The organism is Barnesiella intestinihominis YIT 11860 (assembly GCF_000296465.1).
GTDB lineage: Bacteria > Bacteroidota > Bacteroidia > Bacteroidales > Barnesiellaceae > Barnesiella > Barnesiella intestinihominis.
In genome coordinates this window covers 975,453-1,033,123 of record NZ_JH815203.1, presented here as the reverse complement: position 1 = coordinate 1,033,123, position 57,671 = coordinate 975,453, and the positions used below count along the sequence as shown (strand labels likewise).

Genomic DNA, 57,671 nt, shown 5'->3' with positions numbered 1-57,671 from the left:
CAAAACATTTTTTCCATCGACGAGAACCCATTCTGTTGTCGTGGAACCACTTTCTGCTATAACTTTCATAAATAAAAAATCTTGATAGATGTGCTTTCTGGCATCATTCAACTCTTTATAAAGATAAAACAAACGGCCGTGATGAAAATTAATTTTCGTATCGGCGAGTGTCGTTTATCTTTTATGAGAATAGTGCCGTTCGAAAGTAGAAACAATGTTAGCATCGATTTTACTGAGGCACAACCTATTTCTGCATCTTATGCAAAGATAAAATATCTTTCTTCATTTTCCAAATAGAATACTTATTTTACTGTAAAGTATCAAAATTCTGTTAAAAATAGTACGATAAAAATACGGACGGTAAAGTACAAAGCAGATCGTTTATACTTTATCGCCCGTATATTCTTAATCCTTTGTCAATGTACAATCAAAACCGGATAACAGAACTCTTTTCCTTCGGTCTGTATTTTCAACAAGTACGTTCCCGCGGGAATGTTCGAGGTATCTATCGTTGTTTCCGAACCGGTAGCGATACAGCTTCCCGATAGGCTGTACAGGGTCCACCGTTGTACGGAGGTGTCAGACTGAATTTTTAATATATCGGAGGCCGGATTAGGATAAACATTTACGGCTTTCGATGTAGCGATAAAGTGAATATCCGAGGAGGTATATACCAGCATATTGTCTAAGAAGAAACTACCCGATTCGGAGAAGAACGGTTTTGTTCTCGTTATCTTTATGCCGCTTATGCGATAGTCCTTTCCCGGATTCAGCTGGTCCAAACGGGTTTCCCGGAATTGCCAGCCTCTGAAATCGACATTCGTCAATAAAATCTCTTGTGTATCGTTTCCAGAGGATAGTTGCAGCCATATTTCGTCGCAAGAAAGATCGCCGTAAATGTGCATACCGATAGTTTGGGTATTGTCGACCACAGTGGAACTTCCGAATGTATCGGCTGTTGTGAATACGGCGCGAGCTTCGTCTGCATTGAACGTGTATGTGAAATTGTAAGATGCGCTACCGAACAGTTTTTGAGCGGTAGAGCGAATCGCTTTTGCAGTGGTTGTCCCGATACTTTGGGTCGCATCGAATGTAATCATATCGGGAGTTTCGAATTCCTCGACGGCTGTTTCGGAGCGGCTTACATCTCCGGCGGTAAAATTGATTTCGATGGGGTCTACGATCGCTATATTTTCCACATCGTGCAACGAGGCATCTATTTTCAATTTATAATTTTGTCCTTGTTTCAAATCGGCAGCTGTGGTAAAATAATAGTTCCCGTAGGAGTCTCCTAACTGGTTGTATTTGGCAGAACGCAAGTTGATGCTGACATCGTTTCCTTCACTATCCTGTAATTTGATGAGGTCTCGAATATTGACAGGGTCGAGAACATTATCGAATCTTACTTCGATCGTCGGTTTCGGATAGTGTAGTACCGCTCCTTCCGATGGGCTGGCTGCCAATAGTTTCAATTGGTTTCTTCCCTGCGTTAAGAACGTGAAGGAAAAATCTTCGGTCATAGACATATTACCCGGGTGTTTTGCACTTTTATCGAGTTTTACGGTATATAGGGTAGCTACCTCGTAAGGACGAGTGGGGGTAAATACCATTCGGTACTGTGAATCCTCGAATGTAATGTTCCCTTCTACCGGCGGGTCGATCGAGAAAGCCTTTTGTACAGATTCCGTGTCCATATCCCAATTGAAATTCAAGACAATGGGAGTCGTACAGTTGATGCTGTCTGTTTCGTTTTCCATGACAGGGCTGTAAGAGGTGACTTCCGGTGCTGTATTTCTCACTCTGTCCATAGCCACATTGGTATAACTTATTGTATTGGCTGTCACTGTTACATAGATTGTCCGATCGTAATGGTCTTCCGCTGCGATTTTTAGCTGGTAATTACCCGGAGCGAGGTTTTTAAACATGTATACGCCGTTGTATAGGTTATCCGTCGTATAGGTTATATTGTTCGGCAACAGGGTTACTGTGGCTCCACATAATGGCACTTGCTTGTCTCTTCCGTGTTGTACGTACGATTCGGTACGGGTCATGCGACTATCATAAATAACACCGGCGATATTTCCCGTTGTGAATCCTTCTGTGTCGAAGTATTCCATGACAGCTTTGGTGAAATGCCATGCCTCCATCCATTTGTAGTCCATGTTGAGCAAACGATATGTTTCGGGCACATAGTCGTGATAAGAACCTTCTGAAAGAAACCCGGTGACGGTTAATTTTCGGAGGACTCCCAATCCTGCATTGTTCCAGTCGGGATAGAAATCAAAATCGCCCACGACATACTCTTCCGTTTGAGTCCAATAGGTTACTTGGTTTTCGATAAGGTGCTTGAACAGTATCTTTGCCGCTACCTTGTCCTCGGGCTTTACCGGATTTTCGGTATATCCTCTGAACAACATCATCGGGAAATTATCCCGGCGGCTCGTGCCGGTCGCATTGCTGTGTATGGAGAAAAACAGGTCGGCCTCCCATTCGCTGGCTTCCCGCCCGATGGTTTCGAGTCCTCGGTCGTCTTCCGTCCGATTTAATACGCGAGACATCGCTACGGTAGCTCCCTGCTCTTGTAGCAGTTCTCTTAACATCAATCCTTTGTGCAGATTCGACGAGGATTCCCAAAAACCGAGTGTGTCGCCTTGTGCATACGGATATACGGCTACATTGCGGTCGTCCGAGTCATAACCGCCGTGACCCGGATTGATGTAAATTTTAAGTCCGGTCATATCTTTGGCTTGCAAGCCTAAACAGCCCAAGAAGGCAATGAGAATGATATAATATTTTTTCATGGCGATGAGGTTATTTCGTTACATTCAATTCCAACATAAAAAGTTTTCCTTCGACCGTGCTGTACACTATTCTGCCTGCTTCGGCCGAGGCCGACGGATTCATACCCATTTCGGAAGGAGATGTCAAATCGTGTACTTGTTTACTGTTGCAGTCTAACAATACGATTTTCGACGAAGTAAATTGGTGACCGTCGTCGGTCGCTTTCATGGCTGCAACGAAATCGTTGCCATACCACGTAGGGGATTCGTAGTCGCCCAGTTCGGCAAGTATGTTACCCTGCATATCGAGTACAACGGTTCCTACGCCTATGGCATAAGTCACGATTTTGGATCCGTCGGGCGATACGGCTGTCCACAAATAACTTTCCACTTTGTCGCCGTAAGGACGTAATATGCGGGTGTTTTTACCGTCGCACACGATTATTTTTCCCTCTTTGATGATGGAATAGACATAGTTCCCGCTTATTTGAGAGCCTGTACTTTTCATAAGTTTATTGTCGGCCACTACTTCCATACCGCCTGAGATGGCGACCGGACGTTTCAAATCGCGGGTTGGGGCGATAAGTTGTTTTTCGGCTTTCTCGATCAAGTTATATTCTTTCAAAGATCGGTGAACACGTCCGTTTATGATGCTTTGCGGCCGATAATACACCGTTGAACCGTCGGTGCTGAAAATCGGGTCGAACCCGGCTCCCTCGGCAGTAGTGATAATCTGGTTTTTCCCTGACGCAAAATCGTATGATTTTAAGCCGGAAAAATTTTCAGAAGTATATACGATTCGATTCCCGTCGGGACTAAGTATCGGATAGAAGGCCGATTGTCCGACCGAAGGGGTTATCTCGTAATGTTTGGTAACTTTTACATTCTGTCCCGATAGCGATGCGATACATGCTAGCAGGATTATGGTTAAATTTACTCTCATGGATTATAATGAATTAAGTTATTGAATAACGATTTTGCATACATGGGTCCCTAGCTCATTTTGCACGTTCACGATGTATACACCCGGCTGTTGGTCGCCGATGTTTACGATTCCTGTTTCGTCGAGTAGTTGTTCCAGTATCAATGCCCCCACTCGGTCGTATATGCGTATCGACGAACCGGGAACGATGTTCTCCCCCTGTAAGAAGAGGGTATTGCCCGTTATTGGATTCGGGTAGACGACCATGTTTTTGTTACCGGCCACCGTCTCGTCTATTCCGCTTTCTATGCCGTTATAGACCAGAGAGAACTCCTTGATATGTATCTTATAGGCTTGTCCGCTAATCGTCCCGGTCGTGTTGATATAGAATTTGATATAATTCAGAGAGACGGGAAATCCTCCTCTGTTGTTTTTTCCGGTGATATCGGACAGAGGAATGCTGATGAGATAATCTTCATTGACTGTTATTCCTTCGTATTCGAGATACTGCTCTTTGTCGCCATTGGCTTTGCAGGCTATTTGTATTTTCGACACGGGTATCTCACTATTGATTAGCATGCGCAAGGTATCGGGAATACTGTAAAGGGTAATCGCTTTGTCCATTTCTACGTATGGGAGTCGTCCGGTTTTGTAAGTGAATCCCAATATGGCCTGATTGTTCCCCGAAGGAGTAACGGTGGCATCGGTGATGGAGCTGATGGATTTTGTAGTCCAGCCGGAAAAATCATCGGCCGGGATTTTGGGGGATTCCGGTATTTCGACGGTTACCTTCATGTTCCCGGAGAAGTTGCCTATGCTGCCGGTAATGTTCGTCGTTCCGTTTTTTATTCCGGTCAATATTCCGTTTTCAATTTTGCAGACAGTCGGGTCTTCGATACTCCAAGACAATGACGAAGGGTCGTATGTGAACGTGTTTTCGCCGATATGAGAAATGACTTCGAGAGAGTAGGGGTGAGCCTTGTCGGCTATGATTTCACTGTTCTTCATGACGATATCCGTTTCTTTTACAGTTACCTTTATTTTTCCTGTCGCTGTTCCCGAAGTGACGTGAAGGTAACCCGAAGTCGCATTCGGCGAGGCATAGAATTTTTTTCCGTCCGAAGAAATGGTTCCTAACGAGGCATCGCAACTTAATGTAAATTCTTGCACATCGGTATCGATCAATACGCCGTATGAGTTGTATCCCAGAATAGTCGGCTCGAAACAAGAGTAGGAAGGAACTTCCAAATTGTAATTATCGAAAGCAAGGCTGTTCAACGTGTTGTCTTCGGGAGCGTTGGTAAAGATCATGAATCCGTTCGATACCGGACGTTCCTTTCCGTCGGCCGGGTTGTTGACGAGATTACCTCTCAACATCATCTGAGCCGATCCTCCGGCATCCATGTTGGCCACGTTCCAAGCTCCCGCTTGTTTCAGTATGTAACACATCGTCGCCGTGTTTGTCCCTACCGAAGTGCTCGACTTGTAATCGATAACGATCAGATAGAGCGTCTTTCCGTCTTGCGACATGCCTATACCCGAGCGCGAATAGGTTTGCGAGTTATATGCTTCGTTTTCGTTTCGGGGAGTCAATTTCCCTTCCCTCATGACGAGAGCGTTACCGGTGAGCATTTGCTCAGCTATGGGAATCAGATTGTCGGTGCGGGTAGTAAGTTTTGTATTTATCTTTACTTTATCGCCGACATTCATTTGGTTTAGAAACTCTGCACCTGTTCCGTTTCCCGAAAGAGCATATTCACCCTCTTCGAGTTCGGTTCCGCCTTTGCTTTGCACGATACGGGTTACGACGCATTCCACGTCCTTGTTAAGCCCCCACGATGCTCCCTCGACGGGTTTGATGAGTACATCGGTTCCGTCGATGTCGCTGGTCGTTTGTCCGGTAAAGTGGTTGTAAAGTACAATTTCGTTTTCATTGCGGATACGGTTCACTTCGGCGATGGCGAAACTTTCGTTGGCGGCGTTTATGACTTTCGCCTCGAAATTCATGTCGTCGATCCACATTTTTTTTTCTTGGTCGAGAACGACGAATCCTATCTCCTGCAATTTCTCTATTTCGTCTCCTCGTCCGGCTCGGTTCCAGCCATTCGGTTCAGTGGCTATTTCTCCGTTCACTATACAACCGCTGTGCGGTTGTCCCAGTAGGCGGTCGTCCATATTTTGTCCTGAAACAATCCAGAAGTTACCGTTTATCGACCCGATGGATTGATGTTCGGGAGTGGACAATCGGGTATATGCCGAGGTCATGGCCTCGGTACTTCCGGCATGGTTTTTCCCGATGAAAGCATCCACATCGTTATACGGATTGTTCAGATCGATAGTCATGGTATAGACGTCCAGTGGATATTCGGGCATGTGCATACGCACATATTGAACGCCCGGCCCTACCGTACGGCATTCCAGCGTGTCTACCTGTTTCTCCACGCCTGCGATGTTTATGGTTGCTTCGGCACTTAATCCGCATAGGGCAGATAAGGCGAAAACGAATAGTTCCTTTTTCATGATTTTGTGGATAAGTGATTTATTTGATAATCAGTTTGGCGACATCGCTTTTACCGTCTTTGTTGATGTTCAGCAGATAATTGCCGGGTTGCAGGCTCGAAATGGGTATGGCTATGACTCCGCTTTCGCACTTGCCGTAATCTTTCGAAACGAGCAGTTTCCCGTTCAAGTCATACACTTGTACCGATATTTCGGCCGGTTCTTCGATTTGCAGATATACGTCTGTCTCACCGGCTTTAACCGGATTAGGAAAAACTCGTAACGCGGATGCCAATGCAATGTTTGGGACGCTCAAAGTGACTTTGTCGTATACCAAATCGAAATTTTTGATGCGAATCTTATATTTTTGTCCTGCGGTCTGTGAGGAGGCATCCAAGAAAAATTTAAGATATTGGAACTGTACGGGGTAATTGCCGAGGTCTTCTTTATCGTCCAAGAAGTCGTTCATGGCGACTTCATAGGTGAAGTCTTCGTTGGGGTTCACTGCGGGCCATTCCATGATTTGCGAGGTCGGCATAAGTCCGCCTTTCATCGACATGGTTATTTTGGAACATTTGGTGTCGCCTGTGTTGAGCGTTATTCTGAATGTATCGGGGATACTGTAAAAGCTGAAAGTTTTAGCCATTTGTATGTAAGGCTGTCTGCCGCTTTTGTATGTGTATTCGAGGTTTGTTTCTCCATTCGCATGGGGTGTCAGAGCCACGTCGGTTATCGCCGAGATACTTGTGAGTTCCCAGCCGGAGGTGAACTGGTCGGCCTGTTGAATATGAGTTTGCGGTATTTCTACTTTTACCTTCAAAGAGCCGGTAAAATCATCGAGCTTTCCGGTTACAGTCGTTACGCCGTTTTTCAGACCCGATAAAACGCCGTTCGATATACCGCATATTTCCGGGTCGGCGACCTCCCATTGAGGGGTCGACGGATTCAGTACGAATTCTTTGTCGTCGATTATAGCCGATATTTCGATGGGATACTCTTCGTATCCGTCCAAAATTACGGAGTCGAGACGCATGGCGAAATCGGTTTCTTGTATGGTTACATCTTTTGTCACCGATATGCCATTGTAGGTTGCCGTGATGGTTCCGTGTCCCGGATTACCGTAAGCTACGAATGCATTGCTCTCGTCTATGTAACCTATTTCGGGGGAACAGGAAAGCGTATAATCCTTGAAGTCGGGGTTCACGATCAATCCGTATTGGTTGTATGCCGTCACTTGGGGGATAAACCGACAGTAGGAGGGAAGTATATAGTGAATCGGCTCGAATTCCAATCGGGCGGTAACATCGTCGATCGGCGCTTTTGAAATGACCAGTACGCCGTTACCGACAGCTCGTTCCTTATTATCGGAAGGTCGATTGACTATTTGTTGGTTGATAACCATTGCCGAGGATCCTCCGCCGTCGAGATTGACAGCATCGTATGCGCCTATGGCAAGGAACAGATCGCCTAATACACTGAGGGTTGCCCCTGCCGAGTATCCTGCCCGACGGCCGTCTACTACCATAAGATAGACTTTGGTTTTATCCTGCGAAATACCCATACATGTTCTGGGGTGTTCTTCGTCCCATACGTCGGCCGGGACTCCGTTTTTCAATATGATGTGGTCGCTTCCGCCCATTTGTTCCTTGAAGTCGGTCAGCAAACCCGGAGCCGAGGCAAGATCTGTACCTAAAAAGACAGTCAGTTCGTCGCCGGCCGAGAGGCTTTTCAAAAAGGTTTCGGCTGTGCCTACTCCGTATAAGACCGCTCTTTGTTCGGGAATAGGCGATATGCCCGGATTGGCGAAAACCGAATCGACAACGCACACGATGTTTTTGTTCGCCCCGAAAAACAATTCGCCCTCTTTGGCATGCAGCATGACCTTCGTTCCGCCGGTGGTGGCGTGAGTTTCCGTACCGTAGGCGTTGGTGTATAGCAGCATGAAGTTGGGGGCGGTTTCTGTTTCCCATTCCAGACGTTGCATGTTTACGGCGTGTAACCGGTGGCTGTTATCGCCGGAACGTACGGTTCCGGCGAAGTTTACACGGTCGATGTAAGGAACCCGATCGGGAGTGAGGACGAATGAGGCGCGCCCTACCGGATTCGTCACGCATTCGCCCCGACGGTATTGCCCGCTGCGGGGGATTCCTATTTCGATGGGATCTTGGTATTGATAGAAGTCGCCGTTCGTCGCACCGAGGACTTCGTGCCCCGGACGGTTGTTGCGGGCCGACATACTCGACGGGGTCTCCGTTGCGACGGCTTTGTCTCCGCTAAGGCAAGTCTCGATGTCTACGTATGGATTGGTAAGGTCCACTTCCATGACATGGAATTTAAGCGGATAGGCGGGTATATCGTAAAAGGCATATTTCGTACCGGGACCTATATCGTGCGAGTGTACGATGGTATCTACCGCATAGGTTTTGCCTCCGATGGTTATTCCCGAAGCATAAATAAAGAGAGACAATACCCCGGAAAGAAGGAAGCTGAATATCTTTTTCATGACTTTTTTATATTGATTTTTTTACTTGACAATGATTTTCACGCTATCGGCGATGCCGTTACGATATATTTTCAGTAGGTAAGTTCCGTTCGCCAAATTACCTATCGGCAGGGTAATTTCTCCCGCCGGTGTTTGTCCCATTTCTACTCGGTTTAGAAGCTGCCCGCCGAGGTTGTACAATTCACAGTTTACATCGGCATTTTGGGGTAAAACGAAATGTATTTGAGATTCGCCTGCTTCGACAGGGTTGGGGTAAACCCGCAGCAAGGAAGCTATTTCGGGATTCGATACGTTTACCGTGATACCGTCATAAATGAGCGAAAATTCTTTGAGTGCGATAGCATATTGGTTCCCTGCCGTTTGAGACGAACCGAGGATAAATAATTTCAGACTTTGGAATTTCACGGGATATAACGACATGTCGCGGTAGTTTTCGAAATATCCGTTCATGGGAATCGAGATAACATGGTCGGTATTTTGGGGTATATTTTCGAATTCGGTCAATGTGGAAGTACTCGATGCATTGTTTTTCATCGACAGTGCTATTTTACTCACTTGGGTCGCTCCGGTGTTGAGCGTGATTCGCATGGAGTCGGGGAGACTGTACAGGTAAATGTCTTTGGCGATTTGCAGATAGGGAGCGCGGCCTGAACTGAATGTATATCGCAATTCTGTTCCCTGTGCTGTCGGTACGATCGATATGTCTTTCAATGCTGAGTTGGTGATGTCCCATGACGAGGCATCCGAGAAATCGTCTATCGCTCTGTTGCGCCTGTCGGGAATTTGTACGGTTACCGATAGCGTGTCGGTAAAGTCGTCTTGACGGCAATATATATCGGTCTTACCGTTCGCGATGCCCTTTAAAAGTCCCTCGGTGACGGCGCATATCGTCGGGTCTTGAACGGTCCATGAAAATACATCGGGAGAAATGAGCATACTCTCTCCGTTAACGATGGCTGTTACTTCGATGGGATATTCATAAAGCCCGTCGTTGATGACCGAATCGAGTCGAAGCGTAAGACCTTGCGGCTCGTTGATGACTATATCGATGGAGGTTTCTATGCCATTGTAAGTCGCATATAGTTTTCCTTTGCCGTCACCCGAAGCTACGAATGTGTCGGTTCCTTTTATATATCCCAGAGACTCGTCGCAACGCAATGTAACGCCTTGTAAATCGGTATCTATCAGATACCCGTATTGGTTGTATCCCATGAAATGGGGTGTGAATATGCCGTTTTTGGGGAGAGAGTAGTAGGCCGAAGTGCATAAGATTTCGGCCACGGTATTGTCGTCCGGGGCATTCGATACCACGAAGATACCGTTGCTGACAGCGCGTTCGTGTCCGTCGCTGGGGCTGTTCACCTGTCCGTATTTTTCGATATACATACCGCTCGATCCGCCACCGTCGAGATTCATGGCATTGGCGGCTCCGGCGAATTTCATCATGTCGGCCATTTGTTTGGTCGTAGCGCCATCGGAATATCCGCCTTGACGTCCGTCGACTACCAGCATGTACACTTTGCTACGGTCTGCCGAGTAACCGATTGCCGTTCTCGGGTGGAGCTCTGCCCAATCGGTTTCGAGAACTTCTCCGTTTTCCAATATTTTACGGTCCCCGCCTACCATGCAATTAATGTCGGGATAACTGCCGTCTTCGAGTTGGAGCATTATTTTTATTTCCAGTTCGTCGCCGGGTTGCAAGGTTTGCAAAAAGTCGGCAGACGTTCCATGCCCCGATAATACGGCTCCGTTTTCGGCGATAGCCATGTTTCCGGCAGCCGATCCTGTACCTGCCACTTTCAGTTTCACGGTCTTGTTCAGACCCCATTTTTCTCCGTCGGCGAGACTTACCGGTATTTCATATCCGTAAGCATTGGTATGAGTATAATTCCCGACATAACGGTTGTAGAGTACTAATTGATCGGTGCTTCGGCTTCCGTTTACGTTGTGTATGGTATATGTGGTTTGGTTATGGGTGAGTTCTCCGGCATAAGTGACGAACGAGATGAAGCATTCGTCGTTTGTCGTGAAAGATGTTTGAGGGCCCGAAGATACGGGAACTTTCGCCAATTGGCCTTCTACCGCACATCCGTGTACCGGAGTTCCGATAGCTCCCGAAGTGGCGAAAAAGTCGGCATTCGTACCGGCGAAATAACGGCTGCCTTCTTTGCTTTTTCGGGCGGCCATGTTGGTAATGCCTTCGCACGTAACCAACGAATCCCGACCCAAGACCGATTGGAAAGAGAGATAAGGATTGGTAGCGTCGATTTCCAAATAAAAGGCTCTCATGTCTTTGGGACCATAGAAATGAATGGCGGTGTAATAAGTTCCGGGGCCTACTTTGTAATGAGAGAGGGTATCGGCCGTGTAGGTGCTGCCACCGATGACTGCCGGGCCTTTGGCACTGAGCAGTATGGGTAAACAAGCAAAAATTGCGAGAAGTGTAAAAATCTTTTTCATAGGGGCAACCGTTTAATACAAAAGGATTGGTTTAGAAATGTTTTAATCGATACGGATAGAATGAATTTCAGCTTCTTTTTCAAATCTTATTCTCGAATCTCCCGTTTGTCGGAGTCTCATTTACTTTTGAGATACGATAGGCAGATTGAATATTTTTTGAACTTTTATATAGGGAAGGGTAAAGGGAAGGGCGATATATATATAACTTACATATACCGCCCTTCTTCTAAAAAATAGATTTTAAATGTCGCTCAGCGCGAAGGGCTTATTTCACAACGACTTTTTGAACTTTTTCAACACCGTCGATAATCGCTTTTACAATGTAAATGCCTTTGGCGGCAGGAGCGGCCATAGATTGTACACCGGCAGCTTCCATTACTTTTTGTCCGGCGAAGTTGTAAACGACAGCGTTTGCCATGCCAGAGAAATAAATGGCATCGCCGCTTACGAATATCTTCACGTTGTCGGCAGCTACGTTAGCGATACCCGATTCAGAGTCATTGTCATATCCGTCGGGAGTCATTTTGTAAACGGCAGCTCCGCTACCCGATGCGTAGACAGCGATATAAGCAGCTTCTTTACCGTTTTTGTCGGTTACTTTGGCGATACGGGGCAATGCGGTACGAACAGGGTTCGAAATATCGCCCATACCACCTTGCGGGAATGTCCAGTAATAAGTTGCACCGGCAAATGTAGGACCTTCGCCCATTTCGATAATATTCCATGCTTGGGCAGGAGTCGTGGCCGTATTGGAAATTACGTATGCGCAGAAAGGTTTGTCGTTCAATGTAAATTCAGAGATACCGTTGTTTCCTACGTTTTTGATAGCGCATTCTTCGGGGGCATCACCTACGCTTTCGATCAAAGAACCGCTCATGTCGTAGAGAGATGCTGCACTATTGAAGCCGTCCAAATAGAAGTAGTCGTTATCGATGATTGAAACACGAGGTCCGGTTCCGTTATCGACAGCTTCTGCGGGATAATAGGATTTGATTTCGATAACTTTGAAATTATAACCTTCATAGTCACCTGTTTGTCCGGCTAATTGTCCGTCTTTAATATCGCAACGAATCACATATTTCCCGCTGCTGACCGGGAACATGAGGATAGCATCTTTCGTAACATCGCCTTTCACGGCAAAATAGTCGACACGATAGCCGTCGAGCAGACCATCTTTGTTGGCCAATTCCATTACTTTGGTGGGCTCTCCGCTCGCCATGTCGATTTTCCAAACGCCGATAGCTTCGCCGTTCAATGCAGTGGACATGTTGAATACAACTACGTTTCCGGCATCATCTACCTGAATATCGTTGCAAAGGAATCCGGGCGTTTTTTGTTCTTCCATTGGTGTCTGTTGGAATGTCGTGTCGCCGGGAGCGTTTACGATAGTATCGATTTTGGTATAAGTGTAGGTGATTTTAAACTTTTCTGCGTCGAATTGAACATCACGTTTCTTATCTCCGGTTTTCAAATCATAGATTTTGATACCCGTAAAAGCAGCTCTGTACGCAAACAACATTTCGTCTCCTTTAACTGTCATACCACGGGAGTCGTTAGCTCCACCTAACTGATCGGCTACTCCCATATTATTCCCGGTAGTGGCAGCTTTCATCCACAAGTTTTCCAATGTGTATTCACCTGCTTTTTCATACGTCGCCGGATCTTGAGCGACCATCGATGTTGCCATACATGCAGCAACCATCCCAAGTAATAATCTTTTCATGATAAAAATAAATTAAATGAATAAATAAATGAAAAATTATATTGCATAATTCAATATATCAGATTGTTAGTGAATCAATTTCAATATCTCTCTTTTTCCGTCGATGTGGACGATGACCGCATAGACTCCACGTACAAGCCCGCTCAATTCGATACGGTCTCCTGCTGCCGGATTTTCCATATCGGCGAAACGCCCGATAATTTGCCCGGATAAGTTAGCTACATCGACCGTTATGTGACGTGCGTCGTTTCCTACGACGAGAGCGGGATTCTCACCCTGTATGACATAACATTTACCCCTCTTTTCGAGAGTTTCCATACCCGATGAATTTTTGAAAGTGAAGGATATTGTATCGCAATATTCCGTTTCGCCTCCTACATATTCCGAGCGGGCCCGCAGATACCATGTACCGTCGGTCAAGTTGTCGAATTCCGTTTCGTAAGTGAATGCGTTTACGGTCTGTCTTTTTACGTTTCGTATCGGGGTAAACTGGTCGTTGGTGTGTAATTCGATACGGAAGGTGCTGGCGAACGGTTCTTCTGCCCAGCGTACTTGTAAGGACGTGGCTTCGACCGTCGCTCCCTGCGTGGGATATAGAATGACCGGTATGGACGGCTCTTTCGATTCTGTCGTGAAATTCGTCGTTTTACTGATACTTTCTGTCGAGCCTGCGTATGCGGTTACGCGTGCGTAATATTTCGTATTTCCCACCAATACGCCTTCGGGGAGGGTAATGGAGTGTTCGCTATATCGTTGGTCGAGAACTTTACCCATAGAGCGGAAGTCGTCGTATTTGTTTATTTCGAGTCGGTATTCCGTAGCGTTTGGATATTCGGTCCAAGTGATAGAAGGCGTGACAGACACTTCGGTAGCTCCTTTGGTCGGAGATTCTATTTCGAACGGACCGGACTGGAATGCATATACGGAAGAGATGCCGTCCGAACAGTTGGCTTTTCGTGTACGAATCCGCCAGTAATAAGTCCCTTTTTCCAAGTCGGGCAGATAGCTCGAAGGGAAAGAAGTACCGGTAGTTTCCCGCGAGAGTATGAGGTCGGTGAATAAATCGTCGCGGGCAATGTCTATATAATAGGACGCATCGGCGACACTGCTCCACGTGAATTCGTAGTTGCCTATGGCCGTTCCGTTGTTTACCGGAGTATTTAATGTCACGGCTTCGTTTGTACCTGCCGTGGCTCCCATGAACAAGGGTGCATACTCGTTTCCGTAACGGTCGACGATGGAAACCGCGTATGTATACCCCGTGCGATAAACTGTCGGTATGGAATAGTCGGTGCTGTATGAGAGCCCCAACAGATAGCGGGCATCCCGGCAAGCGGTCGTTTGTGCCGCATTTTCCGGTACGGCATATACGGCGTATCGCATACCCTCTGCTCCCGTCCATGATAATTGACCGTTAGTGAAAGCAATATTCGATACTAATCCGGGATCGGAGGTCGCTTTCCAGCTGATGGCCGGTATCAGAGCCGGGTATTTATAGACGTCCGACCGCAACAAGGAGAGCATTCCCGAAGTATGGGTTACCTTGCGCATGTTGTAGAATACGCTTCCCGGGGCTCCCGTTTTGTCATATGTGCGGTTTACTTTAATTTGATTGACCAGTTCGGAGCCTTTGAACGAAGCGGTTGCGCCATCGACTATGTATTCGTTTTCTTCGGCTGTTTTCCGTTCGATGGGAGAGAGCGCTTTGGAAGAAACTTTTTCTCCGTTTAAATCGAACGATAGCGTACCGGTTGTCGTTTTTCCGTATTTTGATGGCATTTTGGCCGAGCTCAAATCGGATGCCGAATGGCTCGAATAAAAATGACAACCGAATTGCCTTACGATTTGGCTCCACCATTCGGCGATAAGCGTGTAATCGCTGCTCGATCCTATCGTCCAATAGATTTGCGGCGATATGTAATCGATAGAGTGTTCTTGTATCCATGCCATAGGATCGCAGAAGATATCGTCGTACGCCCAATCGGAACCTACCGGGGTAGGAGTAACGCCGTATCGCTCGGCTATCGTGGCATCGGTGCACCATACACCGGCGGGAGAGATACCGAATCGCACATAAGGTTTTTCCGATTGAATCATTCGGTAAACCTGAGCGATCAGTTTATTTACATTCTGACGCCGCCAGTCAGCCCGAGAGAGGTTGTCGGGATTGGATTGCTGGTATAATTCGTCGTCCATGTCGTCGGTCGTCCCCGACATGTAGAAATAGTCGTCGAAGACAACACCGTCGATGTCGTAGTTTTGTACGACTTCTTGAATAATGGCGGTGATATGGTCTCTCACTTCCGGCATTGCCGGATTCAAGATAGAACCGTCCGAATAGTCTAAGAGCCATTCCGGGTGAGATTCCCGATAATTTTGAGGCGTTCCGTCCCATTGGTGCAGTACGCTCTCATACCGGTAGGGGTTGAACCATGCGTGAATTTCGATACCCCGTTTGTGAGCCTCTTCGACAGCAAACAGCAAGGGGTCGTACCCCGGGTCCATGCCTCGTGTCGCTACGAGGTCGCTCGACCACGGTTCGTAAGAGGATTTATACATTGCATCGCAACGGCCGCGCACTTGGAAATAAACGGTATTGGCATTGGCTGCTTTTACCGAGTCGAGCAACATGATTAACTCGTCTTTTTGTTCTTGGATTTCTTGCGCATTTCCGGTGTTCGAGATAACGGTAGTTTTCGGCCACGTCAATCTCCATACGGTCGATAACCAGAACGCTCTGACCTCTTTTTTAGGAGTTTGAGCGACTGTCGGGATAGCTAACCAAAAGGTAAACAGTACGATTGCTATTTTTGCGATGTATTTCATATCTAATTAGTTAAGATATTTTTTCCCGCCGGTCGGTTAGACCGGCGGAAAATTATCAGGCTTTTGTTTTTAGAATAGGTTCGATAACTCGTTGTTCAGTGCTATACCGTAGACATTGACCCCCGATACGATAGTTTCCAGCTTTTTCGTCGTGGGATTCCAGCGTTTTACTCCCGATGTCTCCGAGCTGCCTTCTTCGGCACGGAGTCCGAAGTAAACCGAACCGTCGGAGCTGTCGAGTACCATTTGACAGACATCGACATATTCTCCTACGCTTCCTTCGCTGTCCGATTTGAAGCTCGCTACGAGATATTTGCTCTCGGCTTTCGTGTTGGTCTTTGTCGCGTCGTTGGCCGTAATATCTGTTAAAGGAACGGCATAGAGGCCTTTGTCTCGAATGACGGCATATAAAATTTGATTGGTGGCATCTATCACGAACGATTTCACGAATTCATCGGGGAAAATCGTAGCATAGGGAGGGTTGGTTCCTCGACTGATGTCCACAGGGCTGATATCGCTTTCTGCGAAACGGAAGATACCGCCTCCGCCGTATGTTTTGCCCCAATACCACAACCCGTCCACTTTGGCGAAGCAAGCATTCATTGCACCGTATTGCCACGGGTTACCGTAGTATTCGAGCCGATTGTTCTGAACGAAATAATCGTATTTGGCATCGCTGGTGCTGAGTGCCAAGTTACGTTCGTTGACACCGATGCGTCGGATACCTGTATTCCGGTCGGCGAAATAGATTTGTTCGTTGTCTATCCAACCGTAGAAAGGATCGTTGAAGGCGGCGTTACCGATGTTGGAGAGCACGGTTTCCATACTGCTCCCGTCTTTGGCTACCGCTGTGATTTTGCCGTCGCCCCGGGTTCCATCTTCATCGTTGACATACGAGAATTGAGTACCGCAGTCGAGCACGAATAGAACTTCATTATGGAACAGCATATTCAGAGGGTGAGCTCCCGCTTTTACGCCTAAGTCGAAGGGAGAGTTATTACTTCCCTCAGGGACATTATAATCCAGTTTGTAGGCCATTACGTTTCCACTTTTTACCGCATAGTAGAGCGTTTTCGATGTATTGGGCGTACCTACTTGCACATTGGCTTTTACATCTTGGAGCGCACGTCCGCCGAGAGTGGTTTTCAACGTGATGGTTTGCGAACCTATGTTTTTGAAGACTAATCGGCCCGGATTTTCGCCGGTATAGGTATTACCTGTTATTTCCGGGTGATCGAGCAAGGTCGTTCCTTCGGGCAATACCCATGTATATTCCGGTTCTTCCGATGCGGCCGGATTTCGTAAAGTCACTTCCAAAGTCACTTCGACATCGTTGATGACACATATTTTATCATCTTCCGTTTTGGCGACGATCGTAGGTTTAATGTCGTTGATGAGCAAGGGACGAGTCGTATAGTCGTCGCCTACGGTCAATTTTACCTCGTACTGTCCGGGTAAACTGTATGTATGGGTAGGATTAACGTCGGTCGAAGTTTCCCCGTCGCCGAAGTCCCAAGTACATGTACCCGAGATGGCCGATGTATTGGTAAACTGTATGGTGGAACCTACCAGATAGTCGAGTTCGTATCCTTCGTTCGTGATGTGGTAGGTAAACGCTACATCGTCACTGGGATATACATTGTAAGTGGGATCGTTTTCCACACAAGCAGATAACGAAGCCAACAAGACAACCGTCAAACTTATATTTCTTAATGCTTTCATTGTTCTTTCCGTTTCTATTAGTTGACAGTAATATTTTTAATATCGGTATTGCTTATCACACCGTTGGAGTCGCTTACTTGGAATTTTGCGCTCAACGTATAGGTGCAATTGTAGTTTACTCCGTATTCTTTGCCGTCGAAGATGAGTTCGGGCGTGGTTAGAGCTGCAACGATGCCATCGAGCCGGGCTTTATTCTCGTCGGTGATTTCATATACTTCTTCGTTGGCTTCGTTGGTCGTTTTCGTGAAGAGAGCCTCATATTCCTCTTCGGTCATTTTCATGAATCCATCGACAACGATTTTTTTCATGTTTCCGTGGTAATCGGTCTCTATTTGAGTGGTTAGAGCCTCCCGGAAGTTGGTCTCGTAGTCGCCGGGATAATAGGTCTTGAATAAAGTTTCGGTAAAATCGGAACTTCCTACACTGGCCCATGTCACGCTAGCCCATGAAGAGGAGACCGGGAAAGTGGCGTCGAGAATGTAGGACGACTTGGCATCGTCCCACGACACGGTTTGAGGATCGAACTCTTTCACCAAATGCGAGGCGACTACTTCGTCGGTCTCGCTTTCGGTATAAGTGTAACTGATGTATGGGCATGTAACGGCACGATTGATCGTACTGCTCACTCCATACCAAACTTGGGCTTTCTCTATCGTACTGCCGTCGGCATAATAGTAAACTCTGAAATCGAGGTCGCTACCGGCGTTCACGGCATCTTTCAGCTCCCAATAAACGTATGCGGTTTGTTGTCCCAAGTCTGCCCAATCGTTTACAGGGTCGTTGATTTCGCAACCCGATAATCCGGCGATTGCCAGCAGAAGAGACGCTATTTTTACTTTGTTTTTCATATCGAGTGTTATTATTTGTTGTAATACTTCGATTCTTTTCTATTTATTGCCAGATCATAGGTTTGCGCAACCATTGATAGTTTTTGTATGCGCCCAGTCTTTCCAATTCGGCTTTGTTGTATTTTTCTTCTGTTTCGGGGTCGTAGTTGATACGGTTGATCCATGCTTTGGGATCGTCTCCCCAATGAGCTTCATAAATATTATTGGGCCGTTTTAATCCGGGGTATACATAGGTATTGTCATATTGTATTCCGTTCTCCTCGCAACTGTAATTGTAGCGACGCATATCGGTCCATTGTTCGGGTTGCAGATAGAGGCAAACATATTTCTGACGCATGATGTGCCCGATGTTGAATCCGTCGGCAGGGAAGTAGGTAGTTACGTAGTTTCCTGTTCCGGTTTCATTTCCCAAATAGTTATTGCGATAGCGGGTATAACTGCTTCCATAAATCGAGGAAAGATTGAATCGGTCGAAATTAATTTCGGCAGCTTGCATGGTCAATGAACGGGCCGTCGGCTTGTCGCCGCTCCAATAAGTAGCTTCGGCTTTGATAAGCAGGAGTTCTTCTTCGAGGAAGAGGGGAACATAACCTGTGTTTTGCGTATAGACCGAAACTTTCTTGCCGTCGACTTCGGGGAACAAGGTGGGGTAGTTATCCACTTTGTAGGAAACGTCCATACCGATATTGGTATCGAGATAACGCATTTCAGTACCGGAATCGCTTGTTCCCGATGGACCCGGCCGTGCACTCATGAAAGCGAGGATACGAGGATCTTCCGCCCAGCCTCTCAGGTTGTTATGCGATTCGAATACGCCCAATATATTTTCCATGAAATATTTGGTAGGAACAGCCGAATTCAACATGTTGCCACGTCCTTCCCAGCCGAGACCTCCTTGTTCGGTCGATCCGAAGGCTTCGCCCCACGGAGAATTTTGGGCTCCGTTACCGCCGTCGAAACGATAAAGTACATCTTCCCAACCTTCGAGTGCCCGGTTGACAGCTGTAATGATGGCTTGGCATGTCGCCGCATTGTTTTCCCAATTCGGCAATTTGCGAAGCAATAACCGGGCTTTTAAGGCGTAGGTATAGTGTTTCCATTTATTTAGATCTCCGGCGAAGACACGGTCGATCGATTGATCGATAGGTATATTGGTCGCGGCTTCGGTATAAGTGGGATCTTCATACATGCCTATCAGCTCTTCTATTTCTTGATTCATCCACTCGTAGATGCTTTCTTGCGTATCGTAGTGCGGACTGTTCGATTCATAGGCTTCCGAACGAGGCATGTCTCCGAACAGGTCGGTTGTCATTTGGGTGGACATTAACCGAAGGGTACGGCCGATGAGTTCCAGATTCCACGCTTGTGCTTCGTGAGCCTCGTCGATGATTTCTTTGGCATTGACACCGATATCGTAGAAGTGGCGACGCCATTGCGGGTGACGGTTCATCGTCAGGAAATCGCCCCAGCCGGATTTGTATGCGAAACTCGACGTTTGGTTACGTCCGCCGGTAGTCAATGTTTGGGTCAGATAAGCGCCGTATTCGGCATGGTCGAATTGAAGTTGAGCCGAGTAGAACAGCACGACAGGCAATACCTGTTGGGGCAGAACTTCATGAGCGGCATCTTCGTTGACGTTGTCGTACAACCAGTCTTCGCAACTTGCGCCCATGAAACTGATTAACAACGATAATATGATAACTTTATATTTATTCATGGTTCCTTGATGTTAGAATGTTGCGTTTATAGTGAAATTGAAACTGCGGGTGGCCGGGATAGACATATTGTCGATACCCATCGTTCCTGTACCGTAGGCTGCCGAAGTTGAAATTTGCGGATCAGAACCCGAATATTTGGTCAACAGGAAGAGATTGCGGCCTGTAATGGAAGCTCTCAATCCTTTAATGTAGGGATTCCCTTTTTTCAAGAACCGTGTGAAATCATATCCTACGGTGACGTAACTCAATCGGAGATAAGAACCGTCTTCGATAAAATTGGAGCTTACGCCATAGAAATAGGTATTCAGGTTGGTCTGATTCAAAATGATAGGCTTGTTGTTTTGTACATAAGTTCCGTCGGGTTGTGCGACTACACCTTTTACGACTACTTCGCGGTTACGGTAGTTCTCCAACGATTTGTGCATACCGTTGGTAAAGAGAGAGCGTGCGGTTCCGTTATATACGTCTCCTCCTACACGTCCGTCCAGCAAGAACGATACAGTCAAGTCTTTCCATCGGAACGTACTGCTCAATCCCATCAGGAAGTCGGGCTCGCGGTTACCGATATATACGCTCTTGGCCGGGTTGATAATGGGATATCCGTCCTCGTCGATAAGTATTTGTCCGTCGGGAGCACGCATATAGTCCTTGCCTGAAATACCCGTCGTCGAACCGTTTAGATAGGCGGTAGTATAGATATCGCTGAACTGAGTTCCTTGAATTTCGCTCACGTCTTCGGGTAACGATTTTACGACACCCCGATTCAACCCGAAGTTGAGGTTGGCGGTCCATTCGAAATCTTTACTGCGAAGAATGTCTTGGCTTAACGTAGCTTCCACACCGTGATTCTCGATACTACCTTCGTTGCGGACTTGTAGAATAGTTCCCGATGAAGGCGAAACTCTCACGGTTACGATTTGGTTGTTTACCGTAGTCGAGTAGTAGGCTACATCTAAACGGGTGCGGCTGTCGAAGAATCTTAAATCGGCTCCGATTTCCCACGACTTTGTCATTTCGGGTTCCAGCGTAATCGCGTAAGAAGCTGTGGGGTCGACACTATATCCTCCGTCGGGGAATGTAGAGGCTTCCCGATAGGCTTTGGTAAATTTGTTGGGAGTAGCATCTTTCCCGACTTGTGCCCAGTTTCCGCGTATTTTACCATAGCTGAACCAATCGTTACTGATGTGGAACAATTCGCTGAAAATTAAACCTGCCGTTACCGAAGGATAGAAGTAGGAAGATTTTTCGGCTTGTTTCAAGGTAGAGGAACCGTCGTAGCGGGCTGTTCCGCTTAATTGGGCGATTCCTTTATAGTCGAATCGTAATTCTCCGAAATACCCGTATTTGTTTTTCTTGGAGCGGAAGTAGGAAATGGGATAGTCGCCCGTTTTCAGCCAGTTTTCGGTATTCGTATTGTTGAAACTGTAATAGTCTCCTTCCAATACGAACTCCTGTCCCGCCATAGTGGCTTCATAGCTTTTGTTGATCATGATTTCGGCTCCGGCCAACAGATTCATGCTGAAATCTTTGAACAAATCTACTTTGTATGTGGCCAATCCCTGTATCGTGAGCAATTCGCTACGGCTGGGTTCGAATTTATAAGAACCGAATTTGTAGAGATATTTGGAAATAACGCTCTCGTCCAGTTCGTCTTTATCGAAACGAGGTTTGGCGTAGGCGTCGGAAGTTGTATATCCTTTGTCGTATGCGATTTTACCGGTGAAGGTCAAATCCTTTATGGGAGTCCATTCGATCGATCCGTTTAAGATAGTACGTGAAGATTGTGTCTCCCCTCCGTCTTCGTAACGTCCCCAATAAGGGCTTACTCCGGCTGCAATTTTATCGGCGTCTGTAAGGGCATTCCAATTGTCGTAACGACCACCGTCTTCTATGCTGTAAACGGGTTTTCCCAATGGCGTTTTGTACACTCGCATATCGTTGTTGATAGGCCAAGTGTAGATAGAACTCATGCTATTGCCGAATGAACGGGATTTCGTATCGATATAATTTAATGATGCATTGATTTTTACCCATTTCGAAGGGGTGAAAGTTGCTTTTAACAAAGCACCCATGCGATTCTTGTAATCTTCGGGGACAACACCGTCGGTAGAAGTGTAGTTGAACGATGCATAAGCTGTGAATTTGTCTGTTCCTCCCGAAGCGTTCACATCGTATTTTTGATACAATCCCGTTCCCAAGAAGTTTCCGACGTTATCGTAGGTTCTTTCCCCTTCTTTCAAAAGAGGACCCCAACCTCCGCTTACGGAATTTTCTTTATAGAAACCGAGATTTCCCGGAGCATATTTCTGTTGAATTTTAGGGATTCTTACGCTGTTGTCGATTTGTACGCTGGCACTACCGTTCACGACGATCTGTCCGGTTTTACCGCTTTTCGTGGTGATTAGGATTACACCGTTGGCTGCTTCCGAGCCGTACAATGCCGATGCAGCAGCACCTTTCAATACGGTCATGTTTTCGATGTCGTTCGGGTTGATGTCACCGGCCGACGAACCGCCTCCACGCATGGGCATCCCATCGATAATAAACAGGGGTTCGTTATTTTGTCCTGAGTTGATGGACGAAATCGCACGAATGATGATTTGGGAACTGGAATTGGGTGAACCTCCGCTCCCTGATACTTGTACACCGGCAATTTTCCCTTGTAGAGAATTTACGAAGTTTGCCGATTGTCCGGCAGTAACCTCGTCGGCATTTAGACTTTGGACGGCGAAGTTCAGTTTTTTCTTTTCTTCCCGAATACCCATCGCTGTTACGACAACCTCGTCTAATTGTGTCGATGACGAGGTTAAAGTTACATTGATGACAGATTGGTTTCCAACTTGCACCGTTTTCGGTTGCATACCCACGTAACTGAATGTTAGGCTTGCGTTTTCATTGACTTTAATAGAATATTTTCCATCTAAGTCGGTTGTCGCTCCTTGTGAGGATCCTTTGACATGGATCGATGCCCCGATAACGGGCAGTCCGTCTTCGGCAGATACAACGGTCCCCGTTACGGTGCGTTGTTGAGCGAAACCTACTATAGCAAATAAGGAAAATAACAGAAGTAGCACCTGTCTTCTCATAATACTGCTTGTTTGTTAATAATCAAGGTTAGTAAATACTCGTTTATAATTTATTTGAATTAATCATGGTTGATTCTTGTTTTTCGTGGTTTAAATCAACGTTTAAAACTGCTGTTAAAAGTTTGTGTTATATTTTATTATTTTAAGTGTTTATGTTTTATTTTTCATCTTTTACTTGTACAAATATAGCGTTCTATTTTTAAATCGAAAACTAATTCTTCCACTTTTTTTCGCTTTTGACTTATTTTTTAGAATTAGAGTCATATTTTCACAATTATAAACCATCTCGATAGAAATTAGATTTTAGGGGGCGGGCTTTCTAAAAATATATTCTCGATACATAATATCCTCCGTCCAAAAATCGAAAAACCGAAAAGAAATCACATTTTTTCTATATAAATACGGTACAAAAAAATAAGTCATGCGGGAATTTCATATTCTTGGATAATGAGCCATAACCTCCTATTTCCTTTTCGAAAGAATCCTTAATAAAACTTTATTAGGCGATACTATCACCGAAACGATTAAAAGTCGAATAAAATGTTGGTTTTTTCGGGGGGACTTTTTAAGTTTGATAAAGATTTAAAACCTTATAGATATCTAAGAGATTTTTCTCTTTCGAAGCCTTTCGATAGATAAAAAATGTTGTCGTTTTTCATAATGAGTTTTTCTTTATGTATCTTTGACTCTATCGAATATGAGATATGGCTTAGCGAAAAAATGAGCAAGTTCTTTTTTTGAGTGGTTGCCTTTCCTTATATTTGTAGAAAAGAATATAGGATGCGGTTCGGCATAGTCAAATCGGAAATTAGATTTCTTGATTGCCTTTGCGCTCACCTTTCCCTATATTTGCGTAAAATGCAGAGATAGAATGCTTTTGGATAGGAACAGATTCGTTTGCTTGTGTTCTCTTGCGCTATCTTTGATTTGGCCTCTAAACAAGGCGGAAAAGACCTTTTTGACACCATAGGGCTGGGTATAAATCTTTTTATTTTCGGCCTGTTGGGAGTTTGAGGTGAGATGGAAATTTATTATTTATGCTGAAAAATATAACCATGAAGAAGAAAATGTTTTATGCGCTGTCTGCGCTTTTGTTGTGTAGTGCTTGTACTACGACACCACGTAATCCGTTTGAAGAACCTGCGAGGCCTGCCGGACAGGAAAGTGTTTTGAAGTTGGCTTGCGAACCTTTGGATACGGTGAGAGTCGGTTTTATTGGATTAGGAGCGAGGGGTAGAGGAGCTATTGAACGGTATGTCTATCTGCCCGATGCCAAAGTTGTCGCTTTATGCGATTTGGATTCGGTGAATGTAAACAAAGCGAATGAAATACTTACTTCGCACAAACTTCCTGCCGCCGATATTTATGTGGGTGAGGACGTTTGGAAAGAGATGTGCGGAAGGGACGACATAGATTTGGTCTACATTTGCACCGATTGGCACTCTCATGCTCCGATGGCTGTCTATGCCATGAAACAGGGAAAACATGTCGCCGTGGAAGTACCGGCGGCAATGACCGTAGCCGAGTGCTGGGATTTGGTAAATACGGCCGAACAGACTCGCCGCCATTGCATGATGTTGGAAAATTGTTGTTACGATTTCTTCGAAATGGCAACGCTCAATATGGCACAACAAGGCTTGTTCGGAGATGTGATGCATGCCGAGGGGGCTTATATCCACGACTTGCGTTCTTATAATTACGACACTACGGCGACCGGTTATAAAAACATGTGGCGGTTAAAAGCCCAGAAAGAGGAGGCCGGTAATCCTTATCCTACTCATGGATTAGGTCCTGTCGCCCAGATATTGAACATTCACCGGGGCGACCGCATGGCTACGTTGGTTTCCATGTCTAATGCGCAAAAGGGTATGCATCTTTATGCAGCCGAACATGGTATTACCGGCGAGGATACGGCACGTATCGATATGGGTGATATGAACACGACTCTTATTCGTACCGCCAAAGGGAAAACCATCATGATACAACACGACGTTACCAGTCCTCGTCCCTATAACCGCATTCACATGGTAAGCGGTACGAAAGGTTTCGCTCAGAAATATCCGCTTACGGGGATCGCTTTGGAACCCAATGCGCATGAGTTTGTCAGCCAGCAAACTCTCGACTCTCTGCTGAAAGTGTATGAACACCCCTTCTGCAAAGAGATCGGCGAGAAAGCTCGCAAAGTGGGCGGACACGGAGGTATGGATTTCATTATGGATTATCGTCTGATTCATTGCTTGAAAAACGGTTTGCCTCTCGATATGGACGTTTACGACGCAGCCGAATGGTCGTGTCTGGTCGAGTTGACCGACTACTCCGTTCGCAACGGCTCCGTTCCTGTACAGATACCCGATTTTACCCGTGGAGAATGGGATAAATTGCAAGGCTTGACTTTTGCCGAATAGAAAGATAAAATATGGGAAAATGGCTGTTTCAAGAGGAAACAGCCATTTCTGTATGTGAATAGTAAGGATTATTTTTATATCGATTGCCACAATACCCTGCGATATTACGGGACACGGCTGGGGAGGAATGTGTGAGAATGCCCTGCAATGCCACAGGGTATGGGTGAGAGGGGGTTAAAGAAACATTCTCTTTTGTGATGTAAGGATAGATTTTACGCTTCTCCCCCTTGTGTCGCATAGCGATAGGGGGGGGAGCAGAAGAAACAATAGTTTTCGACGGAGAGGGGGTGAGAAAGATAGAATAGGAGTTTTTTGTAAGACCAACCCCTCCGGCCTGCGGCCACCTCCCCTGTATTTTGCTGTCGCAAAACACAGAGGAGGAGGGAGATGCCTTTTTTGCTTTATTTTTTTGCAGCAAGCTGGAACTATCTAACCTTCTCCCTTGCCGTATTCCGTAGCCTCATGGGGTGTTGCGTTAGCGGTATGAGGGAGACCCGCGGAACAAAGTTCTGCGGAGAGGGGTTAAGGAGAATTAAAACTTAATGGTGATATCTGCGCCGAATGTAATCGGGCGGCCGCACTGTACGAAGCTGTTGGGCGTAGACAAGTTCTCGGCATTCATGGTCTCGAAGTAGAACGCCTGATAATGTTGATTCAGCAGATTTTTCCCCCATAGTTTCAAATCGGCATATTTCCCCGAAAGGATAATCGATGCATTTACCAGCCCATAAAAGTTTTGCGCAGCATCGTTGGCTTCGGTCCAGTATATTTTCCCTCGGCCGAGGTATTGCAGATCGAAAGTCAAGTCGGTCTCTTTGTCTAAGGGCAGGGTGTAAGCGCCCGATAGGGCGAGCGTATGAGCCGGTGCAAAAGGGACGAAATTGTTTTTGTAGTCGTTTTTCCCGTCGTTGTATTCTTGGAAGGTAGCATGGGTGTAACCGTAGGTCGCCGAGAGTAACAGCCGGTTGGTCGGGGTGGCTCGCAGCGAAGCCTCCAATCCGTAACTGGCGGTACGTCCCGAATTTTTGGTGATGCGGCCATATCCGCTTACAGCAGCTATTTGCTGATCGTGGCAATCGATGTAGAATAAAGATAAATCGGCAAACAGTCGATGGTCGATTAACTGGGAACGGCCGCCTATTTCGTAATTCCAGCTATGTTCGGGTTTATACGAGATGGCTTGGTTCACGTCGGTCGTGTTTTCGAAGGCAGGCATTCCGGCAGCACTGCGGCCCGGTGTGGGACGACCTCCGTTTCCACCGCTACCCATGTTCTTCATCAGTTCGCTCATCATGCTGGACCGGATTTGGGATTGTATCAAGTTGGAGAACATCTGGAAATTGTATCCTCCCGACCGGTAACCGCGGGTTGCCGAGGCGTAGACGAAACTTTTATTGCCGATAGCGTATTTCACTTCGAATTTGGGAGACAGTTCTATCGTGTTCATCGACTCCTTTCCATCGATGCCGAGGGGTAGGATAAAAGGCTGTTGAATCGACATCGGGGGGCGATTACCCATATTGATCGTGACGTTGGCACGCCCTGTGAGATCTTCGGTCGCATGGGTGTGATGGTAAATGCGGGTATGTTCGTAGTCTATTCGTAAGCCTACGGTGGCCGATAAACCGTCGATAAAAATACGATTGAGCGTAGCTTGTCCGAAGGCGGCAGCACCGTAGGTCGGTGTTTTGTAAATGCCGTCGATATACAGGTTGCGGTTATCTATATCTATTGTAATATCGGGCATTCCCGCTAATGCAGGGTTCTGTTTGAGAGCCGCCAGTTGGTCGTTGGTCTGTTTGGTGATGAGCAAATCTATCCCGTCTTGTCTGAAATCTACTGGGCCGTTCGTATGGGTTTGTTGATAAAACCCGAATAAGCCTCCTACCCACTCCCAACGTTTGCCTTTGTGCGATTTGACGGCAAATTCCTGTGAAACCGCATGCATTTTTTGTTTTTGTTGTAATGTAAATATGGAGCGGAGAGTAAAGTCTTGGTCCAAATGCATATCGTCGTCGAGGAATTGATAACCCGTCGTCGATGTGAAGATGAATCGGTCGTGGAGATATTGAACCGACAGACCCGACGTGAATATATCGCGACGATACGAGGCTTCGTCGTTGTAACTGATGCTGCCGGTCTTTTTCAGGGTTTTGTCATAACCGGCATATGGGTATCCCTGTTGGTCGCTACCCTCGTAGTCACCGCTGAAACTCAACTTCCAATGCCTGTTTACCCGCCAGTCTAATTGTACTCTTCCACCGCCCGACCGGGTACTTCCGCTATTTTGTCGGGTATATTCGTTTTTGAAGTAGCCGTCGTCCTGTCGGTAGCGGGCATTTATCGAGAATGCGAAATCGTCGGTAAGTTTTTGGCTGGTAGTAGCGGCGACTCCCCATAAGTTGTAATTCCCGAAACTCAATTTTATTTTCGAGCCCTGTTTTTCCAAAGGCGAGAGAGTCTTTATGTTCACGAGTCCCGCCATAGTATTCCTTCCGTAGAGAGTCCCTTGCGGTCCTTTCAAGACTTCGATACTTGCAATATCGATGAAGTCGAAATCGAAAGTGCTTTTATCCAGATAGGGAACGTTATTGACGTAGAGGCCTACGGCGGGAGAGTTGATTCGGGAACCTATACCCCGTATGTAGGCCGAGGAAATGAGTTTGGAGCCATAATCGGGAATAAACAGATTGGGAACGATGGTAGAAATATCCTTGACCGAACGGATATTCATTTCGTCGAGATTGCCCGTGTTGAGATAAGAGATGGAACCGGGGAACTCGAACAGTTTCGAATCCCATTTGGGGTTACTGATGATAGTAATGGCATTCAGGTTATATATGCGGTTTCCCAAAGAATCGGTAATCGCCGGTATCGGTTTACCGGTTGCAAGAAATGGTAAAGTTCCCAAGATGAACGCGAGCAGAAAATTTTTCATAAGATTTGTTTAACTGTTGAAAGAGCGAGTCTCTCTTTGAATTTTTGCACAAAGTAACAAGAGAAAAATTTTCTTTACAATCATCAATAGTAGTGATTTTTCGAGGGCGGGATATTATCCGGGTGTTAGATGAAAAACAGGAGGCTGGCGGCCATGACTGCCATGCCGGTGATGACGCCTCCTATGCCGTAGTGATGATGACCGTATTTTTCGGCTCCCGGCAGCAGCTCATCGAATGAAATGAACACCATAATACCCGATACGAATGCCAATAGAAGCGCGTGAATCGTGGGAGTCCAAAAAGGTAACAGAAACAGGAATCCGATGAGTGCGCCTACCGGCTCGGCCATACCGGAAAGCAGGGAATACCAAAATGCTTTCTTGTGGCTGCCCGTCGCTTGATAGATGGGTACGGAGACAGCGATACCTTCCGGTATGTTGTGAATGGCAATGGCTATGACGATGGGAATAGCTATGTCGATGTTGCCCAGTGCCGATGCGAATGTAGCGAGTCCTTCCGGGAAATTATGGATACTGATAGCCAGTGCCATCAGTATTCCGGTACGGTGCAATCGTTGTTGTCCCGATAGTTCTTCCACGCGGTGGATTTCATGTGGATTCTCGTCTTCGGGAATCAAGAAGTCTATCAATGCGATAAACGATGTCCCCGAGAAAAATGCGATCAGCATGTAGATATTAGACATGCGTGGGCTGAAATTCTCGCTGAGCATACCCAATGCCTCTGGCATCAATTCCATGAACGATATATATATCATTACTCCGGCCGAGAACCCCAATGCCGCAGAAAGAAATTTCGTATTGGTTCGCTTGGCGAAAAATGCAATGAGGCTTCCCACTCCGGTCGATAGGCCGGCTATCATCGTGAGGAGAAATGCCAAGAGTATAGAATTTATTTCCATATTTTCGAGATTGTATAAAACCGTAAAGGAAAACCGCACTATCCTCTTGTCGGGGGATTGTCCGTTTCCTTCGTGGTTTTTCGGAAACAAAGGTAATGTATTAAAACATTATGAAGTTCACCGAATAATAAAAATAACAAAAAAGAATGAAATATGTTAGGAATAAACCGTTGGCTCTACGTATCTTTACCCGCTGAAAAGAGAGAATATGCAAGATTATAACGAAGATATTGTTATCGAGCAGTTACAGAACCCGGCGACTGTGCGGCAGGCATTCGCACGGGTCGTAGCCCGGTATAGTGAGCCGTTATATTGGCAGATTCGAAAAATGGTACTTTCGCACGACGATGCCAATGATTTATTGCAAAATACATTCTTAAAAGCATGGGGAAGTATCGAGTATTTCAGAGGGGATGCCAAATTGTCGACTTGGCTTTATCGTATTGCAGTGAATGAGGCATTGACTTTTCTGGCACGGGAACGAGAACGACGGAATCTTACGGCCGACGATACCGATGATTTCCTGCTCTCTCATGTAGAGAGCGACGAATATTTCGACGGAGATCGTGCACAGAGGCTTTTGCAAGAGGCGGTTTTGCAACTTCCGGAGAAACAACGCCTCGTTTTTAATATGCGCTATTTCGACGAAATGAAATACGAAGATATGTCCGAAATTCTGGGAACATCGGTGGGTGCATTGAAAGCATCGTATCACCATGCGGCGAAAAAAATAGAGGAATATCTGCAAGATCATGTTTAAACCTTTTCATTATTTTCGTGTCTAACAAACAAAAGGTGAAGCTATGGAAAAGAAAACTCCCCTGTTAGATGAAATCGGTAGGAAGCACGGTATGAAAGTGCCCGGCAATTATTTTGCCGATTTCACCGAAAAGATGACGGAAAGTTTGCCGGAAAGGGAATTTCCCGAACTCGTGCAAACTTCGTTATGGCTTCGGGTAAGACCGTGGATTTATATGGCAGCCATGTTTGCCGGTATATGGCTTATGATGAAAATGTTTACGGGAATATTCTCGGTGGAAAAAGGAGAAACTCCTGATATGGAAATGACGGCTTCGGCGACAGATGGAAGTACGATAGAAGACGAGTGGATCGCTTATTATGTCGATGATTACACGGCTTATGAAATGCTCTATACCGATAGCGATTATTAAAGGAGAAGTAGTTATGAAGAAAATAATTTTATTATTATCGGCCGTTTTATTGTGGGCATTGCCCGTTTCGGTTTCGGCACAGAATAAGAATAACGACAAGGCGAAGCAACAGCGAAAAGAACAGTTTGACCGGTTCTGTAAATTCCGTCGGGATTTTATGATGAAACAGATCGGGCTTTCCGAACAAGAGGCGAAACAGTTCTTTCCCTTGTATGAAGAGATGGAAGGAAAAAAATGGACGGTAGACAGGGAGGCTCGAACTTTTGCTCGGAAAATAGTACGTTCGGAAACGGCTGTTTCAGATGTCGAGTATGAAAAAGCGGCCGAAGTTTTACTGGAAAAGGACGAGAAGTTGGCAAAGATAGATCGGGAATATTACGACAAGTTCAAAACCTTTCTGTCGAATGAAAAATTATTTAAATTCAAAAATGCCCAAATGAAATTCCCGAGAGCCATGATGAAATGGCATGGCGGGAAACATCATCATGAGTAATAATGTAATGTATAGGATAATGAAGAAAGGGAGAAGTTTTTTTGATCTTCTCCCTTTCTTTTTATTTATGGTACAAATATCTTTTCCGAAAAACCGTTTATATGAAGGATATACAATCCGGTATTCAATCCGAGTTCTCTCCATTCGATTCGGGTTCCGGGCTCGACATCTGTTTTATCGGAGTATCTTATGATTCCGTCCGGGGTCGATAATATGAGGTTTATTTTACCCGCTTGCGATGTGAATAAAATTCCGTCTCGATAAAGTTTGTATAGTTTGTCTGTCGACAAGTTGTCGATAGCGCTCGGTGAAAGCACCTCTTTGATTCCGGCGAGAGCGTCTATTTTCCCGTATCCGTAAATGGAGTTGGGACATGCTCCTGTATGGGAATCTTGGCGGGCAGTCTTTTTCAAAATCAGTTGTATATCTTCGGGAGATAGTTCTGGATTTGCTTCTAACCATGTGGCAATGACTCCGGCGACAAAGGGCGAGGCTTGCGATGTTCCCGTCATTTGTCCCCAATAATAGCTTTTCCCGTTTATCGTTGCCCGGGCGACAGTGTTGGCGCTACTCTCCTTATAGTAATCGGAGTAAGAAGATACGGCGCTGAAAATCATTCCTCCCGGAGCCGTCACGTCGGGCTTTACTCGGCCGTCCGAAGCCGGACCTCGGCTCGAAGTGTAGTTGATTTTATTCAACGGGTAATCGATCAACATGGACTGTTTCTTTCCCGAAAAATTTGTCCATACGTTTCGGGTTGTATAGTTTCCGACAGAAATGGTTCTCTTTCCTGTTCCTCCCAATTCCCCTAATGTACGGTCGGCATCGAAATTGACATGTGTACTTTTCCCGTTGTCGGTGAACTGTCCGCTGTTTTTGTCGGTCCAGAGATCGATGTGTTGGGTTTCGCCCGTTACTCCTATTTGTATGTCGTAACCTTTTAGATTGAGATTATTCAAGGCGACTCTATACATGCGCCTCGTGTTGTTCCACAATTCGGTATAGTAGGCGATTTCTCCGCCTTCCGAATAGTTGAAGTCGGCAGGGACGGAAAACGATTGGTCCGTACCGTTCGAGGTACAACTCCATACGGTTTCGCCTTGCGAGTCGGTTAACGAAACGGTAACGGTAAACCCGTCCGATTCACCCCAAACTTCGAATGTGTTGGCGGCATATCCCGATGGTTTGAAAAATGTCAGTACAGGAGCCTCTGCATTGTTGAGTTCCATCGAAGCATGAGTTTTGTTTTTGGCATCGTTCCCGATGGAGCCGACCAGAATTTTTCCTTTTCCCAGCATGGCATCGATGGCTTGATCGAAAAGCGAAGTCCCGTCGTGCGGCCCGTAAGAAGTATTTAGGCTAATGTTGACTACGGCCGGTTTGTCTATCGAGTCGGCATAGTTGAATACATATTTAATACCATTCAGAATATCGGTATCTTCCAATGTCGATCCTACCATTACTAAGTCGGCATCATAAGCTACTCCGTAATAGGGATTCTTGTCGAGTGTCGTGGACTCCGAGGTCGCTATTGTCCCGAAATAACCGCCACCGGCTATTCCGGCTACATGGGTTCCGTGTGTTTGCTCTTCGTTGTCAGTCCCTTCGGCAAGAATATTTTCTTTATCCGACAGTAGTTTGTTATCGATTTGATTCCAGAATCTTGCGATTCGGAGGGTCTCGCTGTCAGACGAGCGGAAGGCCGGGTGAGTTACGTCGAATCCAGAGTCTACAAACCCCAATACGACATTCTTTCCGGTATAGGGAGATGAAAGAGACTCCCCGTTTTGTACCAGTACTACGTTCGTTTCTGTACGTGCTTCATCTAAGGATAAAGATGCTTTTCGAGGAAGCTCGGCTCTTTTTACGAAGTCAGAGTCTAAAAAACGAGACAATTCCGACGGTGAAATACATATCGTGTAGAATCCGTTTCCCAATGACACATACGATAAAACGCCACATTCCAGTAAATCGTTTCCGGTCGTACGTTCATCGCATTGAACGAGGAGTCGCAGATCTTTATCCTGTCTGGATAATTTTTCCAATCGATTGTCAGTGCGAATTAATTGATCGAGCGTTTGGCGCGATGAGGCCGATAGTTTTTCGTTGGCTGCAAAACACGTCATGCTGTTGAGGAATAAGATTCCGCAGAACAGCATGACGTAAATATAGATTCGATTCATAAAACTTTATTTATAGGGCACAAATTTTGAAAACAGCATTCCCTACTTTTACTATATAAATTTTACCCGGGATAAACGGGAAGTCATATCGACCGTTATTTACAAGCCCTTGATTTATCAATCGACCGTCTGTTTCGTAAATAGTAATAGGTTGAACGGAAGTATCGTTTATCGAAAAACCTTGTCTGGTAACCGTCAGTTCCAACTTTTCGTTTTGGGTATTTTCAATTCCGGTAGAATTATACACGACTGCAACGTCATCGATTTGCAGATAATTTCCTTCGGCAACTTCAAGCGGTTTTTCCGGTTTTTTACTGAGGTAGTTGGATGCACAGAACACGATGTTCATTTTTTCGGGAATCTCTTGTGATGTATAATCGATAGAGATTTCTTTGGTCTCGAAAGCATCTATATCGTTATCGATGGTCAATTCTCCCGACCCTATCAAGGTAGCACCCGCATTCCCGGCGAGAACAGCGCTCATTTCGTCGGTATGGTTGGCTCCGCTGATATCGGTCGACTCGGCCGAGCCCTTCCATAGATAGACTTTGATATGGGCAGCATCGTCTATGTCGCTTGTAGGAGCATTGTAGTATTGGGCTTTGAAGGTGATTTTACTGGGACGTCCCGTAAATTCTACACCTCCGTCTACACCCAAGTCCCCTGTTGCAGCTGTGAAATAAGTGGTGTTTACATATATCCACGGAGTTCCTAATGAGAGGATTCCCGGAATGACGTAACCCGTTTTGGTTCCCCACATAATACTGCCTGCGAAAGTGTTTTCGATGGTGGGGTAGGCATTGGTGTCGTCTCCACTTTTGGAAACTGTTCCGGCTTTCATCGATGTGAAACCGCTAATATTGGAATATAATGCATGCCAGCCTACGGGTTGTACTTTCTGGTTACCTCCGTCGCTTTCCCAAGCTCCGTTAAAGTCGTCTCCTGAGAAATTTTCACTATGTGCCGTTAGAGAAAATAGGGCACAGCAACTTAAAATAAGATAAAAATTCTTCATAATCCGATTTGTTTAAATGACTTTGAGTATAATATTATATTTTTGTATCGGCAAAGTAAAGAAAAAAATGTAATAATGGAAAGAGAAGAAGGAAAATAGTAGTAATTATTAAAGTTTTAAGAAGTATGAGAAAGAAATTTGCTTGGTTTTTCTGTATATTTATGTCATCTCTTGTTTTATTATCATGTAGTGAGGATAATAAAAAAGGTGAAGAACCCGGGGACGGTACGGGAGGAGGAACTCCTGAGGGGGATACTAAAACTTATTTTGAAACGACCTATTCCGATTTGTCTGCTTACGTTGACAAAGATGTGAGCGAGATATGGGCTGCTGTGGGAAATGCTTCGAAAGATGAGGAAAATAATATCCTGTATGTGCAGGATCAAAAAGGCAATCGATACAAAGCGACGTTTAAACTCGATGGAACGATGATTGCTACCATAGAAATGGTTTTGACCGGAAGTTCCGAAAACAAAGGGATTGAAGTGTGGGAAAGTATGATATCTTCTTTCCGGGATTATAAATTAGGGACTTTCCTCGGTACGAAATTTAAAGATTACGCTACGGGCGAGGGAGGTATCAAACAAACCACAGAAGAGACGATTCCGTTGTTGACTCTGGAAGCCAATACGTTGATATATCCTGTATTCGGCATACAGAAAAAAGTGTATTGTTGTCCTATCATGGATAAGGATAAATTCCGTGTAGAAATGTGCCGCAATTATTTACCTCTCGATTTTAGTACATTGGGTAAGTATGTGGGTGCGAATATCGATGAAACTCTGCAAGAGTTCTATGCGATCAGCAATAAAATACTTTTCGGGACGGCGATGGCATATCTCTATTTCGATAGTGCGATCGATTTGAAGGGTAATAACTATACGGTTAATTTCGATTCCGACAAAACATTGGAAACCGTTTTGGAAATTTCGGCATATATTCCTGAAAACGAACAAACTATCGATCGTTGGAAAGACCTCTTGCAAAACTATGCCGATTATAAGTTAGGCACGTTGAAAGAAATGTATGTGACCGATGCTTTCGGCGATAAGGTACAAGACTTGGCCGATGCGCAAGCGGCGTTCGATTTGTATGAGTCTAACGGTCGTAATAACGGGATCATTGCTCGTTTTGAGACGGCTTATGGTAACAATTCTCTCATATTGAATAAAGACTATTGTTATATTCTTGTTAGGAAAAGTTAGGCAGTCGATTGTATGGAAACAAAGAACGCTCGGGGTAATTCCCGAGCGTTCTTTGTTTTTTAAGGGAAATAATCTTAGCGAGCAAACAAAACAGCAAAGGTGTTGTTCTATGAGATACAGACGGTACAAACGCTTGTGGGGAGAGCTTCGCTCTTTTGGAGCAATCGGGGTCAATCGTCTATGAGTTCAACCATCAAAAGTATCTGATATGAGAAAAGTTTGTGAAAAACTACACATGAAAATCCGGTCAGGGTTGCTGTTAGGATTATGTTGCCTGTCGTGGTCGCTATCGGCGCAACGTATGGCCGTGCAAGGGACGGTAGTCGATAGTTCGGGAGAGCCGGTTATCGGGGCGAATGTCATTGTTCGGGGATCGTCTGCGGGCGTAGCGACCGATCTCGATGGGCGGTTCCGTCTCGATGTGGTTCCCGATGCTACTCTCGTAGTTTCCTATTTGGGATACAATACGCAGGAGGTTCCGGTAAACAATCGTTCGCAGATAACGATCGTTTTGCAGGAAAACGCTGTGGCTTTGCAAGAAGTCGTGGCGATAGGTTATGGAACTGTCCGCAAGAGCGATGCCACAGGGTCGGTTACTTTGGTGAAACCCGATGAGATAAATGCAGGTTTAGCGACTTCTGCACAAGATTTGTTGGTCGGGAAGACACCGGGTGTAGTAGTCACTCTCAACGGCGGTAAACCCGAGGGTGGCGCCGATATCCGTATTCGTGGAGGTTCATCGCTCAATGCGACGAACGACCCTTTGATCGTTATCGACGGTGTTCCTGTCGATAATTCGGGAGTGACCGGAATGTCCAATTCGCTATCCATGATTTCTCCCGATAATATCGAGTCGTTCACGATATTGAAAGATGCTTCGGCAACGGCCATTTATGGGTCGAGGGCATCGAACGGAGTTATCATTATTACGACGAAACGGGGACAGTCGGGAAAACCGCAAATCAATTTTACGGCCAATATGTATGTGAATACACCTCGTAATAAAGTGGGGGTACTCGACGGAGACCAATTCCGTCAGGTGATAACCGATTATTACGGAGAAGGGAGCCCGGCTTATAATTTATTGGGGACGGCCAATACGAATTGGCAGGACGAAATTTTGCGGACGTCGGTCAGTAGCGATTATAATCTGAGTGTAGGTGGAACGTATAAAATTCTGCCGTATCGGGTTGCGGTGAGCTATACCAATCAGAATGGTATTTTGAAAACCTCTGCTATGGATAGGGTGACGGCTTCGATAACGTTGAATCCCAAATTTTTCGACAATACGTTGAGTGTGACGGCCAATGTGAAGGGCTTTTATATGCACAACCGTTTTGCCGACGAAGGTGCTATCGGTGGCGCGGTATCCTTCGACCCGTCGCAATCGGTACGGGTCGATAACCTGCCCATCGGTAACGGATATTTTACATGGTTGAAACCCGGAACCGACGAATTTATAGGTATCGCACCCGTAAATCCGGTATCGCTTATCGACGAACGGTCCATGAAAGCCGATGTCTATCGCAGCGTGGGTAACTTGCAGCTCGATTATGTAATGCCTTTTTTGCCGGCGTTACATGCCAACTTGAATTTAGGATACGATGTCTCTCATAGTATTCAACATAATCTCATGACTCCCGACTCCCCTCTTACTTACAAGGAGAATAAAAAAACAGGGCTGGGACAAGACGAACGGTTGAGGCAACTCAAACGGAATTTGTTGCTCGACTTCTATCTCAATTATAAACAGGATTTCGAGTCGATACATAGTAGGCTCGACGCTATGGCTGGATATTCGTGGCAACGTTTTTATAAAGATGGAGGAACCCGCACTACATTGATGCCCGATAAGGAACAATGGTTCGTCTCGTCCTATACCGACCATTTACAGTTGATTTCCTTCTTTGGGCGTGTGAATTATACCTATAAGGACACCTATCTGTTTACAGTCACATTACGTGGCGATGCGACATCTCGCTTTTCGAAAGATAACCGTTGGGGCGCATTCCCGGCCGTTGCGTTGGGGTGGAAAATTATCAACGAGCCTTTTATGGAACGGGCGACTTCGTTTATGAGCGAATTGAAGTTGAGGTTGGGCTATGGTATTACGGGACAGCAGGACATTAGCGACAGTTATTTCCCGTATATGCCGTTGTTTACGATCGGTTATCCTACGGCATCCTATCCGTTCGGCGACCAATATTATTATACGATACGTCCTAACGGCTATGACCCCAATATTAAATGGGAGGAGACTACGACGTGGAATGCCGGTATCGATTTCGGATTTTTGAATAATCGCATTACGGGATCGTTGGATTACTATTATCGCGAGACGAACGATTTGATTAGTCGTATTCCTGTTCCGGCAGGGTCCAACCTTACGAACGAGATATACACCAATGTGGGACGTTTGCGCAACGAGGGTATCGAATTCAATATTCAAGCAAAAGTTATCGATAATAAAGATTTTACTTGGGATTTGGGTATGAACGTCGCTTGGAACTCCAATAAAATAACCAAACTGAATAAAAGCGAGAGTGCCGATTATTACATTCCGGTAGGAGGTATAGGCGGAGGTACGGGCAATACCGTACAGGCTCATAAAGTAGGGTATCCGGCATACAGTTATTTATTGTATGAACAAGTATATGATGCCGATGGTAATCCCATCGAGGGATTGTATGCCGACCGTAACGGCGACGGGGTCATAGACGAATCGGACAAATATATTCACCACAGCCGTGACCCGAAAGTCGTTATCGGTATCAACTCGACCATGAATTGGAAAAATTTCGATTTCGGAATCTCTTTGCGGGCCAACTTGGGCAATTATGTTTATGACAACGTATTATCTCAAAATTCGATATATAGCGCGATGTACAACAGCGCAGGTTTCCTGAGCAATATCATGCGGCGTGGGGCGAAATTCGAAACCCAGCAATACATGAGCGATTATTATTTGAAGAATGCCGGATTTCTGCGTTGCGACAACATTTCGCTGGGATATACTTGGAAACACCTGTTGGACGATGCGTTGCGGCTGAGAGTTTACGGTGCGGTACAAAATCCTTTTGTCATTACCAAATACAAGGGGCTCGACCCGGAAGTTTTTTCGGGTATAGACAATAATGTTTATCCTCGGCCCACGACCTATACGTTGGGTGTCGTTTTGACCTATTAACCTCTAAAAATACAAAAATATGAAGTCTTTTATATATAAATGTTTTATAGGCGGGAGCGTCGCTCTTTCGATGACTTTGTCTTCCTGTTTGGGCGATCTCGATTTGAAACCTATCGACGATAACGTGATACAGTTGTCCGACTTTAAGGACAATCCGCAATATTACACGCAGTTGTTAGCCAAAGTATATGCCGGTTTGGCCGTGTCGGGGCAAGAGGGCCCTGCCGGTAATCCCGATATACAAGGGTTCGACGAGGGACAGGCGCAATACCTGCGGGCCTATTGGAATTTGCAGGAACTGCCTACCGACGAAGCCGTGTTAGGTTGGAACGATGCTGGACTACCCGAACTGAGTATGTCCACATGGTCGGCAGCCAACGGTTTTGTATATGTCATGTATAGCCGCGTGTTTTTTCAGATAGCTTTATGTAACGACTTTTTACGCAATACGACCCCGACAGCGCTGGCTGCCAATGATGTCCCCGAAGATGTCGCTGCTCAGATACAGACCTATCGGGCCGAGGCTCGGGTGTTGCGGGCTCTTTCCTATTGGCATGCTATCGATCTGTTCGGTGCGGTCTCTTTTGTGACTGAGGAGAATAAAATCATGGAGGCTCCCAAGCAGAAGTCGAGAGCCGAGATATATCAATTTATATTGGACGAGTTGAATGCCGTAGAAGAGTCTATTCCTTTACAACCTCAGTATGGGAGGGTAGGACGCGATGCCGTCAATATGATTCGGGCGAAACTCTATCTCAATGCTGCGGTTTATACCGGTACGCCGCAATACGGATTGTGTGCCGCCGAGTGTGAAAAAATAATCGCTCGGCACAATACCGGGACGAATCATGGATTGGCCGAAACGTATAAATACTTGTTCGGCGGCGATAACGACCGTTATGCGAGGGGCGGCAATGAAAGCGAAATACTTATGACTGTTCCTTTTGATAGCGATTCGATTCGTTCGTACGGGGGTACGATGTATCTCACCGTAGGCTCGTATGGAGGTAAAATCTCGGCGAGAAATTATGGGGTAAACGATGCTTGGGCCGGCCCCCGTTCTACCTCTACGCTGGTACTTTCATTCTCTCCGCAAGACGAGCGTTATGCCTTTTTCAGCGAAGGAGCGAGTATTAACAATACCAACCTTTCTACCTATCAGGACGGTTATTCGGTCGTGAAGTTTACCAATCTGCTCTCTACCGATTGGGACAATGCAGCAGGCCGTGCCGAATCTTATCCCGATACCGATTTCCCCTTGTTCCGGCTGGCCGATGTCTATCTGATGTATGCCGAATGCGCATATCGGGGAGCTGCCGATCGGGAAACGGGGAGAACCTACATGAACTATTTGAGGGATAGGGCAGGCATGCCGCAATACGATTCGGTAGACGATATCACACTCGACGAAATTTTGCAGGAACGTATGCGTGAGCTTTATTGGGAAGGGCATCGTCGTACCGATTTGATTCGGTTCGAAAAATTCACCTCCGGTAATTATTTGTGGCCGTGGAAAGGAGGCGTATATGCCGGTAAATCGCTGGATACCAAATATAATCTATATCCTATTCCGGCAAAGGAAATCGCTGCCAACCCCGGCATACAACAAAACTATGGCTACTAACGGTAAAAAACGACAGAATTATGAAATCTTCTTTTATTAAATTATCCGTTTGGATAGGCTTGTCGGCACTTGTCGCCTGTAACGATGTGGATACTCCCAAATATGACTTGCAGGCTGCACCCGAACTGGCGCCTCTTGCACAACCGGCTTTGGTGTTGAACGAAGCCTCGTCGGGGTTTATAGCCGAGACATTCTCATGGTCGTCGGGAGACTATGGTTTCCCCGCCGCTCCCGTTTACACATTGGAGATAGATAACCGGAAAGATTTTCCCGATCCTATACAATTAGCCGAATCGAATACCGATTATGTTTCGGTGACTGTCGCCCGATTGAATATGGCGACTCTTATTCTGGACGGTCAACCGGGAGAACCTTGTGATTTGTTCGTCAGGGTAGTAGCCAAGTTGACAGCCGACCATACCGTCGCTTCTTCTCCTCGCGACATTACGGTGACGGCCTATGACGAACCTATCGTGTATCCCAAACTGTATGTCCCCGGTAATTATCAAAACTGGGATATTGCGGCAGCACCCGTGCTGCAATCCTATCGAATGAACAATCGGTATGAGGGATATGTCGATTTTGTGGTCGCTGGAAATCCCGATGCTGCGGTAGAATTTAAAATAACCACTTTGCCCGATTGGGCGCAGGGCGACCAGTATGGCGATGGAGGTCCCGGCCGATTGAAACTCGATGGGGAAAATATCTCATATACTCCGCAGGGTTATTATCTCATGCAGGTAGATTTGGATAAATTAACCTACAAATTGACTTCGTCCGAACCGGTCCCGTGAACCATCTGCACCGTGAGGTGTTTTCTATATATACTGTGTTATGTGTGTGATGGCGGAGGAAACGTAGCTTTGAACGGCTGCGCTTCCCCCGCTTTTTGGGTGAAGTGAAGATACCCACCCATGACGCAAAGGTGAAGCTATGACTGTTTTATCTCGTTAAAAGCAATATAATTTATCTGTAAAGAGATTTTTCAATATTGTTTTTTGCTCGTTGTAAGAGTGTCTTGCAAATTAAATTGTGAAACGGTTTGATTATGGCAAAATAACATTTCCCTAAATTATTATGGAATCTGACTTTTGTGCTGACAGATATGCGTTGATTATCACGTTCCATGCTCTCGGTCATAAACACAATTTCCAAATCAAGATGTTTATCATTTTTGCATACCGTTGCCATATTCTCGGATTCGATAAGCACCAAATCCGATAACTTTCTTTCTTTTTTCAATCCGAAAGGTCTCATCACGACATTACGGAACTTCATCAAAAGGGTTATCCATTTGGGGGCAGAAAAGAACAGTTCAGACAACTCTGCCGCACTTATAAATCTTTCAGTATGAATTATATCGCTGAATTCATCTGTATAATCGTAATTCTTGTCGCCTTTCATGATTCTTTATTTCAATAACTTACGGTTGTAATTATTGCCACTTTCCAATATGCTCATCTGATGAATGGCTATTTGGTTTAGTCTAACAAGACGTTTGCTCTGTGGCATACCTTGTTCGATGAATACAGCATTGAGATTCTCCATATTCGACAAGCAGATAAGTTCATTGATAGTAGCATAATCACGAATATTGCCTGTCAGTTCGGGGTTAGCTTCCCTCCATTGTTTTGCTGTCATACCAAACATCGCCACATTCAGTACGTCAGCTTCGTTTGCATAAATAATATTTGCTTGTACCGGTGTAACTTCCTGCGGGATAAGGTTTTGCTTTATGGCATCAGTATGTATGCGGTAGTTGATTTTAGATAATTCACGTTTGGCCGACCAACCGAGTTGCTGGTGTTCTTCTGCTTTTAGTCTCTGATACTCTTTAACAAGAAGTAATTGAAATTTAGGAGAAATCCACATGCCAAAATGATATGCTATATCCCGATGTGCATATGTGCCACCGTAGCGACCAGCCTTAGAACGAATGCCGATTGCACTGGTCCTTTCTATCCACGTTTTCACAGAAAGCACGAAATTGTTGCTCCCTGCCGCATTTTTAATTGTACCGAATTCGGTACAATTAAAATCGGGGTTATACAACATTTCCCATTCGCCAAGATATTCGATAGTGCTTTTAAGACTAAGCCAACGGAAGATAATATGCTCTTGCAATTGACTTTTTGCCATGTCTGTAAGGCTGATGTAGTCTTCTTCATTGTACTTGACAATGCTAATATCTGTATTTTGAACGGTAATTTTTGCCATTGTATTGTAATTGATGCAATGAGTTTCAATCACAAAAGTCGCTATAATTTGCGAGATTATGTCTTTTTTAATGGACTATTTGCAAAGATGAAATACAACAATTCGATTATTGGTATTGTCTTTCCCGACAATTATTTTAATTCTATATTAGAAAGAATTATTGAATAGTATTGTATTTCAAGTGTCTGAAATTCAATCTGTTAATAAATTATTGTCTTTGATTTTCAAATAATTCGCTAAAAGTTTATTCTTCAAATGGTTGTATCGAGCCGCCGAAAATCTAAAATATATTGAAATAGAGATATTGCCGATTTTTCTTCGATTATTCCGCTGTTTTTCGATAACTTTGCGCCGAAACATAATCAAATAACAAGTGTCATTATTCGAGCTTTTTGTTTTGGCTGTCGGGTTATGCATGGACAGCTTTGCCGTGTCGTTGACATCGGGTGTCCTTTTGAAGCCTTTTACGTTATCCCGTGTTTTGAAGATAGCCGCTTTTATGGCGGTTTTTCAGGGAGCTATGCCGCTTATCGGTTGGTTTTTGGGCATTGGGTTTAAGAATTATATAGAAGCCTACGATCATTGGGTAGCATTCGGCGTTTTACTCTTTTTGGGAATGAAAATGATTTATGAAGGCTGGCCCCGGAAAGGAGAGTCCGAACCCTGTTGCATCGATCCTGCCGATACGCGCACGTTGGTGGGTCTTTCGTTGGCTACGAGTATCGATGCTTTGGCCGTGGGTATTTCGTTTGCGTTTCTCAACATGACGATGATTACGCCCACGATAGTTATTGCCGGTGTCACATTTGCCTTTTCTTTGGTCGGGGTTTATATTGGTCGTCAGTTCGGTCGCCGTATACATAACTTTGCCGAGGTCGTCGGGGGAGTTATCTTGATAGGGATAGGCGTGAAAATCTTGTTGGAACATTTGTTTTTTTAGGAGGTTATGGATAAAAGATATGCTCGTTCGTGGTGGGCGGTCGTTCTGTTTTTGGTCGTGTTTCTGTCGACAAGTACCATACGTCGTTGTGGCAAGAACACATATCGATATGACGAGGGGCTGATATTCGGCACTTTTTACCACATAACCTATAAATATCCCGAATCGTTGTCCGAAGAAATCAAGAACCGGTTGTTGCAATTCGACGCTTCGCTTTCTCCGTTTAACGATACTTCTATTATTTCGCGGGTTAATCGCAACGAACCGGTCGAGACCGACCGGTGGTTCGAGCATGTGTTCAATGCTTCGCAGCGTATATACACACGCACGGGTGGGACGTTCGACCCTACCGTATCTCCGCTTGTCAATGCATGGGGATTCGGTTTTAAAAAAGGGGTTATTCCCGATTCTGTTCAGGTCGATAGCCTGTTGCGGCAAGTGGGTATGAATAAATTGGCTCTTGAAAATCATCGGGTATTAAAGTCCGATACTTGTATTACTCTCAATTTTTCGGCCATAGCCAAAGGATATGCCTGCGATGTGATAGGACAGTTATTGTTCGATAAGGGAATCGATGATTTTATGGTCGAAATAGGCGGCGAGGTATTCGCCCGTGGAAAAAATCCGGAAGGAAAAATGTGGCGAGTGGGGGTGAACCGTCCCACTATTGCCGATGGCGAAGCCGGAACGATCGAAGAAATCGTGCAGATAACCGATGCCGGATTGGCTACATCGGGTAATTATCGCAATTATCGTATGGTGGACGGAAAACGGATTGCACATACGATAGACCCCGTAACAGGTTATCCGGTACAACACACGTTGTTGAGTGCGACGGTAATGGCTCCCGACTGTATGACTGCCGATGCATATGCTACCGCTTTTATGGTTATGGGATTGGAACGCAGTAAGGCATTGGTCGATTCTTTGCCGGGGGTCGAGGCTCTGTTTCTCTATCAAAACGGTAGCGATACTACCCGGATAGATTATTGGGCAACGCCCGGAATGCGGGAAAAGATAGAGCGGTAGAATAATCTCTTGAAGCCATGAAAAAGCAGATAAAAGAAATACCCTCGATACTCTTCCTTATGATTTCTTTTGGAGTAGCCATTCGGGTAATGACCGGAGGAAAGGAAGAAGTCCCTTTGCACTGGAATGTCCGGGGCGAGATAGATTCGTGGGGCGACACGTGGACGATCGTTCTTCTTCCTGTCATCGCTTTGGCGTTGTATGGATTACTCACCCTTTTGCAACGTCGGCCTCAATGGTATAACTATCCCTGCAAAATAACCGATAAGGCAGGTGCATACAAACTCATGTCGGGTATGATAGGTCATATCAAGAACCTCGTTATGCTGCTCTTTCTCTATATTACGCTGTCTGTGGCGCAAATCATAGAGCTGAGTACCTGTGTGTTGCTACTTATCGCTCTTGCCATACCGTTCATAATTATTGTTATGTCCAAAAAATTCGAACGGTTTTCTTGAAACCGATTGCCGATGATTGTTGCTTCTTTTTGATTCGGTTGTCTTGTGTCTCGGTGTTTTTTACTTGGCCTAATTATGCAACGTCAATGTGATTTCCCCGCTTAGCGAGCGATTCATATTTTCTTTTACGACTTTGGCGGAATAGCGGTGACCGAACAAGAACATAAGTTTGGTGAGTACGGCTTCGGTTGTACTGTCATAACCGCTCACTACGCCCACGTCTTCGAGTTTGCAACCGGTTCCGTATCGGCTCATTTGTACGCTTCCTCCCATACATTGGCTCACATTGACGATAACGATGCCTTTGTCCACGGCCTCTTTCAGTAAGTAGAGGAACCACTCCTTCACGGGAGCGTTTCCTGATCCGAACGTTTCGAGCACGACACCTTTCAATCCCGGAATGTTTAGAATGGAGCGCACGGTTTGTTCCGATATGCCGGGGAACAGTTTCAGTACTACGATGTTGGTATTCATCAAATAGTGCGGACGCAGAGGTTTCGATGTGGTGCGGGCGATTTGGTTTTCGTCGTAGTGAATGTGTACCCCCGCCTGTGCCAACGGAGGATAGTTGGTCGATACGAATGCGCTGAAACTTTCGGCACTTATTTTAGTTGTACGGTTCCCTCTCAGCAGATGGTTGCCGAAAAAGATACACACTTCCGGGACCAGAGGATCGCCATTGGTATTCTTGGCGGCAGCTATTTCGATGGCGGTAATCAGGTTTTCTTTGCCGTCGGTTCTCAACATGCCGATGGGAAGTTGCGAGCCGGTGAGAATAACCGGTTTGTTCAGATTTTCGAGCATGAAACTGAGAGCCGATGCTGTGTATGCCATCGTGTCGGTTCCGTGCAAGACGACAAATCCATCGAATAAGTCGTAATTGTCGGCGATGATGTGTACCAGTTTTACCCACGAGTCCGGTTCTATTTCCGACGAGTCGATGGGGGGCTCGAATTGTACCGTCGAGATAGAGAATCCAAGTTGTCGCAATTCGGGAACTTTATCGAGAAGGTGATGGAAATTAAAAGGTTCGAGGCTCCCGGTTTTGCTGTTTTCTACCATTCCGATAGTTCCGCCGGTGTAAATGATAAGGACCGATGTTATATTTTCAGGCATACATCAATGATTTATTTCTTTACAAAAAGTAGTGGATACGGACTGAAACGAATAGGATTCGGTTGCGTCGGGTATGCCACATTTTTTTGTTTGGTTGTACAAAAATAGTCATTTGCGGGGGAAAATATCATTTTGTTTGGCAAAATATTCCCTATTATCGGCTATCTCCCTTTTCATGTGGCAAAAAGACATTTTCAAAATGCCGTTTAAAAACGTCTGTAAAATACAAAATTGTAAAAGAAATGATATTTTTATAAATCATTTTGTGCTTGTTTTTATTCAAAAAATAAAAAATAGATTACTTTTGCAATAAAAGAGAAAATAGATGACATCGGGCGGCAGTCGATAGAGTTTGGTTGTATCCCTCGGTTGTTGCATGTTTGAGAGGATTTAAAGATGATAATATTGATGACAAGGTTACGATATAGAACATATTTTTTCTTCGGGGTTACGGCTATGGGTACTACCCCTTAGGGGGGAGGACGTTATTTCATTATCTCGATTTACCGTAATTGGGTATGGCTTTTAACTAAGTTTTGTAACTTTGTGTATGATTCCCCATAGGTTGGGGAAGGTAACACCGATAGAAATTCACCAGATATGAAAGTATTGAAATTCGGAGGCACGTCGGTCGGCTCGGTAGAGAGCATGTCGAGTGTCAAACATATAGTCGAGAGTTGTCGGGAGCCTGTTATTGTAGTGGTTTCGGCGCTGGGGGGAATAACCGATAAACTCATTGGCACGGCCAAAATCGCAGTGGAAGGCGGTAATGCTTATGAACACGGTTTTCGTGAAATCGTAGATAGGCACATTGCCATGATACATGGTGCTGTCGATTCGCGCAAGAGAGACGAACTTCTGTCGCTCGTAGAGCCGTTGCTCGATGAGTTGGGAAATATTTTCAAAGGCGTGTCTCTCATTAAAGATTTGTCGGTAAAGACCCTCGACACGATTGTCAGCTACGGCGAGCGTCTCTCCTCGTTGATTGTCAGCCGGGTTATCGACGGGGCCGAGCATTACGATTCCCGTCTGTTCATTAAGACGCAGATGCAGTGTGGTAAACACATTGTCGATTTCGAGGAGACCAACCGGTTGGTGAAAGCCGGTTTTAATCCATTGCCTCGTATAGCCGTCGTTCCGGGATTTATCGCCTCTGACAAGAGCAATGGCGATGTCACCAATCTGGGGCGTGGGGGATCGGATTATACGGCAGCTATCTTGGCTACCGCTCTCGATGCCTCGCAGCTCGAAATCTGGACCGATGTCGATGGCTTCATGACAGCCGACCCCCGGGTAATCAATACGGCATATGTCATCGAGCGGTTGTCGTTTGTCGAAGCGATGGAATTGTGCAACTTCGGTGCAAAGGTTATTTATCCTCCGACCATTTATCCGGTATTTCACAAAAATATACCTATATTCATTAAGAATACTTTTAATCCTTCGGCTCCCGGAACCCTCATATCCGAGGACAATTCGCATGCCGAGGGGAAGGCCATCAAGGGTATTTCGTCTATCAACGACACGTGTCTCATCACTTTGTCGGGTATGGGCATGGTGGGTGTCATCGGTATCAATTCACGTATATTCAACCGGCTGGCAAAGTCGGGTATCAGTGTCTTTTTGGTGTCGCAGGCATCTTCCGAAAACAATACGACATTTGCCGTGCGCAATGCCGATGCCGAGTTGGCGGTGAAAGTATTGCGCGAAGAGTTCCGCCATGATATGGCTGTCGGAGAAATCAGTGCGATCGAAGCCGAGAAAGATCTTGCCACCGTAGCTATCGTGGGCGAGAATATGAAGCATACGCCCGGTATTGCCGGAAAACTGTTCAACGTTTTGGGTCGTAACGGTATCAACGTGATAGCTTGTGCGCAGGGGGCTTCTGAAACCAATATATCTTTTGTAATTGCACTTGGTAGCCTGCGCAAAGCGCTCAACGTCATACATGATTCTTTCTTCCTCTCCGAGTCGCAAGTGCTCAATCTTTTTGTTGTAGGTGTGGGTACGGTAGGTAAGGACTTGTTGCAACAAATCAGCAAGCAACAGCAACGGTTGCTCGAAACGAAGGCATTGCAGCTTCGGTTAGTGGGCATTGCCAACTCGCGTAAGTGTCTTTTCGATAGGGAAGGTATTGACGTCGAGCATTGTCAAGAGCTGCTCGATCGTTCCGAAATGGTTGCTTCGCCCGAAAAAATCAAGGACGAAATTATCAAAATGAATATCTTCAATTCGGTGTTTGTCGACTGTACGGCAAGTCCCGATATAGCCGCGCTTTATAAGACTTTGCTCGACCACAACGTATCGGTAGTGGCATCCAATAAGATAGCTGCTTCGGGGTCGTACGATTCCTATCGGGAATTGAAGCAGACCGCTCGCAAGCGTGATGTGAAGTACCTTTTCGAGACGAACGTTGGAGCGGGGCTACCCATTATCAACACGATTAACAACCTCATCAACAGCGGCGATAAGATCTTGAAAATCGAGGCAGTGGTTTCCGGTACGCTCAATTATATTTTCAATGTGGTGGGAGCCGATGTCCCGTTGAGCCGGGCTGTGCGTATGGCGCAGGAAGCCGGATACAGCGAGCCCGATCCTCGTATCGATTTATGCGGACAGGACGTTATCCGCAAGTTGGTGATTTTGGCGCGCGAGGCTGGATACAGGGTAGAGCAGAGCGATGTGAAAAAAAAGCTCTTTATCCCCGATGACTATTTCAAAGGTTCCCTTGCTGATTTTTGGAAAGCGATACCGCAATACGATGCCGAGTTCGAACAGTATCGTAGACAAGTCGCCGATCGGGGTAAAGTTCTCCGTTTCGTCGCCACGCTCGACCACGGCGATGTCGAGGTGGGGTTGCGTGAAATCGATTCGGCTCATCCGTTCTTCCATCTCGAAGGGAGTAACAATGTCATATTGCTGACTACCGAGCGTTACCGGGAATATCCTATGGTCATCAAAGGATATGGTGCGGGAGCCGAAGTTACAGCCGCCGGTGTCTTTGCCGATATTATCGGTATTGCCAACATTCGATAAGGGTTATAACGAGTGCGAAGCATGGAAATAAGTAATGAGTTGAATGTCGGTTCCAGAGAGCAGCTGCGGGCTTGGCTGAGCGAGAATCACGATTCTTGCGATGAAGTCTGGATAGTGTGTTGTCGTTCCGATCGGGTGCACACTTGCGGGTTACCCTATTTGGACGTTGTCTATGAGGCGCTATGTTTCGGCTGGATCGATTCTACTTGTAAGCGGGTCGGCGACAAGATGTTGCAACGGCTCACTCCCCGTAAAAAAGGAAGCAATTGGACCGAGCTCAACAAGGCTCGTTTCAGGTATCTCGAACGGGAAGGGACGATGACTGATGCGGGAAGGGCGGTTTTTCCCTATTTGCTTGAAACGGAATTTACGATAGACGATATTATCGTCGAAGAGCTGCGGAAACACCCTGTGGCGATGGATAATTTCTCTCGGTTTCCGGAGCTTTATAAGCGGGTGAAAATAGGAAATATACAAATGAAAAGAAATAATTCGGATTTGTATCGGCGACGTTTGGACAAATTTATCCGGTTTACTTGTCGAAACAAGATGTACGGCGAGTGGAACGACAATGGAAGACTGTCGCAGATATATGAGAATAAATAAAAAACAAAGGGCCTATGAAATATATCATTGTTTTGGGCGACGGTATGGCCGACGAACCCATCGGGAAATTGGGTGGACGAACGCCTTTGCAGGCGGCCGATACTCCGGCTATGGACTGGTTGGCAGCTCATGGTCGTTGTGGTTTGTTGAAGACAGTCCCCGATGGTTATCACCCCGGTAGCGAAATCGCCAATTTGTCGGTATTGGGTTACGACCTCGACCGGGTGTTCGAGGGTCGAGGCTCGTTGGAAGCGGCGAGTATGGGAGTCGATATAGAGTCGGGCGAGATGGCGATGCGCTGTAATCTCGTCTGTATCGAAAACGGTCGTATCAAGAATCATTCGGCAGGACATATCTCTACGGCCGAAGCTGCCGAATTAATCGATTTTTTACAGAAAGAATTGGGAGGTGAGGATGCCAATTTCTTTCGAGGCGTTTCGTATCGGCATCTGTTGAAGTTGAAAGGCGGAGACAAGCGAGTAGACTGTACTCCTCCGCACGATGTTCCCGGTACGCTTTTTCGTGAGGTAATGGTTCGTTCCCTCGTTCCCGAAGCCGTTCCGACAGCCGATCGTCTGAACGAGTTGATATTGCGTTCGCAACAGATTCTGCCGTCGCATCCGGTCAATCGGAAGCGTGTCGCCGAAGGTAAAGATCCGGCGAACAGCATCTGGCCGTGGTCTCCCGGTTATAAGCCCCGTATGGAGACACTGGCCGAGCGTTATGGGATAAAGAGCGGCGTTGTCATTTCGGCGGTAGATCTTATTCGGGGTATCGGGGTATATGCCGGTCTGCGGCCTGTCGAAGTCGAGGGAGCGACCGGTTTGTATGATACCAATTACGAGGGTAAAGTTCAAGCGGCGATCGAGGCATTACATACGCACGATTTTGTATATTTGCATATCGAAGCCAGCGATGAAGCCGGGCATGAAGGCGATGTCGATTTGAAAGTTCGCACGGTCGAATATCTCGATCGTCGGGTTTTAAAACCGCTCATTGATGCCGTATCTCGAATGAACGATTCGGTGACGATAGCCTTGTTGCCCGATCATCCCACCCCTTGCCGGTTGCGCACTCACACGGCCGAGCCTGTCCCGTTTGTGATTTACAAATCTGGGGTGGAGCCCGACGGAGTCACCCGGTACAGCGAGTCCGATGTAGCCGGCGGCGCTTATGGGGTGCTGGTAGGAGAGCAGTTTATAAAAGAGTTCTTTCGGAAAAATTAAAATAGAAAAGAGCGATGCAATTTTACAGTACGAATAGAAAAACTTCGCCGGTTTCCCTCCGCGAAGCAGTGGTGAGAGGATTGGCAGCAGATAGGGGGCTTTTCATGCCTGAGGTGATTCGCCGGTTTCCCCCGGCATTTTACCAAAATATGAAAGAGATGACCTTGCGCGAAATTTCTTTTGTCGTGGCCGAGGCCTTTTTCGGGGAAGATGTGGAAGCCGGTAAATTGAAAGAGATTGTCGACGAGACGCTCAACTTCGATATTCCGTTGGTGAAGGTGGCCGATAACCGGTATAGTTTGGAACTTTTTCACGGACCCACGTTGGCATTTAAAGATGTGGGGGCGCGCTTCATGGCTCGGTTACTCGCCTATTTCAATAAACAGGAGGGCGAGCGGCAGGTCAATGTGTTGGTAGCTACATCTGGCGATACGGGCAGTGCCGTGGCAAATGGATTTTTAGATGTTCCGGGTGTAAAAGTATTCGTGCTTTATCCGCAAGGGAAAGTCAGCGAGATACAGGAAAAGCAGTTTACCACACTCGGTCGCAACATTACGGCATTGGAAGTGAGCGGTACATTCGATGATTGTCAGGCATTGGTGAAGAATGCCTTTATGGATAAGGAGCTGAACGAGAAACTCTATCTTACCTCTGCCAATTCTATCAACGTGGCCCGTTTCCTGCCCCAGTCGTTCTATTATTTTTACGCCTATGCGCAGTTGTGCGGGTTAGTCGGGAAGCCCGAAGAAGTCGTGTTCAGTGTGCCCAGCGGAAATTTCGGCAATATTACTGCCGGTTTGATGGCTAAACGCATGGGACTGCCTGTGAAACGGTTCATTGCGGCCAACAATCGCAACGATGTATTTTTGCAATACCTGCGTACGGGAGTTTATACGCCGCGGCCTTCGGTCGCCACTATCGCTAATGCGATGGACGTGGGTGATCCCAGTAATTTCGCGCGAATACTCGATTTGTACGGAGGCTCGCACGATGCGATTTGTGCCGAGGTAAGCGGGGTAAGTTACACCGATGAACAGATTCGTCGAACGATGAGCGAAACTTTCCGTAACGAACGATACTTGCTCGATCCTCATGGAGCCTGTGGTTATCAGGCGTTAGTCGACGGATTACAGCCCGGCGAGACAGGTATCTGTCTCGAAACGGCACATCCGGCTAAATTTCTCGAAACGGTCGAATCCGCTGTTGGCGAGACGATTTCGGTTCCCGAAAAACTGCAAGTCTTTATGCAGGGCGAAAAACAAAGTATCCTTATGCCGGTCGGCTTCAACGCTTTCAAGCACTTTTTGCTCAATCAGCAATAAAGGTTCTGTTACGTAAATCAAACAGCCGGGAAATTTTCCCCGGCTGTTTGATTTATATGACTATATTATTATTGTTTCTGAAATTCTTTTTCTAACAGGATTTTTCCGTCTTCCTGTTTTACTTGAACCTTCAATGAATGGTTTGAGGCAAACAAGGTCAATACCGAGTTGTTCGAGTTCACGATGATGGGGAAGGAGGCCGCATTTCCTTTGTCGGTAAATCCGAATGCGTGCTCGTGACCGCTCAACATTAGATCTATTTGTGCCTGTTCCAATAAGGGCAGTAGTTGTTCCCGCAGCCGTTCGGAACCGTACCAACCGCCTTTCGTGAAAGGCATATGTGAGATAACCACACGGTAGGAGGCGTTCTTGAACTCTGGGTTGTCTATCTCCCGAGACAGCCAATCCTTTTGTTCGAGCATATAACTGTCGAAGTCTATCAGTCCAGAGTATTCCACATCGGTGTCAGGTTTGTCTTCACCGCAGTCCAACACGATGAAGCGAACGGGTCCATAGGTGAAAGCATAATAGAATTTACCGTTGGGGCCGGCGAAGTATCGGGAGAAGTTGCGGGCATATGCTCCGCGGGTTTCGTGATTGCCTCTTGCGTACACGAATGGCTTTTGGGTAGCGAACAACTCGATGGAGGTGTTGAGGAAGCTGGTAAATATGTCGTTTTGCCGGTTGATGTGGCTACACATGTCTCCGCAGAAAAGTACCATGTCGAAGTCCTGTGGCGGAGCCATGCCCAGTAGTTTCTTTTGCAATTCGTTATTCCCATGTATGTCGTTGACCATAACCATTGACAGGGTTTCTCGATGGTTGTCGAGAGTCGTGAAGGTCAACGGTTTTTTCCAGATGTCGGTGGATACTACGGAACCCATAACAGGACGGTAGGCCCGCAATTCTTTCACTTCTTGCGACAATACTCTGTAAAAATAGGTCGTATTTTTTTCGAGTCCTTTGACCGTCACCCGGTGCAGCGTGTCGACACAATATAACCCGTCTTGTGAGGCATAGGCTTTTCGTGGCGGTTGGGAGTAGAAACTTTTCCCGGCCTCCTTTTTGCTAAATTCCACCCACGATTTGCAAGGCTTATCGGTGGTCCACACGACTGTTACTTCATCTTCGGACAGATTCTGTAAATAGGGGCCGTGAGTAATTTGGGCTGAGGGCTGTCCGGCTATGGCGTAAAGGGGAAAGACTATCCCTGCGACTATTGCAATGATTGATTTCTTTGTCATATCGGTAGATTCTAAAATAAATTATTCTTTAAACTGTGTTTTGTGATAACTATATAAAGCGGGCATAACTCGAAAAGAGGATAGGTTTGTGAAGAATCGATTACGGTATTTGTGTTTTCAAAAACTTAAAGCGACATTTTTATCCCCTTTTGTATGGGATAGAATATTTTGGCTTTACTACAAAGATAACATATTTATTGCTTGTGTGATACTTCTCGTAAAAAAATAAGAACGGTTTTTAAGTGAAGGTGTGTGATTGATACCCGTGAAAAGGGGTGATATAAGACTTGAAACGTCCCTGCCCGTATATCGGGCGGGGACGTTTCGGCGCGTTATGATTTTGATTTATAATTATACTTTTTCCAACGCTTGTTTCAAATCGTCGATGAGGTCGTCGATATGTTCGGTTCCTATGGAGAGGCGCACCGTGCCGGGGAAAATTTCCTGTTCTTCTTTTTCTTGGTCGGTAAGTTGAGAATGGGTAGTCGAAGCCGGGTGAATGACCAACGATTTCACGTCGGCGACATTGGCGAGCAGTGAAAAGATTTTCAGGTTGTCGATAAAACGATGGGCTTCTTCTGTACCCCCTTTTATCTCGAAAGTGAAAATCGAACCGGCTCCCTGTGGGAAATACCGTTCGTACAATGCATGGTCGGGGTGGTCGGGCAAAGCCGGGTGGTTTACCCGTTTTACTTTCGGGTGTCGGGACAAAAAGTCCACTACTTTCAAGGCGTTTTCTACATGACGTTCCACGCGCAGGGAGAGGGTCTCCAATCCCTGTAAAAGCAGGAATGCGTTGAAGGGGCTGATGGCTGCTCCGGTGTCGCGTAGGATAACGGCGCGTATGCGGGTGACGTATGCGGCTGCTCCGGCGGCTTGGGTGAATCGGATACCGTGATAACTGGGGTCGGGTTCGCTCAATTGGGGAAATTTACCCGAAGCCGTCCAGTCGAATTTGCCCGAATCGACGATTATACCTCCCAACGATGTGCCGTGGCCTCCGATAAATTTCGTCGCCGAGTGTACGACGATGTCTGCTCCATGTTCGATAGGGCGTATCAGATAGGGCGTACCGAACGTGTTGTCGATAATGAGCGGTATGTTGTGGCGGTGGGCTATCTCGGCTACGGCATCGATGTCGATGATGTTCGAGTTGGGGTTACCCAGAGTCTCGATAAAAACAGCTTTCGTGTTCGGACGTATGGCTTTCTCGAAATTCGACAAGTCGGCAGGATCGACGAACGTTGCCGTCACGCCGTAAGCAGGTAGGGTATGATCCAGCAAATTATAGGTCCCGCCATAGATCGTCTTGGCAGCGACAATATGGTCGCCGGCACAAGTAATGTTTTGAAAAGCGTAAGTGACGGCGGCTGCGCCCGAAGCGACGGCAAGGGCGGCCACTCCGCCTTCCAGTGCGGCGAGACGTTCTTCCAGTACATTTTGGGTCGGGTTGGTTAATCTGCCATAGATATTGCCGGCATCTTTCAATTCGAATCGGGCGGCGGCATGAGCCGAATTATGGAATACATAAGAAGTCGTTTGATAAATAGGGACGGCTCTTGCATCGGTTGTGGGGTCGGGTTGTTCCTGTCCTACATGAAGCTGCAAGGTCTCGAAATGCAATTTTTTCTGTGCCATTATCGTTCGTTTTTTTATTGAAATATCTATTTGTTTGTCCTGTACAAAGCTATATATTGTAGATATATCGAACAAGAATTTTTATAAATATGGAAAATATAACTATATTTGCCGATATTATTAGAGTAAATATATCGTTTGTAATCTTGGGGACTTCCCCGAAAGAATACTATTCTATGGAAATATTGGATAAAACCGATTTGCAGATATTGCGAGTCTTACAAAACAATTCTCGCTTGACAACCAAAGAATTGGCGGCAAAAGTTAATTTGTCGCCTACACCTGTCTTTGAACGGGTGAAACGTTTGGAGGCCAACGGGTATATTAAAAAATATGTGGCAGTGCTCGATCCTGCGAAGCTCAATCGGGGTTTCGTCGTCTTTTGTAGCGTCAAGCTCCGTAGGCTCAATCGGGACATAGCCGCCGAGTTTACCCGCATCGTCCGGGAAATCCCGGAAGTGACCGAGTGTTACAACATTTCGGGCGATTACGATTACCTGCTCAAAATACATGCTCCCGATATGAAATATTATCAGGAGTTTATTATCAATGTATTAGGTACGATAGAGAGCATGGGGTCGCTCATGAGTACTTTTGTCATGGACGAGGTGAAGCATGAGTATGGCATTCCGCTTTAATTTTTCCATGAGTTGTCCCGCTGCCTTTTTCTTTCCTTTCCGTATCTTTTGCTCGTAAACGGTCAAGCGATTTCGAGGTCGAACGTGTCGTATAGGTTTTTTATATCGGGATTCTTTTCGATCATCTTCATCAGTACATCTTTCGGACTGAAAATAATTTCTTTCTCTCCCGGTTGGTTGATACGTAATTGCATGGAGAACTGGTTGTTCTTCAAGGCATTTTGTAGGAAAGACATCAATTCGTGGAAATGCTCGTTGATGTGGTCCACTTGAATTTGGGAATCGACCGACACTACGAAATTCTTGGGGTCGACGAGCTGTGGGCGGCAACTCTGCATCGTATTGACGAGCACGACTTCTGTCGGTATGGTTTTGGCGTATTCCAGCCAAGCTGTGGTAAGGGCTTCGGCTGTGAATGGTGTATCGAGTACGGTTTGTACGGTCGATGTGTTTTCCTCTGCGACAGATTCTGCCGGTTTCTGATGTATAGAGATACGAGTCGGGGGAGCCGCTTTTCTTGTTTGCGTCGGAGCTGCCGGAATATCCCGTTTAAAAGTTGTAGGCCGTATGGTTGCGGCTCGGTATGCAGCCTGAGGTTCGGCAGTCTGGGTAACTCCCGATGTGGTTCCTGCCGTTTGTTGAGAGGTCGTGGTGTTTGGTGTCTGGGTCGTTGGGCTTACCGTTTGTCCGGCGTTGGGAGCCGGCGTTATCTTCTGCAACGGGGGATTTTCGGGAGCGCTAGTAACAGGGTTTGTGATTTGGCAAATCTGTATTAGAGTCAACTCCACCAAAAATTGTTTGTTGTTGCTTATGCGATAGTCAAGATCACAACGATTGCTCAGTTCCATCGCACGGTATAAGAAAGGTAAGGTACATTTTTCCGCCTGTTCGCCATAGCGTTTGGCCACCGATTCGCTCACTTCGAGCAAGGGGAGGGTTACCGGGTCTTTACTGACCAGCAGATCGCGGAAATGACGGCTCAGTCCGCCGATGAAAAATTGGGCTTCGAAACCGTTGTCCCGTATTTCTTTGAATATCATCAACGCCTGCGGTACGTTGTTTTGCAAGAAAGCATCCACTAATCTGAAATAGTACTCGTAATCCAGTACGTTGAGGTTTTCGATAACCGATTTATAGGTGATGTGTCCGCCCGAAAAACTGACGACTTGGTCGAATACCGAGAGAGCATCTCGCATACCGCCGTCGGCTTTTTGGGCGATGATGTTCAGGGCCTCCGGTTCGGCGGTGATACCCTCTTGTGAAGCCACATATTGTAAATGTTCGGCTATGTCGGTAGTGGTAATCCGTTGGAAGTCGTACACTTGGCATCTCGACAGAATCGTGGGCAATATTTTATGCTTCTCGGTAGTTGCCAGAATGAAAATAGCATGGTGCGGCGGTTCTTCCAGCGTTTTCAAGAAAGCGTTGAAAGCGGCAGCCGACAGCATGTGCACCTCGTCGATGATAAACACTTTGTATTTGCCTATTTGAGGCGGTATCCTCACTTGGTCGATGAGCGTGCGTATATCGTCCACCGAGTTGTTCGAGGCGGCATCGAGCTCGATGATGTTGTAGGAACGTTGTTCGTTGAAAGCTCGGCACGATTCGCATTCGTTGCAGGCTTCTCCCGATTCGGTCGGGTGGAAACAGTTGATTGTTTTAGCGAAAATACGGGCACACGAAGTTTTCCCTACGCCGCGAGGGCCGCAAAACAAATAAGCATGAGCGAGTTTGTTCGAGTCGATCGCATTTTTCAGAGTTTGAGTCAATGCTTTTTGTCCTACGACCGAACGGAACGTCGATGGCCTGTATTTTCGTGCCGAAACGATATAATTGTCCATATAGATTTTCTAAGTTCTTTTGCAAATATAGTGAAAGGAGAGCGCAGAGGCAAACGAAAATTTCATTTTCGGCTTGACTATGCCGAACCGCATCCGATATTCTACAAATATAGTGAAAGGAGAGCGCAGAG

The 57,671-nt window shown here is 46.1% G+C and carries 38 protein-coding genes (1 of these 38 only partly in view); 16 read left to right on the top strand and 22 right to left on the bottom strand.

Annotated elements, in window-relative coordinates:
* The 12 genes from HMPREF9448_RS04170 to HMPREF9448_RS04115 form a co-directional block, all read right to left on the bottom strand.
* Nucleotides 1-69, bottom strand: the start of a protein-coding gene (locus HMPREF9448_RS04170; RefSeq protein WP_008861345.1) for a hypothetical protein. 771 nt of this gene lie to the left of the window's left edge; only the first 69 of its 840 coding nucleotides appear in the window; the start codon lies at nt 67-69; its stop codon lies off the left edge, out of view.
* A gap of 347 nt (nt 70-416) precedes the next feature.
* Nucleotides 417-2,801 carry an Ig-like domain-containing protein gene (locus HMPREF9448_RS04165; RefSeq protein WP_008861344.1) on the bottom strand — a complete coding sequence of 795 codons (2,385 nt, stop codon included), beginning with the start codon at nt 2,799-2,801 and terminating at the stop codon, nt 417-419.
* A gap of 10 nt (nt 2,802-2,811) precedes the next feature.
* Nucleotides 2,812-3,723 carry a TolB family protein gene (locus HMPREF9448_RS04160; RefSeq protein ID WP_008861343.1) on the bottom strand — a complete coding sequence of 304 codons (912 nt, stop codon included), beginning with the start codon at nt 3,721-3,723 and terminating at the stop codon, nt 2,812-2,814.
* 18 nt (nt 3,724-3,741) lie between these two features.
* A complete protein-coding gene (locus HMPREF9448_RS04155; RefSeq protein ID WP_008861342.1) occupies nt 3,742-6,222 on the bottom strand; it encodes a phosphodiester glycosidase family protein in 2,481 nt (826 codons plus the stop codon).
* 19 nt (nt 6,223-6,241) lie between these two features.
* On the bottom strand, nt 6,242-8,704 hold the full coding sequence (locus HMPREF9448_RS04150; protein ID WP_008861341.1) for a phosphodiester glycosidase family protein: 2,463 nt from the start codon (nt 8,702-8,704) through the stop codon (nt 6,242-6,244).
* Nucleotides 8,705-8,725: 21 nt separating this feature from the next.
* Complete coding sequence (locus HMPREF9448_RS04145; RefSeq protein ID WP_008861340.1) at nt 8,726-11,164, bottom strand: phosphodiester glycosidase family protein; 2,439 nt, start codon at nt 11,162-11,164, stop codon at nt 8,726-8,728.
* 265 nt (nt 11,165-11,429) lie between these two features.
* The gene (locus HMPREF9448_RS04140; RefSeq protein WP_008861338.1) at nt 11,430-12,887 is read right to left on the bottom strand and encodes a hypothetical protein; all 1,458 of its coding nucleotides are present in this window, start codon (nt 12,885-12,887) and stop codon (nt 11,430-11,432) included.
* Nucleotides 12,888-12,953: 66 nt separating this feature from the next.
* A complete protein-coding gene (locus tag HMPREF9448_RS04135; protein WP_008861337.1) occupies nt 12,954-15,713 on the bottom strand; it encodes a family 10 glycosylhydrolase in 2,760 nt (919 codons plus the stop codon).
* Between the two features lie 69 nt (nt 15,714-15,782).
* A complete protein-coding gene (locus HMPREF9448_RS14940; protein WP_008861336.1) occupies nt 15,783-17,435 on the bottom strand; it encodes a PKD domain-containing protein in 1,653 nt (550 codons plus the stop codon).
* A gap of 17 nt (nt 17,436-17,452) precedes the next feature.
* Entirely contained in the window at nt 17,453-18,283 is an 831-nt protein-coding gene (locus tag HMPREF9448_RS04125) for a hypothetical protein (protein ID WP_008861335.1), read from the bottom strand.
* A 43-nt stretch (nt 18,284-18,326) separates the two neighbouring features.
* Nucleotides 18,327-20,000 (bottom strand): SusD/RagB family nutrient-binding outer membrane lipoprotein, encoded by a 1,674-nt coding sequence (locus HMPREF9448_RS04120; protein WP_008861334.1) that lies wholly within the window; start codon nt 19,998-20,000, stop codon nt 18,327-18,329.
* A gap of 12 nt (nt 20,001-20,012) precedes the next feature.
* On the bottom strand, nt 20,013-23,087 hold the full coding sequence (locus tag HMPREF9448_RS04115) for a SusC/RagA family TonB-linked outer membrane protein (RefSeq protein ID WP_008861333.1): 3,075 nt from the start codon (nt 23,085-23,087) through the stop codon (nt 20,013-20,015).
* A 1,055-nt stretch (nt 23,088-24,142) separates the two neighbouring features.
* Between HMPREF9448_RS04115 and HMPREF9448_RS04110 the strand changes: the two genes are divergently transcribed.
* On the top strand, nt 24,143-25,492 hold the full coding sequence (locus HMPREF9448_RS04110) for a Gfo/Idh/MocA family protein (RefSeq protein WP_008861332.1): 1,350 nt from the start codon (nt 24,143-24,145) through the stop codon (nt 25,490-25,492).
* Between the two features lie 532 nt (nt 25,493-26,024).
* On the opposite strand, the gene HMPREF9448_RS04105 is transcribed toward HMPREF9448_RS04110, so the two are convergent.
* Both HMPREF9448_RS04105 and zupT read right to left on the bottom strand, forming a co-directional pair.
* Nucleotides 26,025-28,430 (bottom strand): TonB-dependent receptor, encoded by a 2,406-nt coding sequence (locus tag HMPREF9448_RS04105; RefSeq protein ID WP_008861331.1) that lies wholly within the window; start codon nt 28,428-28,430, stop codon nt 26,025-26,027.
* 125 nt (nt 28,431-28,555) lie between these two features.
* A complete protein-coding gene (zupT, locus tag HMPREF9448_RS04100; RefSeq protein ID WP_040295958.1) occupies nt 28,556-29,350 on the bottom strand; it encodes a zinc transporter ZupT in 795 nt (264 codons plus the stop codon).
* A 208-nt stretch (nt 29,351-29,558) separates the two neighbouring features.
* Here zupT and HMPREF9448_RS04095 point away from each other — a divergent pair, with 208 nt between their 5' ends.
* Genes HMPREF9448_RS04095 through HMPREF9448_RS04085 form a run of 3 tightly spaced genes read left to right on the top strand, consistent with a single transcriptional unit; the run spans nt 29,559 to nt 31,015 of the window.
* Complete coding sequence (locus HMPREF9448_RS04095; RefSeq protein WP_008861329.1) at nt 29,559-30,110, top strand: RNA polymerase sigma factor; 552 nt, start codon at nt 29,559-29,561, stop codon at nt 30,108-30,110.
* A 43-nt stretch (nt 30,111-30,153) separates the two neighbouring features.
* On the top strand, nt 30,154-30,522 hold the full coding sequence (locus HMPREF9448_RS04090) for a hypothetical protein (protein ID WP_008861328.1): 369 nt from the start codon (nt 30,154-30,156) through the stop codon (nt 30,520-30,522).
* A gap of 13 nt (nt 30,523-30,535) precedes the next feature.
* Complete coding sequence (locus tag HMPREF9448_RS04085) at nt 30,536-31,015, top strand: hypothetical protein (RefSeq protein WP_008861327.1); 480 nt, start codon at nt 30,536-30,538, stop codon at nt 31,013-31,015.
* A 65-nt stretch (nt 31,016-31,080) separates the two neighbouring features.
* Here the strand turns inward: HMPREF9448_RS04085 and HMPREF9448_RS04080 are convergent, their stop codons facing one another.
* Together HMPREF9448_RS04080 and HMPREF9448_RS04075 are read right to left on the bottom strand one after the other, a co-directional pair.
* The gene (locus HMPREF9448_RS04080) at nt 31,081-33,198 is read right to left on the bottom strand and encodes a S8 family serine peptidase (RefSeq protein WP_008861326.1); all 2,118 of its coding nucleotides are present in this window, start codon (nt 33,196-33,198) and stop codon (nt 31,081-31,083) included.
* A 10-nt stretch (nt 33,199-33,208) separates the two neighbouring features.
* On the bottom strand, nt 33,209-34,213 hold the full coding sequence (locus tag HMPREF9448_RS04075; protein WP_008861325.1) for a hypothetical protein: 1,005 nt from the start codon (nt 34,211-34,213) through the stop codon (nt 33,209-33,211).
* Between the two features lie 125 nt (nt 34,214-34,338).
* Here HMPREF9448_RS04075 and HMPREF9448_RS04070 point away from each other — a divergent pair, with 125 nt between their 5' ends.
* The 4 genes from HMPREF9448_RS04070 to HMPREF9448_RS04055 all read left to right on the top strand — a co-directional run bounded on the left by HMPREF9448_RS04070 (nt 34,339) and on the right by HMPREF9448_RS04055 (nt 41,023).
* A complete protein-coding gene (locus tag HMPREF9448_RS04070) occupies nt 34,339-35,418 on the top strand; it encodes a hypothetical protein (RefSeq protein ID WP_008861324.1) in 1,080 nt (359 codons plus the stop codon).
* A 208-nt stretch (nt 35,419-35,626) separates the two neighbouring features.
* Nucleotides 35,627-38,605 (top strand): SusC/RagA family TonB-linked outer membrane protein, encoded by a 2,979-nt coding sequence (locus HMPREF9448_RS04065; protein WP_040295873.1) that lies wholly within the window; start codon nt 35,627-35,629, stop codon nt 38,603-38,605.
* Nucleotides 38,606-38,624: 19 nt separating this feature from the next.
* Entirely contained in the window at nt 38,625-40,229 is a 1,605-nt protein-coding gene (locus HMPREF9448_RS04060; RefSeq protein ID WP_008861322.1) for a RagB/SusD family nutrient uptake outer membrane protein, read from the top strand.
* 20 nt (nt 40,230-40,249) lie between these two features.
* Complete coding sequence (locus HMPREF9448_RS04055; protein ID WP_008861321.1) at nt 40,250-41,023, top strand: SusE domain-containing protein; 774 nt, start codon at nt 40,250-40,252, stop codon at nt 41,021-41,023.
* Nucleotides 41,024-41,195: 172 nt separating this feature from the next.
* Here HMPREF9448_RS04055 and HMPREF9448_RS04050 read toward each other — a convergent pair whose 3' ends face one another.
* Nucleotides 41,196-41,633: a DUF2867 domain-containing protein gene (locus HMPREF9448_RS04050; RefSeq protein WP_008861320.1), complete on the bottom strand. Its 438-nt coding sequence runs from the start codon at nt 41,631-41,633 to the stop codon at nt 41,196-41,198.
* 6 nt (nt 41,634-41,639) lie between these two features.
* Nucleotides 41,640-42,446 (bottom strand): KilA-N domain-containing protein, encoded by an 807-nt coding sequence (locus HMPREF9448_RS04045; protein WP_008861319.1) that lies wholly within the window; start codon nt 42,444-42,446, stop codon nt 41,640-41,642.
* A gap of 373 nt (nt 42,447-42,819) precedes the next feature.
* Between HMPREF9448_RS04045 and HMPREF9448_RS04040 the strand changes: the two genes are divergently transcribed.
* From HMPREF9448_RS04040 to HMPREF9448_RS04030, 3 genes are read left to right on the top strand one after another with little or no spacing between them, the layout of a single operon-like run.
* Nucleotides 42,820-43,386, top strand: a complete 567-nt coding sequence (locus tag HMPREF9448_RS04040; RefSeq protein WP_008861318.1) for a manganese efflux pump MntP — start codon at nt 42,820-42,822, stop codon at nt 43,384-43,386.
* A gap of 6 nt (nt 43,387-43,392) precedes the next feature.
* Nucleotides 43,393-44,415, top strand: a complete 1,023-nt coding sequence (locus HMPREF9448_RS04035; RefSeq protein ID WP_008861317.1) for an FAD:protein FMN transferase — start codon at nt 43,393-43,395, stop codon at nt 44,413-44,415.
* 17 nt (nt 44,416-44,432) lie between these two features.
* On the top strand, nt 44,433-44,873 hold the full coding sequence (locus tag HMPREF9448_RS04030; protein WP_008861316.1) for a DUF1648 domain-containing protein: 441 nt from the start codon (nt 44,433-44,435) through the stop codon (nt 44,871-44,873).
* A gap of 69 nt (nt 44,874-44,942) precedes the next feature.
* On the opposite strand, the gene HMPREF9448_RS04025 is transcribed toward HMPREF9448_RS04030, so the two are convergent.
* Nucleotides 44,943-45,989, bottom strand: coding sequence for an asparaginase (locus tag HMPREF9448_RS04025; RefSeq protein WP_008861315.1), 1,047 nt, complete (start codon nt 45,987-45,989; stop codon nt 44,943-44,945).
* A gap of 600 nt (nt 45,990-46,589) precedes the next feature.
* Between HMPREF9448_RS04025 and thrA the strand changes: the two genes are divergently transcribed.
* Genes thrA through thrC form a run of 4 tightly spaced genes read left to right on the top strand, consistent with a single transcriptional unit; the run spans nt 46,590 to nt 52,179 of the window.
* Nucleotides 46,590-49,025: a bifunctional aspartate kinase/homoserine dehydrogenase I gene (gene thrA / locus HMPREF9448_RS04020; RefSeq protein WP_008861313.1), complete on the top strand. Its 2,436-nt coding sequence runs from the start codon at nt 46,590-46,592 to the stop codon at nt 49,023-49,025.
* A 21-nt stretch (nt 49,026-49,046) separates the two neighbouring features.
* On the top strand, nt 49,047-49,631 hold the full coding sequence (locus tag HMPREF9448_RS04015) for a YdeI/OmpD-associated family protein (protein ID WP_008861312.1): 585 nt from the start codon (nt 49,047-49,049) through the stop codon (nt 49,629-49,631).
* A gap of 14 nt (nt 49,632-49,645) precedes the next feature.
* Nucleotides 49,646-50,857, top strand: coding sequence for a cofactor-independent phosphoglycerate mutase (locus tag HMPREF9448_RS04010; RefSeq protein WP_008861311.1), 1,212 nt, complete (start codon nt 49,646-49,648; stop codon nt 50,855-50,857).
* Between the two features lie 14 nt (nt 50,858-50,871).
* Nucleotides 50,872-52,179: a threonine synthase gene (gene thrC / locus HMPREF9448_RS04005; RefSeq protein WP_008861310.1), complete on the top strand. Its 1,308-nt coding sequence runs from the start codon at nt 50,872-50,874 to the stop codon at nt 52,177-52,179.
* Nucleotides 52,180-52,247: 68 nt separating this feature from the next.
* Here the strand turns inward: thrC and HMPREF9448_RS04000 are convergent, their stop codons facing one another.
* Complete coding sequence (locus HMPREF9448_RS04000) at nt 52,248-53,423, bottom strand: purple acid phosphatase family protein (protein WP_008861309.1); 1,176 nt, start codon at nt 53,421-53,423, stop codon at nt 52,248-52,250.
* A 351-nt stretch (nt 53,424-53,774) separates the two neighbouring features.
* Complete coding sequence (locus HMPREF9448_RS03995; RefSeq protein WP_008861308.1) at nt 53,775-55,061, bottom strand: O-acetylhomoserine aminocarboxypropyltransferase/cysteine synthase family protein; 1,287 nt, start codon at nt 55,059-55,061, stop codon at nt 53,775-53,777.
* 176 nt (nt 55,062-55,237) lie between these two features.
* Between HMPREF9448_RS03995 and HMPREF9448_RS03990 the strand changes: the two genes are divergently transcribed.
* Nucleotides 55,238-55,699 (top strand): Lrp/AsnC family transcriptional regulator, encoded by a 462-nt coding sequence (locus HMPREF9448_RS03990; RefSeq protein WP_040295957.1) that lies wholly within the window; start codon nt 55,238-55,240, stop codon nt 55,697-55,699.
* 62 nt (nt 55,700-55,761) lie between these two features.
* On the opposite strand, the gene HMPREF9448_RS03985 is transcribed toward HMPREF9448_RS03990, so the two are convergent.
* A complete protein-coding gene (locus tag HMPREF9448_RS03985; protein ID WP_008861306.1) occupies nt 55,762-57,540 on the bottom strand; it encodes a DNA polymerase III subunit gamma/tau in 1,779 nt (592 codons plus the stop codon).
* Between the last annotated feature and the right edge of the window lie 131 nt (nt 57,541-57,671).

Coding starts and splice junctions, on each gene's coding strand:
- thrA (WP_008861313.1), top strand. CDS start 46,590: ATGAAAGTATTGAAATTCGGAGGCACGTCGGTCGGCTCGGTAGAGAGC.
- thrC (WP_008861310.1), top strand. CDS start 50,872: ATGCAATTTTACAGTACGAATAGAAAAACTTCGCCGGTTTCCCTCCGC.
- HMPREF9448_RS04095 (WP_008861329.1), top strand. CDS start 29,559: ATGCAAGATTATAACGAAGATATTGTTATCGAGCAGTTACAGAACCCG.
- HMPREF9448_RS14940 (WP_008861336.1), bottom strand. CDS start 17,435: ATGAAAGCATTAAGAAATATAAGTTTGACGGTTGTCTTGTTGGCTTCG.
- HMPREF9448_RS04010 (WP_008861311.1), top strand. CDS start 49,646: ATGAAATATATCATTGTTTTGGGCGACGGTATGGCCGACGAACCCATC.
- HMPREF9448_RS04035 (WP_008861317.1), top strand. CDS start 43,393: ATGGATAAAAGATATGCTCGTTCGTGGTGGGCGGTCGTTCTGTTTTTG.
- HMPREF9448_RS04055 (WP_008861321.1), top strand. CDS start 40,250: ATGAAATCTTCTTTTATTAAATTATCCGTTTGGATAGGCTTGTCGGCA.
- HMPREF9448_RS04030 (WP_008861316.1), top strand. CDS start 44,433: ATGAAAAAGCAGATAAAAGAAATACCCTCGATACTCTTCCTTATGATT.
- HMPREF9448_RS04160 (WP_008861343.1), bottom strand. CDS start 3,723: ATGAGAGTAAATTTAACCATAATCCTGCTAGCATGTATCGCATCGCTA.
- HMPREF9448_RS04140 (WP_008861338.1), bottom strand. CDS start 12,887: ATGAAAAGATTATTACTTGGGATGGTTGCTGCATGTATGGCAACATCG.
- HMPREF9448_RS04120 (WP_008861334.1), bottom strand. CDS start 20,000: ATGAATAAATATAAAGTTATCATATTATCGTTGTTAATCAGTTTCATG.
- zupT (WP_040295958.1), bottom strand. CDS start 29,350: ATGGAAATAAATTCTATACTCTTGGCATTTCTCCTCACGATGATAGCC.
- HMPREF9448_RS04015 (WP_008861312.1), top strand. CDS start 49,047: ATGGAAATAAGTAATGAGTTGAATGTCGGTTCCAGAGAGCAGCTGCGG.
- HMPREF9448_RS03995 (WP_008861308.1), bottom strand. CDS start 55,061: ATGGCACAGAAAAAATTGCATTTCGAGACCTTGCAGCTTCATGTAGGA.
- HMPREF9448_RS04050 (WP_008861320.1), bottom strand. CDS start 41,633: ATGAAAGGCGACAAGAATTACGATTATACAGATGAATTCAGCGATATA.
- HMPREF9448_RS04155 (WP_008861342.1), bottom strand. CDS start 6,222: ATGAAAAAGGAACTATTCGTTTTCGCCTTATCTGCCCTATGCGGATTA.
- HMPREF9448_RS03990 (WP_040295957.1), top strand. CDS start 55,238: ATGGAAATATTGGATAAAACCGATTTGCAGATATTGCGAGTCTTACAA.
- HMPREF9448_RS04165 (WP_008861344.1), bottom strand. CDS start 2,801: ATGAAAAAATATTATATCATTCTCATTGCCTTCTTGGGCTGTTTAGGC.
- HMPREF9448_RS04045 (WP_008861319.1), bottom strand. CDS start 42,446: ATGGCAAAAATTACCGTTCAAAATACAGATATTAGCATTGTCAAGTAC.
- HMPREF9448_RS04125 (WP_008861335.1), bottom strand. CDS start 18,283: ATGAAAAACAAAGTAAAAATAGCGTCTCTTCTGCTGGCAATCGCCGGA.
- HMPREF9448_RS04150 (WP_008861341.1), bottom strand. CDS start 8,704: ATGAAAAAGATATTCAGCTTCCTTCTTTCCGGGGTATTGTCTCTCTTT.
- HMPREF9448_RS04025 (WP_008861315.1), bottom strand. CDS start 45,989: ATGCCTGAAAATATAACATCGGTCCTTATCATTTACACCGGCGGAACT.
- HMPREF9448_RS04080 (WP_008861326.1), bottom strand. CDS start 33,198: ATGAATCGAATCTATATTTACGTCATGCTGTTCTGCGGAATCTTATTC.
- HMPREF9448_RS04090 (WP_008861328.1), top strand. CDS start 30,154: ATGGAAAAGAAAACTCCCCTGTTAGATGAAATCGGTAGGAAGCACGGT.
- HMPREF9448_RS04065 (WP_040295873.1), top strand. CDS start 35,627: ATGAGAAAAGTTTGTGAAAAACTACACATGAAAATCCGGTCAGGGTTG.
- HMPREF9448_RS04085 (WP_008861327.1), top strand. CDS start 30,536: ATGAAGAAAATAATTTTATTATTATCGGCCGTTTTATTGTGGGCATTG.
- HMPREF9448_RS04145 (WP_008861340.1), bottom strand. CDS start 11,164: ATGAAAAAGATTTTTACACTTCTCGCAATTTTTGCTTGTTTACCCATA.
- HMPREF9448_RS04000 (WP_008861309.1), bottom strand. CDS start 53,423: ATGACAAAGAAATCAATCATTGCAATAGTCGCAGGGATAGTCTTTCCC.
- HMPREF9448_RS04060 (WP_008861322.1), top strand. CDS start 38,625: ATGAAGTCTTTTATATATAAATGTTTTATAGGCGGGAGCGTCGCTCTT.
- HMPREF9448_RS04075 (WP_008861325.1), bottom strand. CDS start 34,213: ATGAAGAATTTTTATCTTATTTTAAGTTGCTGTGCCCTATTTTCTCTA.
- HMPREF9448_RS04115 (WP_008861333.1), bottom strand. CDS start 23,087: ATGAGAAGACAGGTGCTACTTCTGTTATTTTCCTTATTTGCTATAGTA.
- HMPREF9448_RS04110 (WP_008861332.1), top strand. CDS start 24,143: ATGAAGAAGAAAATGTTTTATGCGCTGTCTGCGCTTTTGTTGTGTAGT.
- HMPREF9448_RS04135 (WP_008861337.1), bottom strand. CDS start 15,713: ATGAAATACATCGCAAAAATAGCAATCGTACTGTTTACCTTTTGGTTA.
- HMPREF9448_RS04070 (WP_008861324.1), top strand. CDS start 34,339: ATGAGAAAGAAATTTGCTTGGTTTTTCTGTATATTTATGTCATCTCTT.
- HMPREF9448_RS03985 (WP_008861306.1), bottom strand. CDS start 57,540: ATGGACAATTATATCGTTTCGGCACGAAAATACAGGCCATCGACGTTC.
- HMPREF9448_RS04105 (WP_008861331.1), bottom strand. CDS start 28,430: ATGAAAAATTTTCTGCTCGCGTTCATCTTGGGAACTTTACCATTTCTT.